The 40,794-nt window shown below is 72.3% G+C and carries 37 protein-coding genes and 1 riboswitch; of the genes, 20 read left to right on the forward strand and 17 right to left on the reverse strand.

The genetic code is table 11. The features are described 5' to 3' along the window. On the forward strand, nt 1–781 hold a 781-nt coding region (locus HII36_RS26155; RefSeq protein WP_173525894.1), incomplete at its 5' end, for an SGNH/GDSL hydrolase family protein. A 16-nt stretch (nt 782–797) separates the two neighbouring features. Here the strand turns inward: HII36_RS26155 and HII36_RS26160 are convergent. Beyond that, nucleotides 798–1,514 (reverse strand): HNH endonuclease family protein, encoded by a 717-nt coding sequence (locus HII36_RS26160; protein ID WP_328807897.1) that lies wholly within the window; start codon nt 1,512–1,514, stop codon nt 798–800. A 78-nt stretch (nt 1,515–1,592) separates the two neighbouring features. On the opposite strand from HII36_RS26160, the gene HII36_RS26165 reads away from it, so the two are divergent. The 3 genes from HII36_RS26165 to HII36_RS26175 all read left to right on the forward strand — a co-directional run bounded on the left by HII36_RS26165 (nt 1,593) and on the right by HII36_RS26175 (nt 3,411). Further along, on the forward strand, nt 1,593–2,057 hold the full coding sequence (locus HII36_RS26165) for a FluC/FEX family fluoride channel (protein WP_173525896.1): 465 nt from the start codon (nt 1,593–1,595) through the stop codon (nt 2,055–2,057). Beyond that, nucleotides 2,054–2,413, forward strand: coding sequence for a fluoride efflux transporter CrcB (gene crcB, locus HII36_RS26170; protein ID WP_173525897.1), 360 nt, complete (start codon nt 2,054–2,056; stop codon nt 2,411–2,413). The genes HII36_RS26165 and crcB overlap by 4 nt, the downstream gene beginning before the upstream one ends. Before the next feature lie 68 nt (nt 2,414–2,481). Continuing rightward, on the forward strand, nt 2,482–3,411 hold the full coding sequence (locus HII36_RS26175) for a S1C family serine protease (protein ID WP_173525898.1): 930 nt from the start codon (nt 2,482–2,484) through the stop codon (nt 3,409–3,411). 16 nt (nt 3,412–3,427) lie between these two features. On the opposite strand, the gene HII36_RS26180 is transcribed toward HII36_RS26175, so the two are convergent. From HII36_RS26180 to HII36_RS26190, 4 genes are all read right to left on the reverse strand, one after another. Further along, nucleotides 3,428–4,708 carry a glycosyltransferase family 4 protein gene (locus HII36_RS26180; protein ID WP_173525899.1) on the reverse strand — a complete coding sequence of 427 codons (1,281 nt, stop codon included), beginning with the start codon at nt 4,706–4,708 and terminating at the stop codon, nt 3,428–3,430. Between the two features lie 150 nt (nt 4,709–4,858). Then, entirely contained in the window at nt 4,859–7,990 is a 3,132-nt protein-coding gene (locus HII36_RS26185) for a S41 family peptidase (RefSeq protein ID WP_173525900.1), read from the reverse strand. Nucleotides 7,991–8,055: 65 nt separating this feature from the next. Next, a complete protein-coding gene (locus HII36_RS58040; RefSeq protein ID WP_268959616.1) occupies nt 8,056–8,181 on the reverse strand; it encodes a hypothetical protein in 126 nt (41 codons plus the stop codon). Between the two features lie 91 nt (nt 8,182–8,272). Further along, nucleotides 8,273–9,307 carry an Rv2578c family radical SAM protein gene (locus tag HII36_RS26190; protein WP_173525901.1) on the reverse strand — a complete coding sequence of 345 codons (1,035 nt, stop codon included), beginning with the start codon at nt 9,305–9,307 and terminating at the stop codon, nt 8,273–8,275. Nucleotides 9,308–9,440: 133 nt separating this feature from the next. On the opposite strand from HII36_RS26190, the gene HII36_RS26195 reads away from it, so the two are divergent. From HII36_RS26195 to HII36_RS26205, 3 genes are all read left to right on the forward strand, one after another. Beyond that, the gene (locus tag HII36_RS26195; protein ID WP_173525902.1) at nt 9,441–9,728 is read left to right on the forward strand and encodes a DUF3040 domain-containing protein; all 288 of its coding nucleotides are present in this window, start codon (nt 9,441–9,443) and stop codon (nt 9,726–9,728) included. Nucleotides 9,729–10,083: 355 nt separating this feature from the next. After that, entirely contained in the window at nt 10,084–10,743 is a 660-nt protein-coding gene (locus HII36_RS26200) for a lysophospholipid acyltransferase family protein (RefSeq protein ID WP_236003874.1), read from the forward strand. 78 nt (nt 10,744–10,821) lie between these two features. Beyond that, on the forward strand, nt 10,822–12,405 hold the full coding sequence (locus HII36_RS26205; protein WP_328807898.1) for a penicillin-binding transpeptidase domain-containing protein: 1,584 nt from the start codon (nt 10,822–10,824) through the stop codon (nt 12,403–12,405). Nucleotides 12,406–12,529: 124 nt separating this feature from the next. On the opposite strand, the gene HII36_RS26210 is transcribed toward HII36_RS26205, so the two are convergent. Beyond that, the gene (locus HII36_RS26210; protein ID WP_173525904.1) at nt 12,530–13,387 is read right to left on the reverse strand and encodes an alpha/beta fold hydrolase; all 858 of its coding nucleotides are present in this window, start codon (nt 13,385–13,387) and stop codon (nt 12,530–12,532) included. A 277-nt stretch (nt 13,388–13,664) separates the two neighbouring features. On the opposite strand from HII36_RS26210, the gene HII36_RS58775 reads away from it, so the two are divergent. After that, complete coding sequence (locus HII36_RS58775) at nt 13,665–14,828, forward strand: M24 family metallopeptidase (protein WP_173525905.1); 1,164 nt, start codon at nt 13,665–13,667, stop codon at nt 14,826–14,828. Between the two features lie 798 nt (nt 14,829–15,626). Here the strand turns inward: HII36_RS58775 and HII36_RS26220 are convergent. Beyond that, complete coding sequence (locus tag HII36_RS26220) at nt 15,627–16,319, reverse strand: CHAP domain-containing protein (RefSeq protein ID WP_173525906.1); 693 nt, start codon at nt 16,317–16,319, stop codon at nt 15,627–15,629. A gap of 12 nt (nt 16,320–16,331) precedes the next feature. Further along, a riboswitch (cyclic di-AMP (ydaO/yuaA leader) is annotated at nt 16,332–16,478 on the reverse strand. Between the two features lie 228 nt (nt 16,479–16,706). Then, complete coding sequence (locus HII36_RS26225) at nt 16,707–17,312, reverse strand: helix-turn-helix domain-containing protein (protein ID WP_328807899.1); 606 nt, start codon at nt 17,310–17,312, stop codon at nt 16,707–16,709. Nucleotides 17,313–17,391: 79 nt separating this feature from the next. Between HII36_RS26225 and HII36_RS26230 the strand changes: the two genes are divergently transcribed. The 7 genes from HII36_RS26230 to HII36_RS26260 all read left to right on the forward strand — a co-directional run bounded on the left by HII36_RS26230 (nt 17,392) and on the right by HII36_RS26260 (nt 24,576). Beyond that, nucleotides 17,392–18,381 (forward strand): NAD(P)/FAD-dependent oxidoreductase, encoded by a 990-nt coding sequence (locus HII36_RS26230; RefSeq protein ID WP_173525908.1) that lies wholly within the window; start codon nt 17,392–17,394, stop codon nt 18,379–18,381. Nucleotides 18,382–18,473: 92 nt separating this feature from the next. After that, on the forward strand, nt 18,474–19,553 hold the full coding sequence (locus HII36_RS26235) for a hypothetical protein (RefSeq protein WP_173525909.1): 1,080 nt from the start codon (nt 18,474–18,476) through the stop codon (nt 19,551–19,553). A gap of 34 nt (nt 19,554–19,587) precedes the next feature. Beyond that, on the forward strand, nt 19,588–20,730 hold the full coding sequence (locus HII36_RS26240; protein WP_328807900.1) for a toxic anion resistance protein: 1,143 nt from the start codon (nt 19,588–19,590) through the stop codon (nt 20,728–20,730). Continuing rightward, nucleotides 20,727–22,253: a substrate-binding domain-containing protein gene (locus tag HII36_RS26245; protein ID WP_173525910.1), complete on the forward strand. Its 1,527-nt coding sequence runs from the start codon at nt 20,727–20,729 to the stop codon at nt 22,251–22,253. The genes HII36_RS26240 and HII36_RS26245 overlap by 4 nt, the downstream gene beginning before the upstream one ends. Next, nucleotides 22,240–22,857: a hypothetical protein gene (locus tag HII36_RS26250; RefSeq protein ID WP_173525911.1), complete on the forward strand. Its 618-nt coding sequence runs from the start codon at nt 22,240–22,242 to the stop codon at nt 22,855–22,857. Before HII36_RS26245 ends, HII36_RS26250 begins: the two co-directional genes overlap by 14 nt. A 75-nt stretch (nt 22,858–22,932) precedes the next feature. After that, the gene (locus HII36_RS26255) at nt 22,933–23,748 is read left to right on the forward strand and encodes an SAM-dependent methyltransferase (protein ID WP_328807901.1); all 816 of its coding nucleotides are present in this window, start codon (nt 22,933–22,935) and stop codon (nt 23,746–23,748) included. Between the two features lie 42 nt (nt 23,749–23,790). Continuing rightward, on the forward strand, nt 23,791–24,576 hold the full coding sequence (locus HII36_RS26260) for an alpha/beta hydrolase (RefSeq protein ID WP_173525913.1): 786 nt from the start codon (nt 23,791–23,793) through the stop codon (nt 24,574–24,576). Nucleotides 24,577–24,586: 10 nt separating this feature from the next. Here HII36_RS26260 and HII36_RS26265 read toward each other — a convergent pair whose 3' ends face one another. Next, nucleotides 24,587–25,219: a tetratricopeptide repeat protein gene (locus HII36_RS26265; RefSeq protein ID WP_173525914.1), complete on the reverse strand. Its 633-nt coding sequence runs from the start codon at nt 25,217–25,219 to the stop codon at nt 24,587–24,589. A 91-nt stretch (nt 25,220–25,310) separates the two neighbouring features. On the opposite strand from HII36_RS26265, the gene HII36_RS26270 reads away from it, so the two are divergent. Beyond that, the gene (locus HII36_RS26270; protein ID WP_173525915.1) at nt 25,311–26,288 is read left to right on the forward strand and encodes an aldo/keto reductase; all 978 of its coding nucleotides are present in this window, start codon (nt 25,311–25,313) and stop codon (nt 26,286–26,288) included. Nucleotides 26,289–26,296: 8 nt separating this feature from the next. Here the strand turns inward: HII36_RS26270 and HII36_RS26275 are convergent, their stop codons facing one another. The 4 genes from HII36_RS26275 to HII36_RS26290 form a co-directional block, all read right to left on the reverse strand. After that, on the reverse strand, nt 26,297–26,668 hold the full coding sequence (locus HII36_RS26275; protein ID WP_236003875.1) for an STAS domain-containing protein: 372 nt from the start codon (nt 26,666–26,668) through the stop codon (nt 26,297–26,299). A 333-nt stretch (nt 26,669–27,001) separates the two neighbouring features. Next, nucleotides 27,002–27,865, reverse strand: coding sequence for an SMP-30/gluconolactonase/LRE family protein (locus tag HII36_RS26280; RefSeq protein ID WP_173525917.1), 864 nt, complete (start codon nt 27,863–27,865; stop codon nt 27,002–27,004). Nucleotides 27,866–27,955: 90 nt separating this feature from the next. After that, nucleotides 27,956–29,002, reverse strand: a complete 1,047-nt coding sequence (locus tag HII36_RS26285) for an aminotransferase class III-fold pyridoxal phosphate-dependent enzyme (RefSeq protein WP_173525918.1) — start codon at nt 29,000–29,002, stop codon at nt 27,956–27,958. A 118-nt stretch (nt 29,003–29,120) separates the two neighbouring features. After that, nucleotides 29,121–29,516, reverse strand: coding sequence for a hypothetical protein (locus HII36_RS26290; protein ID WP_173525919.1), 396 nt, complete (start codon nt 29,514–29,516; stop codon nt 29,121–29,123). 140 nt (nt 29,517–29,656) lie between these two features. Here HII36_RS26290 and HII36_RS26295 point away from each other — a divergent pair, with 140 nt between their 5' ends. Beyond that, nucleotides 29,657–31,618 carry a sensor histidine kinase gene (locus HII36_RS26295; protein WP_236003882.1) on the forward strand — a complete coding sequence of 654 codons (1,962 nt, stop codon included), beginning with the start codon at nt 29,657–29,659 and terminating at the stop codon, nt 31,616–31,618. Nucleotides 31,619–31,640: 22 nt separating this feature from the next. Further along, nucleotides 31,641–32,285 (forward strand): response regulator transcription factor, encoded by a 645-nt coding sequence (locus HII36_RS26300; RefSeq protein ID WP_328807902.1) that lies wholly within the window; start codon nt 31,641–31,643, stop codon nt 32,283–32,285. A 61-nt stretch (nt 32,286–32,346) separates the two neighbouring features. On the opposite strand, the gene HII36_RS26305 is transcribed toward HII36_RS26300, so the two are convergent. Next, on the reverse strand, nt 32,347–35,256 hold the full coding sequence (locus HII36_RS26305; RefSeq protein WP_328807903.1) for a M36 family metallopeptidase: 2,910 nt from the start codon (nt 35,254–35,256) through the stop codon (nt 32,347–32,349). 200 nt (nt 35,257–35,456) lie between these two features. On the opposite strand from HII36_RS26305, the gene HII36_RS26310 reads away from it, so the two are divergent. Next, nucleotides 35,457–36,194 (forward strand): YqjF family protein, encoded by a 738-nt coding sequence (locus HII36_RS26310; protein WP_173525921.1) that lies wholly within the window; start codon nt 35,457–35,459, stop codon nt 36,192–36,194. A gap of 93 nt (nt 36,195–36,287) precedes the next feature. On the opposite strand, the gene HII36_RS26315 is transcribed toward HII36_RS26310, so the two are convergent. The 3 genes from HII36_RS26315 to HII36_RS26325 form a co-directional block, all read right to left on the reverse strand. Further along, complete coding sequence (locus tag HII36_RS26315) at nt 36,288–37,262, reverse strand: sporulation protein (RefSeq protein WP_173525922.1); 975 nt, start codon at nt 37,260–37,262, stop codon at nt 36,288–36,290. Between the two features lie 81 nt (nt 37,263–37,343). After that, on the reverse strand, nt 37,344–38,909 hold the full coding sequence (locus tag HII36_RS26320; protein ID WP_173525923.1) for a multicopper oxidase family protein: 1,566 nt from the start codon (nt 38,907–38,909) through the stop codon (nt 37,344–37,346). Continuing rightward, complete coding sequence (locus HII36_RS26325) at nt 38,906–39,307, reverse strand: hypothetical protein (protein WP_217369982.1); 402 nt, start codon at nt 39,305–39,307, stop codon at nt 38,906–38,908. Before HII36_RS26325 ends, HII36_RS26320 begins: the two co-directional genes overlap by 4 nt. Nucleotides 39,308–39,449: 142 nt before the next feature. Between HII36_RS26325 and HII36_RS26330 the strand changes: the two genes are divergently transcribed. Then, on the forward strand, nt 39,450–40,794 hold a 1,345-nt coding region (locus tag HII36_RS26330; RefSeq protein WP_173525924.1), incomplete at its 3' end, for a sensor histidine kinase.

Consider the following 40,794-nt stretch of genomic DNA (forward strand, 5'->3'; position numbering starts at 1 on the left):
TGCCCTCCCCGCCCTCGCCGCCGCCGAGCCGGTGCCCGAGGTGATGGCCGCGCTCGGCGACTCGATCAGCACCGGGTTCAACGCCTGCGGCTTCTACGTCTCGTGCACCTCGCGCTCCTGGGCCGCCGGCGACCACGCGGACGTGGCCAGCCACTACCTGCGCCTGACCCGGCTGGGCGGCTCGATCAAGGGGCACAACCTGAACTTCGCGGTGCCCGGCTCGACCAGCGCCGACCTGATGGGCCAGGTGCGCAAGGCGGTGGCGGCCAAGGCCGACTACGTGACGATCCTCATCGGCGCCCAGGACGCGTGCGTGCGCGCGGAGAAGGACATGACCCCGATCGAGGTCTACCGGCGGCGGATGGACGCGGCGCTGAGCGAACTGCGCGCCCAGCTCCCGCGGGCGCGCGTCTTCCTGGCGAGCGTGCCCGACCTGCGCCGGCTGTGGCAGGTGGGCAGGTCGAACCCGGTGGCGCGGACGTTCTGGACGACGGCCAGGATCTGCCAGACCATGCTGGCGAACCCGGTGTCGGTGAAGGCGGCCGACACGGCCAGGCGGGATCGGGTGCGGGCCCGCGTCCAGGCCTACAACCGGCAGGCGGCCGAGGCGTGCGCGCGGCTGGGGTCGATGTGCCGCAGTGACGGCGGCGCGGTCTTCTCCTTCCCGTTCACCCTGCAGCACGTGAGCAAGTGGGACTTCTTCCACCCGAACGAGCTCGGGCAGAGGGTGCTGGCCGAGCAGACGTTCAGGCGCGGCTTCGACTGGGCCGACCCGCGCTGACTCATGCCAGCCGCGGTCATCGGCACTGGTCGAGCATGGCCCGCTTGTCGGCCCTGGTGACCGGCAGGTCGTACTTGAGCGCGACCTGGGCGAAGCGGGTGACGTAGGCGCAGCGGACCCGGCGCTGCGGCGGCAGCCAGCTCGCCGGGCCCGAGGCGTCCTTCTGCTCGTTGGCCCGGCCGTAGACGGGCAGCAGGTTGAGCGGGTCGTTGGCGAAGGCGAGCCGCTTGGACATGGGCCAGCGGGGCGCGCCCATGCGCCAGCCGTAGTTGAGCGGCACCACGTGGTCGACCTGGATCTCGTCGGCGCGGTCGATGCGCCAGTGGATGATCCTGCCGGTGTAGGGGTCGGTCAGCTCCATGGCGACGACCTCGCAGGTGCTGCCCGGCCGGTAGCGGATGTCGCGCCCGTCGCGGGCCAGCAGGTCGTCGCGGGTGCGGCAGCCGTTGCGGGCGTAGGGCACGCCGCGGGCGGTGTCGGCCCAGTTCTCGCCGTACTCGAGCCGGTCGTAGCCGGTGTTGGGGCCGCGGCCCTTGACGCGCAGGCCCTGGATGAGGTCGCGGGCGGCGCTCTTGTCGGCGTCGGAGATGATGGGGGCCAGACCCGGGAGCGTGCCCGCGCTGTTGCCGAGCGGGCTGGCCGCCGTGGCGGCGGGCGGCGTCTTGGCGCTGCCGATGAGTGAGACGACGATGACGGCGCCGGCCAGCAGAGCGACCGCGTCCTTTGTGCTCACGCACGCCTCCGAGTCTTGACCCGTGCGCAGTTGTCTAGAGAATTCCCGCGCACGAGCCTTTTGACACAAGGAGGGCGGATGGCGGAGCGGCCGATCGATCCCGACGTGGATCTCCATGTGCCGGAGCAGCGGGCCGAGCTGCGTCCGGAGTCGCGCTGGCCGGTGCTGGCGATGATCGCGGCGGGCGGGGCGCTGGGCGCGTCGGCGCGGTTCTGGGCGCAGTCGGCCTGGCCGGCCCGGCCGGCCGGGTTCCCGTGGGCGACGTTCTGGGTGAACGTGTCGGGCTGCCTGCTCATCGGGGTGCTGATGGTGCTGATCACGGAGGTTGGCCGGGCGCATCGGCTGGTGCGGCCGTTCCTGGGGGTGGGCGTGCTGGGCGGGTTCACCACGTTCTCCACGTACGTGGTGGAGTCGCGCGCGGTGGTCGCGGCGGGGGCGCCGGTGACGGCGCTGGCGTACCTGGCGGCGACGATGGCGGCCGCGCTGGCGGCGGTCACGCTCGGCATGCTGGTGACCAGGCGGCTGGCGGGAGTGGGGCGGTGACGATCCTGCTCGTCGTGCTGGGCGCGGCGGTCGGCGCGCCGCTGCGCTACCTGGCCGACCGCGCGGTGCAGGCGCGGCACGACTCGGTGTTCCCGTGGGGCACGCTGTCGGTGAACGTGGCCGGTTCGGCGGTGCTCGGGTTCGTGGCCGGGATGGACGTGGGCGAGGGCGTGCTCGCGCTGGTGGGCACCGGGTTCTGCGGGGCGCTGACGACGTACTCGACGCTGGGGTTCGAGACGGTGCGGCTGGTGGAGCAGGGGGCGCGGCTGCAGGCGGCGGCCAACGCGCTGGTCAGCATCGTGGCCGGGCTGGGCGCGGCGTCGCTGGGCGCGGTCCTGGCCCAGGCGCTGACCTGATCACCCGCCGCCCTCGGCGCGGAGTTACGGTGTAATCAGGTAATCCCCTCGAAGGCTGGGAGCGGTCGATGTCCGAACCCCTTGACGCCTATTCCCGGGTGGTCTCCTCCGTCGCCGCGGAGCTGCTGCCGAAGGTGGCCGGCGTGCGGGCCGGGCGGGGCAGCGGGTCGGCGGTGGTGTTCACCGCCGACGGCTTCCTGCTGACGAACGCGCACGTGGTGGGCTCGTCCAGGTCGGGGACCGTGGCGTTCGCCGACGGGACGTCCGGCGACTTCCAGGTGGTGGGCCGCGACCCGCTGTCGGACCTGGCGGTGATCAGGGCGCAGACGGCCACGCCCGCCCCCGCCACGCTGGGCGACAGCGACGAGCTGGTCGTGGGCCAGCTCGTCGTCGCGGTGGGCAACCCGCTCGGGCTGACCGGTTCCGTCACCGCCGGCGTGGTGTCCGGGCTGGGCCGGTCGCTGCCGGCGCGCAGCGGCGCGGCGGTGCGGCTCATCGAGGACGTCATCCAGACCGACGCCGCGCTCAACCCCGGTAACTCGGGCGGCGCGCTGGCCGACTCGCGGGCCCGCGTGGTCGGCATCAACACGGCCGTGGCCGGGATCGGCGTGGGCCTGGCGGTGCCGATGAACGCCACCACCCGGTCGATCATCGCGGCGCTGATCAGGGACGGCCGGGTGCGCCGCGCGTTCCTCGGCCTGGTGACCTCGCCCGCGCCCCTGCCCGAGCCGCTGCGCCGGCGTACCGGGCAGGACGGGGCGCTGCGGGTCGTCGAGGTGGTGGCGGGCTCGCCCGCGCACCGGGCCGGGCTGCGGGCCGGCGACCTGGTGTTGAGTGCCGGACGCAGCCCGGTGGGCGACGCGCAGAGCCTGCAGCGGCTGATGTTCGCCGACGCGATCGGCCGTCCGCTGCCGATCACCGTGTACCGGAACGGGGCGCTGGTGGACGTCATCGCCGAGCCGGTCGAGCTGACCGGCTCGGACCGCGACCGCGCGTGACCACCTCGGGAACCGGTCAGGGGGCGGGGGCGGGCGGCTTCTTGACCCAGGTGCCGTTGCGCCGGGCGAGCAGCTCCTCGAGCAGCGCGTCCCACTGCTCGCCGACCGCCGCCACGTCGTAGGTCTGCGCGGTGTCCTGCGCGCCCGCCGCCAGGTCGTGGCGTAACTGCTCGTCGCTGATGACCCGCATGATCGCCTCCGCCAGGTTGGCGTTGGTGCGGGGCTTGACCAGCAGCCCGTCGAACCCGTCGGTGATCAGCTCCTTGGGGCCGTGCGGGCTGTTGAAGCTGACGATCGCCAGCCCCTTGGCCATCGCCTCCAGGATCGTCATGGAGAAGCCCTCGTGCCTGGAGCTCATCACGTAGATGGAGGAGCGCTCCAGCTCGGCGCCCACGTCCGGGGTCGGCCCCGGCAGCTCGACCTTGCCTTCCAGGCCCGCGTCCACCACCTGCTGACGCAGGTTGTCGGCCTGCGGGCCGTCGCCGAAGATGCGCAGCTTCCAGTCGGGGTGCGCGGCGGCGACCGTCTCCCAGGCGGTGATGAGCCGGTGAAAGCCCTTGATGCGGGTCATGCGGCCGACCGCGACGGCCACCTTGGCGTCGAGCTTGGCCACCTCCCCGGTCATCGGCGGGACGGCGTTGGGGATGCGCGCCAGCCGCCTGGGCTTCTTGGGCAGGGCCTCCCGGTAGTCGCGCAGGTCGGCCTTGGTCAGGGTGACCAGCGCGTCGAGGCGGCGGTAGCGCCACTTGATGAGTTCCTGGACCGGCTCGGGCTGGGTGCGCAGGGCCACGTGCTCCTGCCCGATGGTGATGACGCCGGGCTGGGCGAGCTGGGCCATGGCCAGGTTGAGCCCAGGCCTGGTGCCCATGAGCACGCCGCCGTCCAGCGAGCGGAGGTAGCGGGCGAGCTTGAGGTCGGTCCACAGGTTGAAGCGGTGGTAGGCCGCCTCCTCCGGTGGGATGAGCCGGCTGGGCCGCTTCGACAGCACCGCGCGCAGCGGGTCGGCGCTGGGCCGCAGCCGGTCGTCGAGATAGCGGAACTTCACCCTGGGGTCGATGGGGAAGAACGGCTCCTCGGCCTCACGCAGAATGGAGACGATCTCCACGTCGTGGTGTTCGGCCAGGTAACCGGCCAGGTTGAAGACGGTGCGGATGGTTCCGCCCATCCCGTTGGCATGCAGCAGCAGGATGCGGATGCGGTGGATCGACGGCGGCGGCGCGTTGCGTTGCCTGCGCCGGTTGTACCCCCGGTACAACCTGACCATCGCCGACTTGCCCTTGCGTGCGAGTGCGCGCACTTGTGAAGTCCCCCTTACTTACGCAAGTCCCAACACACGGGGCCGGTGGCGAGGCGGGCCTCGCCACCGGCCGTCTGGTTCAAGGCGGAGAGCGCCGTTCATCCCCGTGGCGCTATCCCCGTACATGATCTTTAGACGCCGTTTAACGGCTTAAGGTTGCATTCTTGGCCGATGTGCGGGATTGGGAGTGTGCGGGGGGTGCGCGGCCAGCAGGTCGAGCGCCACGTCGATGGCCCGTTCCAGCTGCGTGTCCACGCCTCTGGCGTAGTCCTGCGGGGTGATGTCGACCTCGATGTCGGGGTCGGTGCCGTAGTTCTCGACCTGCCAGCCGACGTCGTCGAAGGCGAAGGAGAACTCCGGCTGGGTGGTGACGGTGCCGTCGGCGAGCTGGTGGCGCGGCCAGATGCCGATCACGCCGCCCCAGGTGCGCTTGCCGACCAGCGGGCCGAGCCCGAGCAGCTTGAAGGTGTGGCTGAAGATGTCGCCGTCGGAGCCGGCGTACTCGTTCGTGAGGGCCACCAGCGGCCCGCGCGGCGACTCCGGCGGGTACGGCTCGGGATCGCCCCAGCGCGGGTAGTCGTAGCCGAGCCGGCGGCGGGCCAGCTTCTCCAGCAGCAGCGCCGAGACGTGGCCGCCGCCGTTGAACCGCACGTCCACGATGAGGGCGTGACGGTCGTACTCGGTCAGGAAGCCGCGGTGGAACTCGGCGAAGCCCTCGGTGCCCATGTCCGGGACGTGCAGGTAGCCGACCCGGCCGCCGGAACGCTGGTGGCACTCGGCGCGGTTGAGGTTGACCCAGTCGCGGTAGCGGGCCGGCTGCTCGTCGGCCAGGGCGCGCACGGTCGCGGTGAACGTGTCGTCGCCGCGCCGCAACGTCAGCTCCACCTCCTCGCCGGCCTGGTTGACCAGGCGCTCGTTCGGGGTGGCGCCGCCGTCGCGGGCGTCGATCGGCGCGCCGTTGATGGCCAGCACCGCGTCGCCAGGACGCACGTCGAGACCGAGCCGGTTGAGCGGCGAGGTTGCCAGCGGGTCCCACGGGTCGCCGGTGACGACGGCGCGGATGTGGTAGACGCCGTCGCGCAGGTCCCAGTCGACGCCCAGCTTGCCCTGGCTGTAGTCGGGGCCGGGACGGTATTCGCCGCCGCTCTCGTAGGCGTGGCTGGTGGCCAGCTCGCCGTGCAGCTCCCACAGCAGGTCGGAGAACTCGCCGCGGGTGGTGACGCGCTCGACCAGCGGACGGTAGCGGTCGTGCACGGCCGGCCAGTCGATGCCCGCCATGTCCTCGCTCCAGAAGTTCTCCAGCTGCAGCCGCCAGGCCTCGCGGAACATCTGCCGCCACTCGGCCTCAGGCTGGACCGACACCTTCACCCGCGACAGGTCGATCCAGCCGCTCTCGCGCCCCGGCGGGTCGTCGTCGTGCTCGGGGACCTCGCCGGCCTTGACCACGCGCAGCCGGTTGCCCGCACGGTAGAGCAAGGTCTTGTGGTCGCGGCCCAGCTCGAAGCCGGTGACGCCGTCGGCGAAGGTCTCGTTCTTCTGCTTGGCGAAGTCGTACAGGTGCAGGCTCGTCTCGCCCTCCAGCGGGCTGGTCAGCAGCAGCGCCTTGCCCTTGAGCCCGGCCACCCGCTCGTAGCGGCCCTCCGGCAGCGGGAAGGCGGTGAGGCGGCGGGTCAGGCCGTCCAGGTCGATGCGCAGCGGCTGGTCGTCCTCCTCCTCGTCCTCCTCGCCGTCGGCCTCGGCGTCGAGCGGGCGCTGCTCCGGCACGAACGGGTCGCGGACGTCAGACCGCAACGCGATCACGTACGGCCGGGTGCCCAGCGGGAAGCCCAGGTCGAACTGGAGCTGGTCGTAGACCGGCGAGAAGACGCGCTGCCCGATGAAGTACAGGTAGCGGCCCTCGGGGTCGAAGGCGGGCCGGGTGTCCTTGAGCACCGGCTCGGTGGCGGGCACGGTGCGCCCTGTCTCGGGATGGAAGAGCTTGATGGCGCTGGTCTGGGAGTTGAGCGGGCTGGAGTAGGCCAGCCAGGAGCCGTCGGGCGCCCAGGCCGGGTCTTCCGGCGGGCCGTGCGGGTTGGCCTCGACCAGCACGCTGTCGCCGCTGTCGAGGTCGAGCAGGTGCAGCTCGTCGCGGTGGTTGATGACGGCCACCCGGTCGTGGGCGGGGTCGGGCACCAGGTCGTTGACCCGGCCGAGCCTGGCGATCTCGCGGCCGCTCTCGCCCTCGTGGCCCTCGAGGATCACCAGCTTCTCCTCGGCGGCGTCGTCGCTGGCCGCCGCGATGAGCCGGACGCCGTCGTTGAGCCAGGTCAGGAAGCGGTAGCGGACGCCGTCGGGCGCGCCGTGCTGGCGTACCGGGCCCTCCCAGTCGGCCAGCGCGTACGCCTTGCCGCGCGCGGTGACGGCCAGCGCGCTGCCGTCGGGGGAGAGCGTGGCGCCGTCGAGGTAGTCGTCGGCGTCGACGAAGCGGCGGTTGCGCTGGGTGCGCGAGCTGGCCAGCCGCACGTCGAGCTTGCGCGGCCGCTCCGCGCCCGGGTCGAGCAGGTAGAGGTCGGCGCCGGCGTGGTAGACCAGGCGGTGCCCGTCGCTGGACAGGTTGCGCGCGTAGTAGTCGTGGTGATGCGTGTGCTTGCGCAGGTCCTGGCCGTCGGGGGTGCAGGAGTAGACGTTGCCGACGCCTTCGTGGTCCGACAGGAAGCAGACCCGCTCGCCGCTCCAGCAGGGCGAGGCCAGGTTGCCCGGCAGCTTGATGAGACGGCGGAACTCGCCGTCGCCGTCGGGGTCGATCCACAGGTCGCCGACCGTGCCGCCGCGGTAACGCTTCCAGCGGGCCGGGTCGGCGGTGTTGCGGCCGAGCACGATCATGTGGCGCGGGCCGTAGGCGATGGAGTTGGCCGGCCCGTACGGCAGCCGTTCGGGCACCCCGCCGGGAATGACCCGGTGCAGCCACTTGCGGCCCTCGAAGGGCTGGGCCGTGTCGCTGGCGTACAGGATGCGGCCGTCGTGGTCCCAGCCGGTGACGGTGCAGCGGGCGCCGTGGAAGGTGACGCGCCGGACCGCGCCGCCGTCGGACGGCATGACGTACACCTCTTCCGGGCCCTCCTCGCGGCCGACGAAGGCGATCTGGTCGCCGCGCGGCGAGATGCGCGGGTAACCGGCCTCGGCGGCGCCGGCGGTCAGGCGGAAGGCGCGGCCGCCCTGGGCGGAGACCATCCACAGGTCGTCCTCGGCGGCGAAGACGACCACGTCCTGGAAGACCGCGGGAAAACGCAGATAGGCGGACATGTGACTCCATAGGGATCAGACAGCCGGGGGTCACCGCCCCTCGGCTGCCTGATCATTTCACTCGGTTACGTTTCGTCCGTCGTCCTGCGGCTGGCTTCCTTCTTGGTCTCCTTGGCCTGCCTGTTCGACTTGATGGCCTGCTTCTTCGCCTTGCCCGACTTGGTGGCGGGTTTCTTCTTCGTGTCTGCCATGGTTCCCCCCGAACGGTGAGGTGCACTGGATTGGCACACCAAGGCCGTTGATACCCATTCAGCGCCGAAACCCGACATACCGCCCTTGTGGTTACATCAGGGTGAGCTGCTGCGGGCCGGCGGCCGCCGGAGGACGGCCGGGCGTCGGGCGCGGCGCGGATCGCCTGTTCCTGCCCCCGCCGATGCCGTGCCTGCGGGCCAGCTCCTTGACCTGCTCGGTGACGCGGGACTGGTAGGCGGCCGGGGCGTAGGCGCCGCGCCCGTACAGCTCCAGGTAGCGCGGCACCAGGCGCGGGTGCGCGCGCGAGAGCCAGGCCAGCCACCATTCGCGCGCGCCCGGGCGCAGGTGCAGCACGATCGGCGACACGTGCGTGGCGCCCGCCCGCGCGATCTCCTTGACCGTGCGCTCGAGCTGGGCGGGGGAGTCGGTCAGGTACGGCAGGATCGGCGCCATCAGGACGCCGCAGCCGATGCCGTGCTCGTTGAGCGTGGCGCAGACCTCCAGCCGGCGGAGCGGGTTCGGGGTGCCGGGCTCGACCGCGCGCCAGACGTCGGGGTCGACGAAGCCGACCGACAGCGCGGCGCTCACGTCGGTCACCTCGGCGGCCTCGGTGAGCAGGTCGAGGTCGCGCAGGATCAGGGTGCCCTTGGTGAGGACGGAGAACGGGTTGGCCGCGTCGCGCAGCGCCTCCAGGATGCCGCGCATCAGCCGGTAGCGGCCTTCGGCGCGCTGGTAGCAGTCGACGTTCGTGCCCATCGCGACGTGCGCGCCGCGCCAGCGCGGTGCGGCCAGCTCCCTGCGGGCCAGCTCGGCGGCGTTCACCTTCACGACGATCTTCGAGTCGAAGTCCGCCCCGGCATCCAAATCCAGATATTCGTGCGTTTTTCGGGCAAAACAGTAAATACAGCGATGGCCGCAGCCTCGGTAGGGGTTGATGGTGTATTCGAACGGGACCCGGCTCGCGCCCGGCACCCGGTTGATGATCGAACGAGCCTGGATCTCGTAGAAGGTCGTGCCCGCGAATTCGGGGGTGTCGAACGTGCGAGTGACCGCGCCGCGGGCGAACAACGGCACGGCCGGATCGTCCTGACCGGCGTCGGTCAGGCGCAGGTTGTCCCAGCGCATCCCATGATTAGAACAAAGGTTCGACGGTGATCGCAAACGAAAAGAGGTGGCAATTAACCGGTCAGGCGGGGGCTAATGATCTTCAGGGTTGGGCAGAAAGACGCCACAGAGCTTGCGTTCCGGAGGTGCATCCATGGCCTGGTCGCAGGACGAGGAACGAATGCTGGCCCAGATCGAACGGCACCTCGTCGACGACGATCCGCGACTCGTGGCGAGGCTCGAGTCCTTCAACGAGCGGGTGCGTCGCAGCGAGGCGAAGGCCAAGGGCGACAGCGGGGGCAGAAGACACAAGCCTCGCCGCTCCACCGTCATCATCCTGATCAGCTGGCTGCTCATCGCCACGCTGGTCGCCACACTCCTGATCATGGTGCTCCGCCACGAGGCCGCCTCCGCGGTCGCGCTGGCCGCCGCCTCCTTCTGAGCCGTCGTCATCCCGCGTTTCAGCTTCTGGTACCGGTCCGCCCGTGCCTTTCCGGCCGGGCGGGCTCTCGTGTGCCAGGGGGTGGTTCGCTCCGGCGGGAGATCGTGACCGATTCTTGGGGCGCGATGGAATAGCGGCCACCCCGCGTCCGTTAATCTGGATAGGCCGCTGTGGATGTGTCCCCCGGGCCGCAAATTACCGCCTTCACGGAATACCGTTCGGCTGGAGCCGTGTTGTGCATCTCGCCGAGGAGGCGACCACCACAGCGGCCTCAATGCTTTCCGGCGCCCCGCCCACCCGCGGGGCGCCTGCTTTATGGTGGGGTGGCCGACGCCCGAAGATCCAGGAGAGCCCGTTGCTGTACCAAGTGGTCAAGTTCGCCGCCGCGCCCCTCGCTCACGCGATGTGCCGCCCGAGCATCTCCGGCGCGGCCAACGTGCCGAGGAGCGGGCCCGCGATCCTGGCCGCCAACCACTTGTCCGTGCTCGACTCGTTCCTGCTGCCCGCGCTGCTGCCCCGGCACGTCACCTTCACCGCCAAGGACGAGTACTTCAACGGCAACCCGGTCTCCGGATTCTTCATGCGCCTCGGCGGCAGCCTGCCGATCGACCGGGAGAGCGCCCACGCCGCGCAGGCCATGCTCGACGCGGCCGCCGACCTGCTGGAGCGCGGCGAGCTGTTCGGCATCCACCCCGAGGGCACCCGGTCGCCCGACGGCCGGCTCTACCGGGGCAAGATCGGCGTGGCCTGGCTGGCGCTCAAGACCGGCGCGCCGGTCCTGCCCGTGGCGCTCAGCGGCACCGAGAGGGTGCTGCCCGTCGGCGCCAAGATGCCCCGTCCGGCCAAGATCGGCATCTCCATCGGCGAGCCGTTGCGCTTCGAGGGCGATCACACCAAGGCCCGCGACCGGCGCCGCGTCACCGACGAGATCATGGCCGCCATCCAGGGGCTATCTGGTCAGGAGTATGTCCCGACGTATGCGGCCAGCTTCAAGGCCGCCCATGGCATGTCGTGAATTGTCGCTACTAAGCTCGGGTACCTGTTGCCGACGACAGGGGGCTGAGCAGTGGCGCGTGGGCGTACCATCGCGATCGTGTCCGGCGCCAGCGTGCTCGCGGTGGGAGCCGCGGCCGGTGGGCTGTACTACGTCCTGCACACCAGGGGCACGCCCGCCGAGACGGCGCAACGCTTCGCCGCGGCCTGGCAGGCGGGCGACCAGGCACGCATGAGCGCCGAGCTGGCCACGCCGCGGCAACTGGGCGTCTACGACCAGCAGCGCACCGCGCTCGCGGTGGAGTCGACCGAGATCGAACTCGGGGCCGTCACCGAGCGCGACGGCCGCGCCAGCGTGCCCTACCGGGCCACGATGACGCTCAAGAACGTCGGCAGATGGTCCTACAAGGGGCAACTCGACCTCATCGTGGCCGACCGCACCTGGAAGATCGACTGGACGCCGAAGACCCTGCACCCCTCCTACACCGGCACGGGCGCGTTCGCGCTCAAGACGAGCTGGCCGGAACGTGCCGCCATCACCGACGCCGCCGGCGACCGCATCGACAGCGGCGCGGTCGGCGGATCCGTGCAGCAGCTCGTCGGCTTCCTCGACAAGGCCACCAAGAAGGACGTCGCCCGCCTCGGCTCCTCGTACAAGGTCGGGCAGGCGGTCGGCCGCGGCGGCCTGCAGGAGACCTTCCAGGAGCGGCTGGCCGGCGCGCCGAGCACGGAGATCCAGCTCGGCGAGACGACGCTGGAGAAGATCGTCGGCGCCAAGGGCGAGCCGCTGCAGACCAGCCTCGACCCGCGCACCCAGGCCGCGGCCGTCACGGCCGTCAAGGACCTGCCCAAGCCGACGTCGATGGTCGCCATCAGGCCGAGCACCGGTGAGATCCTGGCCGTGGTCAACAACCGGGGCGGCTTCAACCGGGCACTCGACGGACGCTACCCGCCCGGCTCGACGTTCAAGGCGGTCACCGCGATCGGGCTGCTGGCGGCCGGCCTGTCACCGCAGGACACCGTGACCTGCCCGCAGTACGCCACCGTCGGCGGGCTGAAGATCCGCAACTCGGAGAAGGCGGAGTTCGGGTCGCTGTCGTTCCTCGACTCCTTCGCCCACTCCTGCAACACCACCTTCGCCCCGCTGGCCGAACAGCGGCTCGGCGCCGACAAACTGCTCAAGACGGCCGAGAGCGTCGGCTTCAACCAGCCGCTCAGCATCGGGCTGCCTGCCACCAAGGCCAGCTTCCCGCGCGCCGAGTCCGACGCCGAGCTGGCCGCCGAGTCGTTCGGGCAGGCCAGGATCACCGCCAGCCCGCTGTCGATGGCCTCGGTCGCCGCGGCCATCGCCGACGGCACCTGGCGTCCGCCCACGCTGGTGCCCGGGGTGAAGCAGAAGGCGGCCGAACGGCGGCTGCCGCGCGGCGTCAAGGACGAGCTGCACGCGATGATGGCGGCGGTCGTCACCAAGGGCACCGCGAAGGCGGCCGGGCTGCCCTCGGGCACCCACGGCAAGACCGGCACGGCCGAGTACGGCACCGGCGAGAAGCTCGACAGCCATGCCTGGTTCATGGGCTTTCGGGGGGACGTTGCGTTCGCCGTGGTGGTGGAGGGCGGCGGGGGCGGCGGCAAGGTGGCCGCCCCGGTGGCCGCCACCTTCCTGCGCGCCCTCACCGCCTCCTGACCTTTTCGGGTAGCCCGGTCGGGTTCGGGTTCGGGCTTGGGTTCAGCAGGTTCGGTCGGGGTTCGGGTTTTGGTTTCGGGTTTGGTTTTTGTTTTGGGTTCGGTTTTGGGGGCGGCGGGTTCGGTCAGGTGAGGAAGTCGCGGACGGCGCGGGCCACCGTCTCCGGGCGGCCGCGTGCCGCCGCGTTGGACGTGGCGCTGTGCCCCAGCCCCGGCATGATCACCCGGCGCGCGTTCGGCAGCACCCCCTCCAGCGCCGTCAGCGCGTTCCTCAGGTAGGCCGGGCTCTTGGAGCCGCCCAGCAGCAGCACCTCCGCGTCCACGCCCCGGTAGACGTCCAGGTCGTCGGACGTCTCGGCGACCAGCGACGCGTCGTTGTGCAGGCTGGGCGCCAGCTCGCGGAACGTCGACTCGCCCGGCACGGGCCTCTTGTCCTGCTGGACGAGCATGGCCGAGGTGAGCCGCTCCAGCAGCCCGCGCGGCAGATACGCGAACACCGGCGGCCCGAGCCTGGCCGCCTTCATCCCGGTGACCAGCGCCGCCGCGGTGCGTCCCGCGGCGATGTCGCGGTCGAAGCCGGGCAGCCAGCCGGTCGGGTTCGACCCGCCGAGGTCGAGCGGCGGCTCGAAGATGACGGCCTTGCGCAGCGCGGGCAGTGCCGGCGCGGCACGCAACGCGATGATCGCCCCCGAGCTCACGCCCAGGACCCGGCGCGCGCCGGTGGCCGTCACCAGCGCCGCCAGGTCCTCCACCTCCCGGCCGAGCCCGTAGTCGGGGCCGGACGGGCCGCTGGCGCCGCGTCCCCGCCGGTCGGGCAGGTAACAGGTGAAGGAGCCGGACAGGGCCCGCGCCAGCTCGATGTTGCTGTGCCCGGTCTGTATCGCGCCGTGCAGCAGCACCAGGCCGGGGCCGGCGCCGAGCTCGTGGTAGGCGATGGTGGTGCCGTCCTTCGAGGTCACGGTCTTCGTCGTGGCGGTCTTCATCGTGATCTGCTCCCCATGGTCGGCCCGTGGCGGGGGCGCGGCCGTCGTCGCCGGTGCCAGCTCATGGCCGGGCTTCCGCTTCGCGGGCTTCGGGCTTTCGGTGTGGCTCGGGTGTCGCAGCATCGTTCGGCCCGGCCGCACGTCCTTCGGCGCTTGATGTTGCTACTCGTACACGAATACTCGTATACGAGCATACGGCGGCGAGTGGACGGTCGCAAGAGCGCGCCGTGCGGCGACGAACGGGTGAGAACGGACGAACCGGGGAAGGTGCCACGATGTGCGGGAGGAGTACGAACGACGCCAGGACGAGCTCAGACGCCTGGCCGCCGGCGCCGGGCTGCGCGGCGTGCTGGCCTGGTCGCGGGGCGGCTCCACCCACGACCACTACGCCGACGTCTACTACCTCACCGGCTTCTACCAGCACCAGCCCGCCGTCCCCGACGAGCCGGGCCGCTGGCAGGCCCAGGGCCACGCCGCGCTGCTGCTGCCCGTGGACGGCCCCGCACTCCTGCTCACCGGCGACGGCGAATCGCAGGACCCGCAGCCGGCCGCCGCCCGCCTGAACACCCCCTTCCCGGTCGATGCGCTGGGCGAGCAGATCCGGCTCACGCTCCCGCCGGGGCGCGTCGGCGTCCTCGGCTGCGCGGCGATGGGGGCACCGTGGTGGTGCCGGCTGCGTTCCGTGCTGCCCGGCCACGAACTCGTCGGCGCCGACGACCTGGGCCACCGGATGCGCCGGATCAAGAGCCCGGCCGAACAGGACCTGCTCAGAGCCGCCGGCACACTCGGCGCCCGCGCCATGCGGGCCGCGCTGGACGCCGCCGTGCCCGGGGCCACCGAGGCGGAGTCCGCGGCGGCCGCCGTCGCCGAGATCGTCCGGGGCGGCGGCGCCTACTACGGGATGGGCGTCTCGTCGGGCGCCGCCTCCCACACCTTCGCCGCGTCCGGGCCCGCGCCGTACTCGGCCGAGCGGCGGCTCGCCGTGGGCGATCTGTTCAGAATGGACCTGTACGGGTCGCTCGGCGGGTACCTGTTCGATCTCGCCCGCACCACAGTGGTCGGGACGGAGCCCACGGCCGAACAACGCGCGCTCCTGGACGCCGTCCGGGACAGCGTGCTGGCCGGCGTTGAGATCCTGCGCCCAGGACGGCGGTTCGGCGAGGTTGCGCGCAGGTGCCAGGAGGTCTTCGACCGATCCGCCTTCGTCGCCAGGCACGGCCGGCCGGACTCGCAACTCGGCGGGGCCTGGGGGCACGGGCTCGGGCTGTCGTTCGAGCCGCCGTGGATCGCGGAGGACGGGGCGTACGCGGACGAGCGGGTCGAGGCCGGGATGTGCGTGGCACTGGAACGGCGGATCGCGCTGCCGATGGTGGGCGGGGCAAACTACGAGGACGACATCCTCGTGACGGACACGGGACCAGAGATCATCACCCCGTCGTAACCCGGCCGCCCCGCTTGTCACCCCCCGAAGGGCAAGGTCCTTCGCCCGGGGGCGCGCTTCGCGCGATGGGGGCTTCGGGCAGCGTTTCCCAGGGGCTGCGCCCCTTCGACCCCGAACTGCGTGGTCCTCGCTTCGCTCGGGCGTCTTCCTTGGGGCTGCCGCCCAACGCCCCCGCAAGTGACCGGCGATACCTCCAAGACCACCGGTGAGGCTCCGGAAACTGGCAAAGACTTCCGGAAGCCTAGGTGAGGCACTTCCGGAAGTCGGCTGAGCCCTTTCAGGGAACTCGGCGCCCAGGAAACCCAGTGAAGCCCCTTCCGGAACTCCGTGGGGCCTTCCGGAACTCCGTGGGGTCTACCGGGATGCCAGTGGGCCTACCGGATACAGCGAGGCCTACCGGATACAGCGAGGCCTACCGGATACAGCGAGGCCTACCGGATACAGCGAGGCCTACCGGATACAGCGAGGCCTACCGGATACAGCGAGGCCTACCGGAAACCTGGTGAGATTCCCCCAGAACCCAGTCGGGTCTTTCCAGGAACCAGTGATGCCTTCCATAAACGGGTTAGGCGGAAACTCAGTGACGAGGGTGGCCGATCGTCAGGATGCTGGCGGGTGCCTGTGACCTGCGTGTCGGCTCCTCCTAGAGCACCCGGGTTCGGGATCATTGAAGGCCGACGTTCGGTAACCAGGCAAGAGCCGTCCGTGTTGCCCCGAGGGACACGTGAAGCGCACACCCCGAGACGCGCGAAAGCGCGCACCCCGTGGTGGTGGGATGCGCGCTGTCGTTGCTGATTCTTAGGCGGCGTAGTTCGGGTAACCGTAACCGACGACCTGGCTGGTGGGGCGCTTGCGCTCCTCGACCTTGCCGTTGCCGGTGTTGCCCTCGATCGTGGAGATCGTGCCGTCACCGTTGTCCTTGACCACGAAGCCGACATGCTGGATGTCGCTCAGGTCCTTGCCGCCCTTCCAGGAGAAGAACACCACGGAGCCGGGCTTGGCCTGGCTGCCGAAGCGGCCGTTGTCCTTGAACCACTTCGCGTGCGAGACGGTGTAGGCGTCCCAGCCGATCTGGGCGCGGGCGCCGGTGTGCTCACCGACCCAGGAGACGAACATCGAACACCAGGCGGCATTCAGGTAGTCGGCGCGGGCGCCGCCGTCACGGGCGGCGGTCTCGCCACCACGGGTCGAGGAGGCGTACCACTGCTGGAACTTGGTACCGCCACCCTGGGCGTTCTCCTTCACACCCACCTGCGAGCGGGCGGTGTCGAGCACCTGCGCGGCGCTGACCTTGACCTTCGCCTCCTCAGGCTTGGCCGCGGGCTTGGCGGCGGCGGCGGTCTTGACCGTGGCGGCGGGGGCGGTGGTGGTGTGGGTGTCGGCGTTGACGGCGGCGTGGGCGCCCAGCGCGGTGGCGAGAACGCCGGCGCCGAGGGCCAGGCGGGCGAGGTCGAGCTTGGCGATGCGGGGGGTGAGACGGTGCTTGGCCATCAGGCAGAAGACTCCTAGCTTCCATGCCGCTTACCGGGTTAGCTGACGGGTTCGGGCGTGGAAGCTGCCCTACGACACCGAGTCACGATGTCGATTCACCCCGAGTGGACACATGGGTCCCCGGTTCCATCGCGTGGATGGATTCAGCGGGCACAGGACGATCCTGTGCAAAGGGATTTCGCGGTGAGGACGTCATCCGGCACTGAGGGCTCGAGACGTCGACCGAAGATGCTTCAACGGTAACCTCTGCCCCAAAAGCAGGGCAAATCCGGTAAAGCACTCGCAAAGTGCGATCCAGGATGCCGGGCCCACATGAGGGCATCTCGCGCATCCAGGTATGTACAACACACCCCCGGCCTGGGTAATTCCCACCCCAAGCCATCCCCATCAGCCGGCCGCGTCAGCCGCCCCCCGGCCCCGGGGCCTGGCCCTGACGTGCATGCGTTCACCTTGCCGCCCGAACAGGCTGAGCACCTCGACAGGCCCGTCCCCGGCGCTGCCGAACCAGTGCGGCAGCCGCGTGTCGAACTCGGCCACCTCCCCGGGCCCCAGCACCAGGTCATGGCCGGACAGCACCAGCCGCAGCCGCCCGGACAGCACGTACAGCCATTCGTAACCCTCGTGCGTGCACGGCTCAGGCGTCACACGCGTCGCAGGCAACACCATCTTGTACGTCTGCAGCGGCCCGGGCTGCCTGGTCAGCGGCAACACCATGTTGCCGTTCACGCGCCGCGCCTTGAGGCGCACCCGGGGATCGCCCACCTCGGGCGCGCCGACCAGCTCGTCCAGCGGCACCTGGTGCGCCTGCGAGATCGGCAGCAGCAGTTCGAGGCTGGGCCGCCGCTGCCCGGACTCCAGCCTGGACAGCGTGCTCTTGGAGATGCCGGTGGCCTCGGCGAGCGCGGACAGGCTGATCCCGCGCTCGGCACGCAGCCGCCTGAGCCTGGGCCCGATCTCGGCGAGTGCCTGGGCGATGGGGGTCGAGTGTTCCACGGGCCCCATTGCACACGTTCGTCCCGGAAACGGCAACAGATGTTGTCGTTCCAGCGGGCGCTGGCGCAAGCTGAGCAGCATGAAGAGCGATGATGAATCCCGATATGACGTGGTGATCGTGGGTGGCGGCGCGGCCGGGCTGAGCGCGGCGCTGGTGCTGGGCCGGGCCAGGCGCAAGGTGGCCGTGGCCGACGCCGGGCGGCCGCGCAACGCGCCGGCCGAACACATGCAGGGCTTCCTGTCGCGTGACGGCATGAACCCCGGCCACCTGCTGGAGGCCGGCCGGGCCGAGGTCACCGGGTACGGCGTGCGGCTGATCGAGGGCCGGGTCGACCGCCTGGAGGCCCAGGCCGGCGAACCCGGCTACCAGGTGCACCTGTCCGGCGGCCCGGTGCTGCGGGCTCGCCGTCTGGTGGTGTCCACGGGGCTGCGTGACGAGCTGCCCGATCTGCCCGGCGTGCGCGAGCGGTGGGGCAAGGACCTGCTGCACTGCCCGTACTGCCACGGATATGAGGTGTGCGACGAGCCGCTCGGCGTGCTCGGCGCCACGCAGGGCGCGGTGCAGCAGGCGCTGATGCTCCGTCAGTGGTCGTCCGACCTGGTCCTCTTCCCGCACCGGCTGGAGCTGTCCGACGACGAGCGCGAACAGCTCGCCGCGCGTGACGTGCGGATCGTCGAGGGCGAGGTCAAGCGGCTGGCCGTGGACGGCGACCGGCTGCGCGGGGTCGAGCTGGCCGACGGGACGGTGGTGCCGCGCGCGGCGGTGTTCGTCTTCCCGCGCATGGTCCCGCACGACGACCTGCTGACCGGCCTGGGCTGCGAACGGGACGCGTCCGGCTGGGTGACCACCGACCGCTCCGGACTGACCAGCGTCCCCGGGGTGTGGGCGGTGGGGAACGTCGCCGACCCGCGGGCGCAGGTGATCTCGGCGGCCGGGATGGGCGCCGCGGCGGCGTTCGCCGTCAACCACGACCTGGTGGACGAGGAGACCAGGCAGGCCGTCGAGGCCCGCCGCGCCGCGACCGCGAAGGCGCCGAGAAAACAGCGGCCGGTTCTGAACGGCGGATGAATTCTGCCGTAAGCCCCGAGGTCCCCCCACCCGTCGCCACATTCGCCCTCCCATAATCCGAAATACGGGGGATGCGGCGGCAAAGGGGGGCCATGAAGCGATGGGTCGGGGTGGTCCTGGCGGTGGTGCTCGCCGGGGCCGTGGTGGCCGCGATCGTGGCGGGGAACCGGGGGTCGGGCGTCCCCGAGCCGGTCGTGGCCCGCGGGGTCATCGGCTCGGAGAAGAAGCCGTTCTTCGACGATCCGCGGGTCAAGGCGGTCTTCGCCGAGCATGGGCTGCGGGTGGAGGTGGACACCGCCGGGTCCAGGCAGATCGCCACCGACGTGGACCTGAGCCGGTACGCCTTCGCCTTCCCGTCCAGTGTCCCGGCGGCGGAGAAGATCAAGCGGGATCGGCGGGCCACCCGTACGTACGCGCCGTTCTACTCGCCCATGGCGGTGGCCACGTTCCAGCCGATCGCGGACCTGCTCACCCGCCTCGGCGTCCTACGCGATTCCGGACACGGCTACCAAATCCTCGATATCAAGAAATATCTAGAAATAGCCGAGAAAGGCACGCGCTGGGATCAAATTCCTGGCAACTCTGTTTACCCGGCGCGTAAACGGGTCCTGCTGACCACCACCGACGTCCGCACCTCGAACACCGCCGCCATGTACCTGGCCGCGATCGGCTACGTGGCCAACGGCGACGACGTGATCAGCTCCGCCGCCCAGGTGGCGAAGGTCGCGCCGGTCCTCGCCCCGGCCGTGCTCGACCAGGGTTTCTCCGAGTCCACCAGCGAGGCGTCGTTCGACGACTATCTCGCGCTCGGCGCGGGCAAGACGCCGATGCTCGTCATCTACGAGGCCCAGTATCTCGCCCGCGTCTTCGCCGGAGACGGTTCGATCAAGCCGGACATGCGGCTGGTCTACCCGTCGCCGACCGTGCACAGCAAGCACACGCTGGTCCCGCTCACCGAGCCGGGCGCGCGCGTGGGCGAGCTGCTCACGCGCGACCCCGAACTGCTCGCGCTGGCCGCCAGGTACGGCTTCCGCACCGCCGACCCGAAGGCGTTCACCGACCTGGTGGCCGCCACCCGGGCCCCGGCCGCGGCCCAGCTCGTGGACGTGGTGGAACCGCCCGCGTACGAGCACCTGGAGCAGCTGATCGCCGGCATCGGCGCGGCCCGCTGACCACGAAACGCCGGCCGAGTGAGGAGATCATGACGTGTCCGACCTGGTGCTGACGCCGCCCGAGCCGGTGGCCGCGATCCCGGCCGAGACCGCGGCGGGCATGCTGCCGCTGACCGGGGAACGGGCCGCCGAGCTGGCCGCGAAGGCCCACGACTTCGCCGCCGGGCTGGACGGGCTCGACCCGCGTTCGCCGGAGTTCGCCCGCAGGGTGCACGACATCTCGGCGATGGGCGACACCGAGATCAGGGCCGCCTCGCAGGCGGCGAACCGGATGTTGCGGCGGCCGGTCGCCGCGCTGTCGTCCGCGCGCGGCGAGGGCGCCGACGCGCAGGCCAGGGTGGCCGACCGGCTGGTCGCGCTGCGCCGCACGGTGGTCGACCTGGATCCGAAGCAGACCTCGGGCGGGACCCGCAAGCTGCTCGGGCTCATCCCGTTCGGCGACCGGCTGCGCGACTACTTCGCCAAGTACCGCTCCGCGCAGCGGCACCTCGACGACATCATCCGCGCGCTCAGGTCCGGCCAGGACGAGCTGCTGCGCGACAACGCGGCCATCGAGGGCGAGAAGACCCGGCTGTGGGAGGTCATGATCCGGCTGCAGGAGTACGCGGTCATGGCCAAGGCGCTCGACGCGGCGCTGGAGGAGCGGATCGCGGCGGCCGACGAGCAGCGGGCCACCGCGCTGCGTTCGGACGCGCTGTTCACCGTCCGGCAGAAGCATCAGGACCTGCTCACCCAGCTCGCCGTGTCCGCGCAGGGCTACCTGGCGCTGGACCTGGTTCGCAAGAACAACCTGGAGCTGAGCAAGGGCGTGGACCGGGCCACCACGACCACGGTCGCCGCGCTGCGCACCGCGGTGACGGTGGCGCAGGCGCTGGCCGGGCAGAAGCTGGTGCTCGACCAGATCACCGCGCTCAACGCCACCACCAACGACCTGATCCTGGCCACCAGCGAGATGCTGCGCACGCAGGCGGGCGCGATCCAGACGCAGGCCGCGGGCACGGCGGTGGACCTGGACACGTTGCGCCGGGCGTTCGACAACGTCTACGCCACCATGGACACGATCGACACGTTCAAGGCCAAGGCCGTGGAGAACATGGCGGCCACCGTCGACAGCCTGACCGCCGAGCTCGGGCACGCCCGGCTCTACCTGGAGCGGGCCAGGGAGGACGAGCGATGAGGCGGGCGCTCGCGGCCGTCCTGATCCCGCTGCTCCTGACCGCCGCCGCCTGTTCGACCGCGGCGGAGCCGGACACGCTGCACGTGCTGGCCGGCAGCGAGATCAAGGACCTGGAGCCGCTGCTGGCGCGGGCGCCCGGGGTGCGGGTGGAGCTGACGTACACCGGCACGCTGGACGGCGCCGAGCAGGTCGCGAACGGCCGGGCCGACGCCGACGCGATCTGGTTCTCCGCCAACCGCTACCTGTCGCTGATCGACGGCGCGCAGGCCAGGCTGTCCACCCAGACCAAGATCATGGCCTCCCCGGTGGTGCTGGGGCTCAAGCCGGGCAAGGCCGCCGAGCTGGGCTGGGACAAGCAGCCGGTGACCTGGACGGACATCGCCATGGCCGCCGAGCGGGGGCGGTTCGGCTTCGGCATGACCAACCCGGCCTCGTCCAACTCGGGTTTCTCCGCCCTGGTCGGGGTGGCGGCGGCGCTGTCGGACGCCGACGCCGCGCTCGGCACCGACCAGATCAGGACGGTGACGCCCAGGCTCAAGCGGTTCTTCTCGGCGCAGCGGCTGACGGCCGGCTCGTCGGGCTGGCTGGCCGACGCCTACGCCAGGAACCCGGCCGTGGACGGGATGATCAACTACGAGTCGGTGCTGCTCGGCCAGCGCGAGCCGCTGACCCTGATCTATCCGAGTGACGGGGTGGTGAGCGCCGACTACCCGCTCACGCTGCTGGCCGCCGCTCCCCCGGCCAAGAAGGCGCTGTACGACAGGCTGACCGCCTGGCTGCGTACCCCGCAGGTGCAGCGGGAGATCATGACCGGCACCCATCGCCGGCCGATCGTGCCCGAGGTGCGGCCGGACGACCGCTTCGGCGCCGCCCAGCTCATCGAGTTGCCGTTCCCGAACCGCCGGGCCGCCGCCGACGAGCTGATCAGCACGTATCTGAACGAGGTGCGGGTGCCGGCGCAGGCCAGGTTCGTGCTGGACACGTCCGGGTCGATGCGTGGCACGCGGATCGAGGCGCTGCGCCAGGCCCTGGTCACGCTGACCGGCGCGGACGGTTCCGCCTCCGGCGCCTTCACCCGGTTCAGCAACCGCGAGTCGGTGACGATGATCCCGTTCAACGGCACGGCGGGCACGCCGACGCCGTTCGTCGTCCCTGACCGGGACCCGGAGCCGGTGCTCACCCGGATCAAGGAGTACGCGCGGGGGCTGGACGCGGCCGGCGGCACCGCGATCTACGACGGGCTGCGGGCCGCCTACGACCAGCCGGTCACCCCCGGGCACTACGGCTCGGTCGTGCTGATGACCGACGGCGAGAACACCGACGGCTCCGACTTCGCGGCCTTCGCCGCCTACCACCGGTCGCTGCCCCAGGAGCGGCGCGCGATACCGACGTTCGTGGTGCTGTTCGGCGAGAGCGACGACGAGGAGATGCGGCAGGTGGCCGAGCTGACCGGCGGCGCCGTCTTCGACGCCAGGTCGGGCTCGCTGAGCGCGGCGTTCAAGGAGATCCGTGGCTACCAGTGACCGGGTGCTGCGCTATCTTGGCTCGACCAGGAACATCGCCGGGTCGGCGCTGGCGCTGCTCGGCGTGGCGGGCCACTTCCTCGGGCTGACCGGCGCGTTCTGGCCGGTGGTGGTGGCCGGCCTGTACGGGGTGGGCGCGCTGCTCGCGCCGTCCGACCGGGTCAGGCTGACGATCTCGCACGCCGAGGTGGAGACGCGGGCCCTGCGGGCCGACCTGGCCGGGCTGCTCGGCCGGATCGACGGCCGATTCCCCGATGACGTGCTGGCGGGCGTCCGAGCGCTGGCCGAGGTGCTTGAGGGCATCCTGGCGCGGGCCGAGCAGCTGACCTCGTCCCCGGATCAGTTGCACGTGGTGTCGCAGACGATCCGCGGCTACCTGCCGGCGAGCCTGGAGGCGTACGCGAACCTGCCGCGCCGCTACGCGCTGACCCGGCGCGCGGGCCTGCGGCGCAGCGCGCACGAGGAGCTGCTGGCCCAGCTCGCGCTGCTCGACGGCGAGCTGCGCAAGGTCGCCGACGCCGTGCACCGCGGCGACGAGCAGGCGCTGCGCGACCAGGGACGCTTCCTGCGCGACAGATTCGGCGGCTCCGCGCTGGACTTGTAGAGGTTGGCGTTTCTTCCCTCCTCGAAGATCGACGGCGGCTACGATGCGTAAAACGTGTCTCTTATGGAGGTTTGTGTGGGCAACGACCGGGATGTGGAGCAGGCCCTGGCGAGAATCAACACCTCTGTGCCGCATCCGGCCCGCGTGTACGACTATCTGCTCGGCGGCAAGGACAACTACGAAGCCGACCGCGCGGTGGCCGAGCAGGTGCTCGCACAGACGACCGGGCTGGTGGAGGGGGTCAAGGAGAACCGGGCCTTCCTCGGCAGAGCGGTGCGCCACCTGGCCGAGCAGGGGGTGACGCAGTTCCTCGACCTGGGCACCGGCATCCCCACCCAGGGCAACACGCACGAGGTGGCCCAGGCGGTCAACCCGAACGCCCGCGTGGTGTACGTGGACAACGACCCCATCGTGATGAACCACGCCCGGGCGCTGCTGCGCGGCACCCCTGAGGGACGTACCGCCTACATCGAGGCCGACATGCTCGAACCGGAGAGCGTGCTCAAGCACCCGCGCACGCTGGAGACGCTCGACTTCTCCCAGCCGGTCGCGGTGATCGTCATCGGCGTGCTCATGTACTTCACCGACGAGCAGGACCCCTGGGGCGTGGTCAAGCAGTACAGCGACGCCACCTGCCGGGGCAGCCACCTGGCCCTCACGCACACCACGGCCGACTTCCAGCCGGAGATCCTGGGCGCGTTCGAGGAGTCGTACCAGAGCCCGGGCGCGATCAAGCTGACGAACCGGTCCGGGCCCGAGATCGCCCGCTTCTTCGAGGGGTACGCGCTGGTCGAGCCGGGTCTGATCACGACCTTCGCGTGGCGTCCCGAGGAGCCGGCGCCGAGCGGGACGATCTCCGGCGCGTACGCCGCCATCGGCAGGAAGCTCTGATCCCGGCCTCCGCGTCCTGGTGAGCCGTGGTGGACTGGCGGCATGCGCGTCCTGCTCGTCGTCCTCGCGGTGCCGGTGCTGCTGCTCGGGTTGTTGTGGGTGTTCCAGCGGCGGCTGATCTACCTGCCCGACACGTCGGCCGCGCCGCCCGCCGCCGCGGTGATCCCCGGGGCTCGTGACGTCACGCTGGTGACCGAGGACGGGCTCCGGCTCGGCGCCTGGTACGTCCCCGGCACGCACCCGGTGAGCGTGCTGATCGCGGGCGGCAACGCGGGCAACCGGCGGCACCGGGCGCCGCTGGCCGTGGCCCTGGCCGCGCACGGGCATCCGGTGCTGCTCATGGACTACCGCGGCTACGGCGGCAACCCGGGCGGCCCGGACGAGGAGGGCCTGCACCTCGACGCCCTGGCCGCCCGCCGCTTCCTGGACGCCGCCGGCGGCTCGCGGGTCGTCTACTTCGGCGAGAGCCTGGGCGCGGCGGTGGTGACGCGCCTGGCCACCCGGCGCCCGCCGGACGGGCTGGTGCTGCGTTCCCCGTTCACCGACCTGGCCGCGGCGGGCCGGGTGAACTACCCGTTCCTGCCGGTCGGGACGCTGCTGCGGGACCGTTTCCCGCTCGCGGAACAGCTCGCCGGCGTCCGCGTGCCCACCGTGGTCGTGTACGGCTCCGGCGACACGATCGTCCCGCCGGAGCTCAGCAGGCGGGCCGCCGAGTCCGCCGGCGGGCCGGTGGAAGTGGTCGAGGTGGCCGGGGCCGGGCACAACGACCTGTCACTGCTGACCGGGCCCGAGGTGGTCGGCGCCGTACTCAAGCTGGCCCGCCGATGAGGGTGGCCGGTCAGCCGAGCTGCGCCCTGGCCTCGTCCACGAAGGCCACGACGCGCTCGGCCCCGCACTCCACGGCGATCGCGCGGGCCCGCTCGGCCAGGTCGAGCGCGTCGTCGCGGCGGCCCTCGGCGAGCGCGATGTGGATCAGCCCGACCATGTTGGCCGCGACGCCGGGCAGCAGGCCGATCTCGCGGCGCAGCCGGCTGGACTCCTCCAGGTTCCGCTTGGCGGAGTCGTAGCGGCCGGCGGCATGGTCGGCGATGCCCAGGTGCCGCAGCGCTTCCGCGCGGATGTCCGTGTCGCCGTCGGCCAGGTCACGTGAGCGTTCCAGCAGCGGGACGGCCGTGTCGTGGTCGCCCTCGACGACCTGGTGGTAGCAGCCCACCCAGAACAGCGCCGCCGCCTCGCCCCGGGCGTCGCCCAGCGCCTGGTACAGGCTCAGCGCGCGCTCGAACAGGGCCAGCGCGGCCGGATCGGGGCGGCGCTCGTCGAGGAACCGCACGTGCAGGACCCGGCCTCGGGCCAGGGCCAGGGCGGCCTCGACCGCGTCGAGCTCGCGTGCGGACTCGGACAGCGCCCCCTCGTCGCCCGCGTAGACCGCGCGCTCGTACAGCCGTTTCGACCTCTCGATCCACTCGCTCATGCCGCTGACTCCCCGTCGCGTGAACGCCCCGCGGGACCGTGGGACATAATCCGTGAAGCCTAGTGGACGAAGAGGAAGGCGGGGGTTCGCCGTGGAGACGCGCGTACTCGGACGTACGGGACGGCAGGTCGGCGTGGTCGGGCTGGGCACCTGGCAGCTCGGCGCCGACTGGGGCGAGGTGCGCGAGGACGAGGCGCGCGCCACCCTGGAGGCCGCCGTAGAGCGGGGCGTGACCTTCCTCGACACCGCCGACGTGTACGGCGACGGCCGCAGCGAGCGGATCGTCGGCCGCTTCGCCAAGGAGCACCCGGGGCTGACCGTGGCCACCAAGATGGGCCGCAGGACGGCCCAGCTGCCGGAGAACTACGTGATGGCCGGCTTCCGCGCCTGGACCGGGCGCTCGCGCGAGAACCTCGGCGTCGACACCATCGACCTGGTCCAGCTCCACTGCCCGCCCACGCCCGTCTACTCCAGCGGCGAGGTGTTCGACGCGCTCGACACGCTGGTCGCGGAAGGCGGCATCGCCGCGTACGGCGTGAGCGTGGAGACCTGCGAGCAGGCGCTGACCGCGATCGCCAGGCCGGGCGTGGCCACCGTGCAGATCATCCTGAACGCCTTCAGGCTCAAGCCGCTGGAGCGCGTCCTGCCGGCCGCCCGCGCCGCCGGGGTGGGCATCATCGCCAGGGTGCCGCTGGCCAGCGGCCTGCTCTCGGGCAGGTACGACGAGAAGTCACGGTTCGGCCCGGACGACCACCGCACCTTCAACCGGCGCGGCGAGGCGTTCGACGTGGGCGAGACGTTCTCCGGCGTGGACTTCGCCACCGGCCTGGAGGCGGTGCGCAAGCTGGCGCCGCTGGTGCCAGAGGAGCTGACCATGACCCAGTTCGCGCTGCGCTGGGTGCTCGACCAGCCGGGCGTCAGCGTGGTCATCCCGGGCGCCCGCAACGCCGCCCAGGCCAGGGCCAACGCGGCGGCGGCCGCGCTGCCGCCGCTGCCCGAGGCGACGCCGGCGGCCGTGCGCGAAGTCTACGACGAGCTGATCCGCCCGCAGGTGCACCACCGCTGGTGAACGGCGGCTCACGTGGTCGGCTCGGTCGGCCGGGAGCCGGGGCGGTCGGGGTCGGCCCCGGTGAACGCCAGCCCGGGCGCGCGGTCCCAGCCGACCAGGGTCATCAGGCGCCGTACGTGCGGCGGCACCGCGTCGAGTACGATACTGCGGCCGGGCGGCAGGCCGGCCGCCACCGCGACGATGAACCGCAGGCCGGCCACGTCGATGAAGGTCAGGCCGGCGAGGTCGAGCCTGATGTCCTGGCCGCTGACGCGGACCGCCCAGCGTAACGCCCGGACGAGCGTCGCCAGGTTGCCGACGTCGATCTCGCCTGACACGCGTAGGCCGAACGGGTTGCTGATTCGTGTGATCTGAGCGTGGTCTCCGGTTTCTAAAGGCATCGTTCTCCGGGTCTGGTGGGGGGACGGTAGGCAGGCGACCGCCGGCGCCGGGTGGGCGCGGGTCGCCTGAAGGCGGGTGAGCGGGTGTCGCCGGGGGTGCGGCGCCGCGAGCGGGTGCTCAGCGGTCTCGGCCGGGTCGTACAGGTTCCAGGCGATCACCCTTCGGGCCGGCCGGCGGTCTCGCGCCTGGTGGCGCGGAGCCGGCTCGGCTCACCAACGAGGTCTTCGTGCCTCCTGCCCAGAGAACGACGCTTTACGCGAACCCCACCCGTGGCCAGGGGCATCACGGCCGCGCGCGAGACGCGGGGCATCACGGCCGCGCGTGAGGCGGGATCAGAGCGTGGTGGGCAGGACCGGGCGGCCGGTGACGCCGGGTTCGGCCGCGAACAGGGCGCCGGCCGACGGCTGCGCGGCCCTGTCGACGCCGAGCGCGGACGTGGTGATGTAGAGCGTGCCGAGGTCGTCGCCGCCGAAGGCGACCGCCGTGATCTTGGGGACGGGCAACGTCACGACCGCGTCCAGCTTTCCGTCCTGGTCGTAGCGGTGCACCGCGGCGCCGTCCCACAGCGCCACCCAGACGCCGCCCTCGGCGTCCACGGTCAGGCCGTCCGGGGTGCCCTGGGCGGGGTCGACGACGGCGAACGGGCGGCGGCCGGTCAGGCCCTCGTCCCGGTCGTAGTCGAAGACGTCCACCCGGCCGGTGGGGGTGTCGGTGTAGTAGGCGCGGGTGCCGTCCGGGCTGAAGTCGAAGCCGTTGGAGATGGTCACCTCGGGCAGCACCACGCGCAGCGAGCCGTCGGGCTCGGTCACGTAGAACGTGCCGCGCCCGGGTTCCGCCGAGTAGCTCATGCTGCCGATGTAGAAGCGGCCGTCGGGGTCGCAGCCGCCCTCGTTCATCCTGACCTCGGGATCGGTCCATTCCTCGCCGAGCGAGCGCAGCGGGGCGTCCAGGTCGTCGGAGTCGGCCAGCAGCAGTTCGCGCTCCCCGGCCACCAGGAACCCGCCGGCGGCGCGCGGGCGCACGACGGCGGCGATCGCGCCGACGTGGCGGCGGCGGACCGCGCCGCCGGGTTCGAGCGCCAGCACGTCGCCCGCCAGCATGTCGACCCACCGCAGGCCGCCCCAGCCGGCGGACCACACGGGGCCCTCGCCGTGCTCGGCCACGGGGTCGGTCACCTGGTAGGACGTGATGCTCATGCCGATCTCCTCAACGCTGTTCCGTCGTACGTGCTCGACGGCGGTTCACGACATTGTTCACCGTACGGACGGGTTCGCGTACGGGGCGCATCAGACGGTGGCCAGCGTGTGGCGGGCGATCTCCACGTTCAGCAGCCCGGTGACGTGTGCCGCCTGCTCGTCGGTGATCACCAGAGGCGGGGTGAGCACGACCCGCTCGGGCGACCAGGGCAGCAGGACGCCCGCGCGCAGCGCCCGGTCACGCAGGTCGAGCGCGGGGGTGTCGAGGTCGATGACGATCATGAGCCCGGCCCCGCGCACGGCGGCGACCCCGGGCAGCTCGGCCAGCGGCGCCAACTCGCCGAGCATCCGCTCCCCCAGGTCGGCGGCGCGGGCGGGCAGGTCGTCGCGCTCGATGAGGTCCAGGTTGGCCAGGGCGGCGGCGGCCGCGGCGGCGTGACAGAGGCTCGCCGTCGTCTCGCCGGCCGGCGTCTCTTCTGGCGGCCTCTCGTCGCGGGGCGGCGCGGTTCGCGCGGTGGTGATCACCGCGCCCAGCGGAAGGTATCCGCTGGTCAGGGAATCGCCGGTGATCACGAGGTCCGGGGTGAGCACGTGGCGGGCGGAGCCGAACCAGGCGCCGGTCCTGCCGAGTCCGGTGGTGGTCTCGTCGGCGATGAGCAGCAGGTCGTACCGGTCCCTGAGCTCCCGTACCAGGGGCCAGTCCACCGGTCCCGGCCCCGGTTCGACGCTGAGCGCGGCCGACCGGCCCGGGCCCGCCTCCGCCACGGCCCGTTCCAGGTCGCCAGGCCCGGCGGAAAGGATCCTGACGCGGTCCGGGGCGCCCGCCCGTCGCCAGGCCTGCCTGGCGAGCTCGGCCGCCAGCCGCCTGGCCGCGTCGGCGCCCGGGGTGAACAGCACGTCGCCGTCCTGGGCGAGGTGTTCGCGCACGAGAGCGGCCAGCCTGTCGCGCAGGCGGGCGGCGGGCTCGCCCGCCTGGCCGGGGAACGCGGCGAGCGTACGCAGCTGTGCGGCCGCCGCGTCGGCCAGCTCGGCCCGGCCGTGACCGGCCAGGCAGGGGCCGAGCCCGGCGGTGGCGTCGATCAGCTCCCGGCCGCGATCGTCGCGGACGAGTGCGCCGCTGCCGCTGCGGAGGATCATCGGCGACCTCCCGGCTCGTGGCGGAAATGACGGTATCGCCCCACTTCCCGCTACGGGCCTGCCCATCCCTCGCGCCGGGCACACCCCGCCGTCGCCCAACACCCCGCCAACCTTCCGCTCAGCGCAGCAGGCGGAAGACGCGGAGCGCGGCCACCCCGCCCACCGCCAGGTGCGTGGCGACCAGCGCCACCTGGTAGGCGCGCTGCCCGGGGTCCAGCTCGGCGGCGTACCCGCCGTCGAAGAAGCCCGAGACGAACGCCAGCACGCCCGTCACCGCCAGCAGCGCCCCCGCGGGCACGGCCAGCGCGGGCCGGTCGTGGGTGGCGCCGACGACCAGGATCGCCTGGGCGAGCATCATCGGGATCGGCGCGGACAGCCGGGCCGTCGGGCCCAGCGCCTCCAGCAGGCCGGGGCTCAGCCCGGTGCGCACCGAGATGACCGCGCCCACCAGGTCCATGACCAGCAGCAGGCAGACCCCGGCGAGCAGGGCGGTGGCGAAGGGTCGGGACGACATGGCTCTCTCCTCGGAAAATCGTGGGTGTTCCGAGGATCGGCGGAGGTGGAAGCGGGCGTCATGAGTCCCGGGTCCTGCGACGGAAGGGACATCTCGTCCCGTGACGACGGGACCGGACCAATGACACGATTCCCCTCGTGATGGACAAATCGGCGTGGCGTGGTGTGGCGGCGGGGAGCCTGCTGCTGGTGCTGGTCGCCGGCGCGCTCGCCGTCGAGCCGCGACTGCGGGAGCTCGGCGTCACCGGGTTCGTGGAACGTTACGACGCCTTCCGCGCGGTCGCGGCGCTCGCGTTCGGGCTGCCCGGCGTGCTGGTGGTGACGCAGCGGGCGGCGGTGCGGGTCGGCTGGCTGATGGTGTTCGTCGGCGCGGCCCAGGCTTTGGGGCTGGCCCTGGGCGCGTACGGCCTGCTCGGCATCAACGGCGCCGCCCCCGGGCTGCCGGGCGACGACTGGGCGATGTGGTTGTCGAACTGGCTGTGGGTGCCCGCGTATCTCGCCGTCCCGACGCTCTTCCCGCTGATCTTCCCCGACGGCGCGCTCCCGTCGCGCCGCTGGTGGCCGGCGGCGGCCCTGGCCTGGGCCGGGATCGCGGCGAACACGCTGGACTGGGCGCTGCGCCCCGTCACGGTCGTGGACGTGGCCGGCATGTACCCGCCGGGCTACACGGGCGTGCTGTCCGGCCTGTCCGGGTTCCCGCCGGTCGTCAGGGCGGCCGGCCTGGCGTTGACGTTCGCCGCGGTGGCCGCCGCGGTGTGCTCGCTGGTGGCGCGTTACCGGCGGGCGGATCCGGTGGTGCGGCGCCGGCTGCAGTGGGTGCTGGCGGCGGCGCTGCTCACGGTGGTGCTGCTGGGCCTGGCGCTGGCCGTGCCCGCCGGGCCGTGGATCGCGGCGGCCGCGGCCGTGCCGCTGCCGGTGTCGGTGTGCGTGGCCGTGGTCGCGCACCGGCTGTGGGACGTCGATCTGCTGCTGTCCCGGGCGCTGGCGTTCGGCGCGGCGGGCGTGGTGCTGCTGGCCGGGTACCTGGCGGTGGCGTACTGGCTGGGTGACGTGCTGGGCTCGGGGGCGACGGCGGCGCTCGTGGCGCTGGCCGTGCACCCCCTGTACCGGCGGGCGGCGATCGCCGCCAACAAGCTCGTGTACGGCGACCGCGACGACCCCGCGGCGGCGCTGCGCAGGCTCGGAGAACGGCTGTCGGCCGCCGGAGCGGCCGGGGACCTGCTGGAACGCATGTGCGCCGAGCTGGGCCGGGCGCTGCGGGTGCCCTACGTGGCCGTCGAGGAGTCCGGCACGGTGGTGGCCCGCTGGGGCGGCCCCGGCGCGGTGGCCGACCCGGTGCCGCTGCACCACCGGGGCGAGCGCGTCGGCACGCTGGTGGTGGGCGAGCGCCTGCGCCGCAGGGACCTGAACCTGCTCGCGGAGCTGACCCCGCACCTGGCCGTGGCCGTGCACGCGCACCGGCTGGCGGCCGACCTGGCCCGCTCGCGCGACCGGCTGCTCGCCGCCCGCCAGGAGGAACGCGACCGGCTGCTGCACGAGCTGCACGACGGGCTCGGGCCGACGCTGGCCGCCCTGGCCCTCGGCGTCGATCGCGGCCGCCGGCTGGTCGGCAGCGACCCGGAGGCCGCGGGCCTGCTCATGGCCGACCTGTCCACCCGGATCAGAGGGACGGTCGAGGACGTCCGCGCCATCGTGCACGACCTGCGCCCGCCGCCCCTGGACGACCTGGGCCTGGCCGGCGCGCTGGCCGAGCTCGGCCGGGGCTTCGCCGGCGACCTGGCGGTCGAGGTGGACGCGCAGCCCGACCTGCCCGCGCTGCCCGCACAGGTGGAACTGGCCGCGTACCGGATCACCGCCGAGGCGCTGACGAACGCGGCCAGGCACGCCCGCGCCTCCCGCTGCACGGTGCGGCTGCGCGCCGCCGACACGCTGGAGCTGCGCGTGGACGACGACGGCGTCGGCGTCATGGCCCCGGCCAGGCGCGGCTTCGGCCTGGCGTCGATGAAGCGGCGCTCGGAGGAGCTGGACGGCACCTTCGAGCTGACCACCGGCGACGGCGCGGGCACCAGCCTGCTGGTCCGGCTGCCGCTGGCGGTCTCATGACCACGGGCCCGGCGGTGGAGCGGTGATCAGGGTGCTGGTGGTGGAGGACCACCCGGTGTTCGCCGAGGGGCTGGTCGCGCTGCTCGGCGACCTGCCGGAGGTGACGGTGGCCGGCGTCGCGGGCAGCGGCGAGGAGGCGATCGAGCTGGCGCGTTCGGCCACGCCCGACGTGATCCTGATGGACCTGCACCTGCCCGGCATCAGCGGCGTGGAGGCCACCGGCCGGATCCTGGCGTTCCTGCCCGGCGTGGCGGTGCTGGTGCTGACCATGCTGTCGGACGACGAGACCGTCCTGGCCGCGATCCGCGCCGGGGCGCGCGGCTACCTGCTGAAGGAGGCGACGCCGGCGGAGATCGTCCGGTCGCTGGAGTCGGTGACGGCCGGCCAGGTGGTGTTCGGGGCCGCGACGGGCAGCCGGGTGCTGGCCGCGCTGGCGTCCGCGCAGGCGCGCCCGCGCCCGCTGCCCGAGCTGACCGAGCGTGAGGTGGAGGTGCTCGACCTGGTCGCGGCCGGGCTGACCAACCAGGCCATCGCGGCGCGGCTGTTCCTCAGCGAGAAGACCGTGCGCAACCACGTGTCGAACATCTTCGCCAAGCTCGGCGTGCCCGACCGGGCCGGCGCCGTGGCCAGGGCCAGGGACGAGGGCCTGGGCGGGCGCCGCAGGTAGCTCGCGGCCCCCGATGGGTACGGCTCGCGCCCGGATGCGCGCGAGCCGTACCCCCGGGTGGTCAGTGCGAGAACGCCTGGAACTCGGCGGCCCGCACGTGCTCGCGCGTGGCGCTGGCCGTGGCGCAGTCCGTCGCGGAGTTCGGGTCGTCGTCCTGCTCACCCGCGTACAGCGGGTTGCCGGTGCACTGGGTGGTGACCGCGCGGAGCATCAGGTGGGTGGCGGTGGTGGTGGGGACGCGGAACGACTTGATCAGCATGTCGGCACCGCGCGGGCGCGGCAGCGACGACTGGAAGGCGTCCGGCGCGCTGGTGTAGATCTTCTTGTAGTTGGCCGGGTCTGCGCAGTTCGCGCTGCAGGCCAGCACCTCGAACGAGCGCAGCGCCGAGAAGCGGTTCTGCGTGCCGGGGTCGGCCTCGCCCGGGGCGGTGACCGGCGGCCTGAGCATGGCGCTCACCTGGACCCGGCGGATCTTGACCGGGCTGTCGCCGGCCAGGTCCACCACGACCGACTTGCCGGCCGGGGCTCCGGTCCTGGAGGCCCAGTTCGTGGCCTCGGTCTCGTCGATCAGCTGGGCGTGGTTGACGCCGTCGCCCGAGGCCGACGCGCCCGACGCGGACGAGGCGTGGTTACGGCTCAGCGGCAGCGGGAACGGCAGCTTGACGCCGGGCACGACCGCGTACTTCAGCCGGCTGTGGCCGAAGCCGTTGCCGGTGACGACGAAGTCGTACAGCCCGGGGGTCATCTCCACGGTGTCGCCCAGCGGGGTGGCCGGGTCGGTGTCGGCGACCGGGACCACGCGTCCCTCGTAGTCGCCCACGTACAGCCGCAGCGCCGCGCCCTTGGCCTCGCCCAGCGGCTTGAGCTGCAGCGAGCCGTTCTTGCCCTTCGGGTTGACGAAGCTCGGCGTCGGGTCGGCGTCGTTCTGGCCCGCGCTGGTCGCGCCCGCGCCGAGGCCGTGCTCGGCGAACGCGCGCCAGATGATGTCCTGGTTCGCGCCGCCGAAGCGGATCGTGTCGGCCGCGAGCAGCGCGTCGCGATGGTCGACGTAGCTGACCGCGCCGGTGGCCATCAGCAGCAGCGCGTCGAACGAGAGCTGCGCCCAGCGCCGGTTGCCCGGGCACTGCGTGACCGGCTTGACGCCGTCCGCGCAGGCCTTCTGCCGGCTGGCCGAGCCGTCGCCGTAGCGCTTGAGGAACGCCGCGCGCACGTCGAACTGGGTGGCCGACCAGATCTCGCCGTCGGCGTGCACCTGCTGGCCGACGATGTCGTAGGCGATGTCGCTGTAGTTCAGCGGGGACTTGGACATGTCGTAGTTGCGGATGCCGCGCTTGGCGTCGCCGGTGACGTAGCCGCCGGTGACGTACGGGGTCTCGCCGCGCGGGCGGAAGCCGTACTCGAACAGGTACTCCATCGCGAACAGGTCCGAGGTGCTCTCGTTCATCGCCCCGGGCTGCGCGCCGCTCCAGCCGGCGTCCGGGCCGCCGACCATGCGGCCGGAGATCGCGTGGGTGTACTCGTGGCCGATGACCGACATGTCGTAGTCGCCGTCGACGCAGGGGGCGTAGAAGCCACCGGCGATCGGCTGCCACAGGTACATGTTGGTGATCACCGGCATCCCGTCGGGGAAGGTGATCTGGTTGGCGTTGTCGCGGACGGACAGCACCCGCGCGCCCGCCTGGGCGTTGCCCTGCTCGGGGTCGCCGCCGAGTCCGCCGCGGCCGCCGTTGTCGGCCTGCATGTTCCACGCCGTCTCGGTGAAGCCGAGCCGGTAGGACCAGTCGTGCATGCGGTTGTGCATGGCGTGCAGGTTCGAGATCGACGCTTCCAGGTCGTTCTCGCCCGGCTGGTCGAACACCGCGGGGTTGCACTTGGCCTTGTACCAGGTGTTCTGCCACGGGTAGGCGTAGTCGCGGCTGGGGGTGGGCACGTTGCTGCGGGTGCCGACGGTGAACGGGTCGCCGCTGGCCCGGTTCTCGAACGTGCGCGCCGCGTTGCCGAGACTGGTGAACGTCGGCGTGTTCGTCGTGTGGTCGACGTCCCAGGCCTTGCCCGTGGCCGGGTCGCCGCCGACCACGTAGTCACAGCCGGGGCCGGCCGTGAAGCACCAGGTCTTGCGGGTGTCGGTGGAGGAGTAGTCGCCTGGCGGGTTCGCCGGGAAGGCCTCCCAGCTCGGGTTCTCCGGGTCGAAGTGGTCGACCAGGTTCTCCCTGACCAGGATCGCGCCGCTGACCGCGTCCACGTGCGTGGTGTAGGCGGCGGTCTCGTCCTGGCCGCCCCCGCCCACGACCACCTGGTACGCGTTGTGCACGCCGTCCGCCGCCGGCACGGCCACCGGGGTGACCTTCTTGACCGGGGCCGTGGCCAGGTCGATGCCGCCGTCCTTGGCGGCGATCTCCAGCGCCCGCTGGGCGGTGATCGCGGCGGCCGGCGGCGCGCCGGTGGCCCGGGACAGCGACGAGGTGACGTGCCAGACCTTGCCGCCGTTCACGCCCACCGCGACCAGGCCGTCCACGCCGGCCGGCAGGTCGCCGAACTTCTGCCGCAGCAGCACGGCGTGGCCGTCGCCGATCGGGTTGATCGCGACCTTCTCCAGCGCGTCCACCGCGGCGGGCGGCAGGCCGAACAGGCTCTCGTTGTTCTTCAGATAGGTGCGCGCGGCCTGCTCGGGGTCGGCGCCCAGGCCCTCGGCCAGCGGCTGGGCGGCGGCGGTGACGACCGCCGGGGTGCCCAGCGCGTTCCACCGGACGTCGGCGGAGTTCGCCGCGCCGCGCGCGGCGAAGCTTGCGGGCGGCGGCACCCGGCCCTGGCGGTTGTCCAGGTCGGGCTTGCCGTGTTCCTCCCCTTGGAAGTCGTGGACGACGGGAGCCTTGCCACCGGGTTCGCCCCGGGCCGTGCCCGCGATGGGCAGGGTGGCCGCGGCCATCGCGACGACGATCACAGTGCTGCGTAACCAGGGCTTCGTTGCCACTGTTCCCTCCTGCGCATGCCGAGACGCACGGATCGCGTGCGTCTCGCAAGAGGTAACACCGCCCAGTCAACGCGGCAAGATCTTGTATTGACTGGAATATCGGCGTATAGGGGGCTTTGGGGTAGGCGGGGGCCTTTGGGGCAGGCGGAGAGCCGGGCGCGGGCCGCATGGCGGCGGCCGGAGGCGGGCAGGAGGCGGTCATGCGAGCACCGCCGTCCGCGAAGGTCGACCGGCCCGTGATGCATCACCGCTGGTCGACGATGACGTTCATGCACTGGCGCTACCCGCGCGACCTCGTCGCCGCGCTGGTGCCAGGCTCGTTCACCGTGGAGACGTTCGACGGGAGCGCGTGGGTCGGGCTGACGCCGTTCCTCATGTCGGACGTGCGCGCGCCGGGCACGCCGGCGCTGCCCTGGCTGTCCCGCTTCCCCGAGACCAACCTGCGGACGTACGTGCGTGACGCCGAGGGCCGTCCCGGGGTCTGGTTCCTGTCACTGGACGCCGGGCGGTTGCCTGCCGCGATCGCCGGGCGCGGCGGGTACGGGCTGCCGTACTACTGGTCCGGCATGTCGGTGGACGTGGCCGGCCCGCTCGTCCGCTACCGGTGCCGGCGGCGCTGGCCCTCCTCGCGCGGCACCCGGTGCGACGCGAACGTGGAGACCGGGCCGCCGCTGACGGACGGCGAGCACGACGAGCTCGCGTTCTTCCTGACCGCCAGGTTCCGGCTGTTCTCGCTGGTGGCCGACCGGCCCGTCGCCGCCGAGGTCGAGCACCCGCCCTGGCCGTTGCGGCGGGCCCGGTTGATCGGGCTCGACCAGGACCTCGTCCAGGCCGCCGGGCTGCCCGCGCCGGACGGCCCGCCGCTGCTGCACGCCTCGACCGGCGTGCCGGTGCGGGTCGGGCTGTGGAACTGGGTCAGGCCGGGGGACGGGCGGTAGCCGAGGGTTGACGATGGCCGGGACCCCGGGAGCGGCGGGTGCCGGTCCCGAGGTCTTCGTGTGGTGGTTACCAGTCGACCAGTCGTGTGATGGTTACCAGTCGCCGCCCTCGTCGCCTTCGAAGACCTCCTCGAAGACCTCCTCCACGATCTCGCCCGCGACCAGCCCGCCCACGACGCCCGCCGCGCCGGCCGCGGCGATCGTGCCCATCCCGGGGCCGTCGTGGTGGCCGTGGTGTCCGTGCTGTCCGTGGCCGTCGTGGTGGCCGAAGTGGCCGCCCGAGTGCCCGCCGGAGTGGTGACCGTACTGGGACAGGCCGGCCAGCCAGCCGCCCAGCTCGGCGGCCCAGTCGGTGTGCAGCGCGTCGTCGTGGCTGACCGTGAAGCGCCCGAGCGCGTCGCCGGAGTAACGCCCGGCCCGCTTGTCGGCCTCCAGGACGACCTCCAGCCTGGCCGGGTCGGCCACGAACGTGACCTCGATCTCGCCCACCGCCCCGGCGTACTGCCCGGTCGGGTAGAACTCGATCTCCTGGTAGAACGGCAGCTCCTGGCGGATCCCGCGCAGGTGGCCCAGCTCCAGGTCGGCCGACTTGAAGCGGAAGCCGAGCCCGAGCAGGCCCTCCAGGATGCGCAGCTGCGAAGGCAGCGGCTCGACCGCGAACATGTCCAGGTCGCCCTTGTCGACGGCCTTGGCGATGGCCAGCTCGGTGCGCACGCCCACGGCCATGCCGGTCAGCGGCTGGCCGTCGATCTGGCTGATCGGGCTCTCCCACGGCACCGGGATCTCGAAGGCTACGCTCCGGTCCTCGCTCTTGCGCAGCGTGAACGGGCCGGAGACCTCGGTGCGGGCGAACTCGCTGACCCCGCCGCCCTCGCCGTCGCCGTACTCGATCTCGACGCGGGCCACCAGGCCGAGCGTGATGTGCTCGATCTCGGCGTCGAAGTCGCCGCCCTTCAGCCGTACCTCGCCGGCCAGCGTGCCGCCCGGCCGGGTCCGCGAGGTGGACAGCACGGTGTCCACGGTGGGCGCGCCGACGCCCAGAGCACCCAGCATGCGTTTGAAGACCACGGCTATGTCTCTCCCTGTCGAGAAGTGGATTGTTGTCTCCGCCGTCCGCCAGAACGATCAACGCGCGGTCCGAGTTCCGGTTCAGACGATCTCGAAGTCCGCCATCATCGCCATGTCCTCGTGTTCGAGGTTGTGGCAGTGCAGCATGTACGTGCCGCGGTAGCCGTCGAAGCGGGCGAGCACGTCCACGACCTCGTACGGGCGCACGTCCACGGTGTCCTTCCAGCCTGCGTCCGCGGCGGACGGTGACCGGCCGTTCCTGGCCAGCACCTGGAAGTGTGCCAGGTGCACGTGTACCGGGTGGTGGAAGTCGCTGGTGAAACGCCATCGTTCGGTGGTGCCCAGGCGGGGGCGGGCCAGCGGGCGTCCCGGCTGGTAGCGCAGGCCGTTGATCGTCCAGGCGGCCGATCCGACGTCGCCGGTTCTGCGGAAGTCGAAGACGCGGGTGGCCACGGCGGGGCCTGCCGGACGCGCCCGCGCCAGGGTCTTCGGCACGGCGCTGTCGTCGGCGGCCCGGCGCGCGACCACGAACCGCATCACGTTGCGGGCCGGGCCGCTGCCCAGCATGTTGACCAGCGTGACCGTGCTGCCGACCGGGTAGGCGGAGAAGTCCACGACGACGTCGAACCGCTCGCCGGGCGACAGCGGGATCTCGTCGTGGACGACGGGCGCGGTGAGCAGGCCGGCGTCGCTGCCGATCTGGGTGAACCGGCCGCCTGGGGCGAGCTTGAGCCGGTAGCGGCGGGCGTTGGAGGCGTTGAGCAGGCGCAGCCGGTAGCGGGTCGCCGTCACCTCGGCGACCGGCCAGGGCGCGCCGTTGACCAGGATCACGTCGCCTTCGACGCCTTCCATGTAGTCGCCGTGCACCCCCGCAGCCATGCCGTCGTGTCCCGCCGCCATGCCGCCGTGTCCGCCCCCGTGTCCGCCCCCGTGTCCGCCTCCTTGCTGGGGTGCGTGCTCGGGTGCGTGCGGGTACAGGAAGGAGCCGTCCTCGTCGAAGGATCTGTCGCAGATCATCAGCGGCAGTTCGCGGTCGCCGCGCGGCAGCGGCAGCGCGTCCTCCTCGTCGTCGCGGAGCAGGACGAACCCGGCCAGCCCCCGCCACACCTGCGGCGCGGTGAAGTCCATGCGGTGGTCGTGGTACCAGAGCGTGGCGGCCGGCTGGTCGAGCGGGTAGACGTAGTCCCTGGCCCCCTGGTGGTGCGTCTCCGGCATGTGCCCCCGGGAGGCGTGCCCGCCCTCGGGGATGATCAGGTCGGTGGGGTAGCCGTCGGAGTCCGGCGGGGTGACGCCGCCGTGCAGGTGGGTCGAGGTGGGCACGGGCAGCCTGTTACGCACACCGATCGTGGTGCGTTCGCCGCGCCGCAGGTCGAAGGTGGGACCGGGGAACGTGCCCGCGTAGCCCCACACCTCGGTCCTGGTACCCGGGATGATCTCCACCTGGGCGGCCCGCTGCACGACCTCGTAGCGGCCCGGACGTACCGGGCGGGCCACGTCCGGGATGGGCAGCGGGACGGTGAAGGGCCGCGGCAACGTCAACCGGCTGGCCAGCGCCTGACCGGCGGTCTCGGTGAGCCCGCCGCACCCGGCCAGGGCGAGCCCCGCTCCCCCGAGCAGCCCGAGGAACGAACGTCTGGAGACGGTCATGCCGCGGCCCTCACTCGCAGCGACCACCAGGTCCAGGCCGTGAAGACGGCCGACAACCCGAAGACGGCCATGCCGAGCGGGATGTGCAGCGCGATCACCCTGGCCTGCCCCAGCCCGATCTGGGCCAGTTCCATGGCCACCAGCCCCAGGCTCGCGAGGGCCGGCCACAGCGCCACCCGCGCCGGTCGCCACAGCAGGAACGCGGCGAGCGTCTGGAGGTAGAGCACGCTGTGGGTGAAGCCGCCGTTGCCGCGGTGCCAGGCGAGCAGGTCCACGTCGCCGGTGACGAACAGCCCGGCCAGCACGGCCTGCGCGAGCACCCCGGCCAGGTGGGCGGTGGCGAGCACGCGCAGGGCCCAGACGACCCAGCCGGGCGCGGCGGTGGTTGTGAGGTTCATGTCCGGAATGTTCGGGTCTGCGGGTGGGGGTGCACGTCGGCCACAGGTGGGCTTCGCCGCGTACTCCCAGGGTGGTACGCGGGCCTTCCACGGCCAACTCACGGGGGACGTCCCGGGGTGGGGCGGCCCCTAGATTGGCAGGATGAACAGCCCGGATTCCGTCCGCACCACGAGCAGCGCCCTCGACCCCGACACCGGGCACGACACCGACGCCAGGCACGCTCTCGATGCCGGGCACGACCTCGACGCCGAGCACGACCTCGACGCCAGGCACACCCTCGATGCCGGGCACGACACCGACGCCGGTAGGACGCGCCCGTGGCGGCCGCGCCTCAAGACGCGCCCCTGGCGGGGACACCTCGGGACTCGCTCGTGGCGGGGGCGTCTCAGCGGGATGAGCGCGCGGCAGGTCGATGCGCTCGTCGCGGTCGGCGCGCTCATCGCGATCGTCGGCGGCACGCACGGCAACCTGTCGTGGACCGGGCCGCACGAACGTCCGCTCGACCCGATCGGCCTGACGCTGATCGTGGTCGCGTCGGCGACGCTCGCGTACCGGCGCACCGCCCCGCTCGGCGCCGGCGCGGTGGCCGCGGCGTGCGGCGTCGCCTACTACGCGGCCGCCTACCCCGGCGTGTTCGCCGCCGCGCCCGCGCTCAGCGCGATCTACACGCTGGCCGTGCTCGGCCGCCGCCGGGCCGCGATCTGGCTGGCGGTGTCGCTGGCCGTGCCGGTGTACGGGCTGATGGCGCTCGCGACCGACGATCCTGCGGCGGGCAGCGGGATGACCCTGCTGAGCGGGTGGCTGGTGGCGATGGTGGTGGTCGGCGAGGTGACCAGGGCGCGGCGGGCGTACCTGCGGGCCGTCGAGCAGCGTGCGGAGGAGGCCGAGCGCACCCGCAGGGAGGTCGAGCGCACCCGCGAGGAGGTGGCGCTGCGGCGGGCCGGTGAGGAGCGCCTGTGGATCGCCCAGGAACTGCACGATTCGCTCACGCACAGCATTTCGGTCATCAACGTCCAGGTCGCGGTCGCCATGCAGCTGCTGGAACGGCGGCCGGAGCGGGCGCGTGAGGCGCTGGCCGCGATCAAGGAGTCCGGTCACGAGGCGATGGGCGAGCTGCGGGCCACGCTGGGCGTGCTGCGGCAGGCGGCGGGTGACGGCGTTGAGACCGGGCTGTCCAGGTTGCCGGCGCTCGTGGCCAGGGCGGAGCGGGCCGGGGTGCGGGTGACGTACGAGGTGTCGGGCGAGCCGTACCCCCTGCCCGCGGAGACCGACCGGGCCGCGTACCGGATCGCGCAGGAAGCACTCACGAACGTGCTGCGCCATGCGGGCGCGACCGTGACGACGGTGGCCGTGGCCTACGATCCAGACAAGATCGTGCTGCTCGTGGACAACACGTCGGACGGCACCGCGGACCTTACTGCGGACCGCACTGTGGGCGGCTCCGGGGACGGCTCCGGGGGCGGCCCAGTGGGCGGCTCGGTCGGTG

Source organism: Nonomuraea antri (assembly GCF_013283785.1).
Taxonomy (GTDB): domain Bacteria; phylum Actinomycetota; class Actinomycetes; order Streptosporangiales; family Streptosporangiaceae; genus Nonomuraea; species Nonomuraea antri.

Bases quoted from the DNA above. Each gene is read 5' to 3' on its own strand.
- HII36_RS26210 (WP_173525904.1), bottom strand. From the start codon at position 13,387: ATGAAGACCGCCACGACGAAGACCGTGACCTCGAAGGACGGCACCACC.
- HII36_RS26195 (WP_173525902.1), top strand. From the start codon at position 9,441: ATGGCCTGGTCGCAGGACGAGGAACGAATGCTGGCCCAGATCGAACGG.
- HII36_RS26285 (WP_173525918.1), bottom strand. From the start codon at position 29,002: ATGATCCTCCGCAGCGGCAGCGGCGCACTCGTCCGCGACGATCGCGGC.
- HII36_RS26275 (WP_236003875.1), bottom strand. From the start codon at position 26,668: ATGCCTTTAGAAACCGGAGACCACGCTCAGATCACACGAATCAGCAAC.
- HII36_RS26235 (WP_173525909.1), top strand. From the start codon at position 18,474: ATGAAGCGATGGGTCGGGGTGGTCCTGGCGGTGGTGCTCGCCGGGGCC.
- HII36_RS26190 (WP_173525901.1), bottom strand. From the start codon at position 9,307: ATGCGCTGGGACAACCTGCGCCTGACCGACGCCGGTCAGGACGATCCG.
- HII36_RS26265 (WP_173525914.1), bottom strand. From the start codon at position 25,219: ATGAGCGAGTGGATCGAGAGGTCGAAACGGCTGTACGAGCGCGCGGTC.
- HII36_RS26260 (WP_173525913.1), top strand. From the start codon at position 23,791: ATGCGCGTCCTGCTCGTCGTCCTCGCGGTGCCGGTGCTGCTGCTCGGG.
- HII36_RS26185 (WP_173525900.1), bottom strand. From the start codon at position 7,990: ATGTCCGCCTATCTGCGTTTTCCCGCGGTCTTCCAGGACGTGGTCGTC.
- HII36_RS26290 (WP_173525919.1), bottom strand. From the start codon at position 29,516: ATGTCGTCCCGACCCTTCGCCACCGCCCTGCTCGCCGGGGTCTGCCTG.
- HII36_RS26230 (WP_173525908.1), top strand. From the start codon at position 17,392: ATGAAGAGCGATGATGAATCCCGATATGACGTGGTGATCGTGGGTGGC.
- HII36_RS26310 (WP_173525921.1), top strand. From the start codon at position 35,457: ATGCGAGCACCGCCGTCCGCGAAGGTCGACCGGCCCGTGATGCATCAC.
- HII36_RS58040 (WP_268959616.1), bottom strand. From the start codon at position 8,181: ATGGCAGACACGAAGAAGAAACCCGCCACCAAGTCGGGCAAGGCGAAG.
- HII36_RS26325 (WP_217369982.1), bottom strand. From the start codon at position 39,307: ATGAACCTCACAACCACCGCCGCGCCCGGCTGGGTCGTCTGGGCCCTG.
- HII36_RS26165 (WP_173525896.1), top strand. From the start codon at position 1,593: ATGGCGGAGCGGCCGATCGATCCCGACGTGGATCTCCATGTGCCGGAG.
- HII36_RS26175 (WP_173525898.1), top strand. From the start codon at position 2,482: ATGTCCGAACCCCTTGACGCCTATTCCCGGGTGGTCTCCTCCGTCGCC.
- HII36_RS26245 (WP_173525910.1), top strand. From the start codon at position 20,727: ATGAGGCGGGCGCTCGCGGCCGTCCTGATCCCGCTGCTCCTGACCGCC.
- HII36_RS26320 (WP_173525923.1), bottom strand. From the start codon at position 38,909: ATGACCGTCTCCAGACGTTCGTTCCTCGGGCTGCTCGGGGGAGCGGGG.
- HII36_RS26280 (WP_173525917.1), bottom strand. From the start codon at position 27,865: ATGAGCATCACGTCCTACCAGGTGACCGACCCCGTGGCCGAGCACGGC.
- HII36_RS26295 (WP_236003882.1), top strand. From the start codon at position 29,657: ATGGACAAATCGGCGTGGCGTGGTGTGGCGGCGGGGAGCCTGCTGCTG.
- HII36_RS26220 (WP_173525906.1), bottom strand. From the start codon at position 16,319: ATGGCCAAGCACCGTCTCACCCCCCGCATCGCCAAGCTCGACCTCGCC.